Genomic DNA, 57,061 nt, shown 5'->3' with positions numbered 1-57,061 from the left:
ACCGTCTTTTTGAATGTTACCTAGGAAGTTGTCGTTGGTATCGTGCAGTTTCACAAGCTCAGGCTTAAGAATATGCTCGCCCCAGCAAGACGCTAAAATAGAGCCTGCAAGAGGTTTACACACTTCACAGCCGTAACCTTTACCGTGTTTCTCAAGTAGTTCTTCGAACGTCTTGATTTCTTCGATACGAATTAAGTGGAACAGCTCTTGGCGAGAGTAAGCAAAGTGTTCACAAACGTCGTTTTTAACTTCGATGCCTGATTTTGCTAGTTCAGCATTAAGGACCGAGGTAACAAGAGGGATACAACCGCCACAGCCCGTACCTGCGCCCGTCACTGCTTTAATATCGCCAATCGTGTGGTGACCGTCAGCAACAGCTTGTGCAATCTTGCCTTTAGTGACATCAAAACAAGAACAGATAACGGCTGATTCAGGTAGAGAATCTGCACCTAGTGTCGGCTTTTCAGCACCAGCATGCGCAGGTAGAATCAAAGTATCAGGGTGCTCTGGAAGTTCGATTTCATTGAGCTTAAGCTGAAGTAGATCGCCGTAATCAGAAGTATCGCCAACCATTACTGCACCAAGCAACTTCTTGCCATCTTCAGAAACAATCAAACGCTTGTAAACTTCTTGTTCTTCGTTTTGGTATACGAAGCTCTTACAACCAGGAGTACGGCCATTTGCATCGCCAATAGAGCCCACTTTTACGCCAAGTAGCTTTAACTTAGCGCTCATATCTGCGCCTTCAAACTGACTGTCGTTACCTACCAAGTGGTCAACAGCAACTGTCGCCATTTTATAACCAGGAGCAACTAACCCGTAGAAAGTACGGTTCCACGAAGCGCACTCACCAATGGCATAAATATCTTGGTCAGTAGTTTGAGCGAAGTTGTTAATTTCGATACCGCCACGAGGTGCAACACCTAAGCCCATCTGACGAGCAAGTTTGTCTTGTGGGCGGATACCCGCAGAGAACACGATGAAATCTACTTCAAGATCAGTACCGTCAGCAAACACCATAGTGTTGCGGGCTTCATTACCTTCGGCTTTGATTTCAAGTGTATTTTTGCTTGTGTGAACCTGAACGCCCATACGTTCAATCTTGTTGCGAAGTTGCAAACCACCTTGAAGGTCTAACTGTTCCGCCATTAATACTGGAGCGAATTCCACAACGTGTGTCTCGACGCCCAGTGCTTTAAGTGCTCCGGCTGCTTCTAAACCAAGTAGACCGCCACCAACAACAACGCCGCGTTTACTCTTTTTCGCCGTTGCTTCAATAGCTTTTAGGTCTTCGATAGTACGATAAACAAAACAGTCTTTGCTCTCGTTACCTTTAATAGGTGGTACAAATGGGTAGGAGCCTGTTGCGAGAATAAGCTTGTCGTACTTAATTTCACGACCAGTACTTGAATAAACGATTTTGTTTTCGCGGTTAACGTTGATTGCGCGTTCACCAATAAGGACATTGATGCCGTGCTTTTCGTAGAAACCTTCTTTAACTAGGGAAAGTTCGTCTGCAGTGTGGTGTGAAAAGTAAGAGGAGAGGTGGACACGGTCATACGCGACGCGTGGTTCTTCGCAGAAAACGGTGACGTCATAGTTAGCCATATCGGTTTTCTCGACTAAGTCCTCGAGATAACGATGACCAACCATGCCGTTTCCTATCACGACAAGCTTCATCTTGCTCATATTAATACCTAAGTGTTAGTTCTTCGAATCTTCGCGCATTGTTAAATGTGAAAGAAAATTAAAACATGATGTAAATCAATTACACTTTTAAACTACTCTAAAGGGGTAGATTGGGTGATTAACTAATCAACAAGTTAATAGTAGAAGAAGCTATTTATAGGGGAAAAGCATAGCAATCGTTTTGCCATAAGAGTGAACGCAGATTAGCATAGATATATTTGTCATACAATAGTGCTGTTTTTACATATATTGTAATTTACCTACATAAACCATGTAAATTGTATGGTTTATAAGCAAATGCCATATGTATATGGGATTTTGTTCTATAAACTTATGTATCCATTATCCTAGGGTATTTATAACCACATTATAAATAAGGTTAGTTGGCGCGAATTACGTTCGTAAGTTGAATTACAAGGAGGAGATATGAAACGACTTCATATCCAAGCAGTAATCGCTACCTTTGTCCTAGGAATACTCTTCGGTTGTAATGGAAGTGGAGGAGACTCCAGCTCAGGTAATCAGACTCAAACCATTCCGACATCTCAGCTTTCGCTGCCTGAACAATTGGAGGTAGTGACCAATGAAAACGACTAAACTAATTCCACTTGTCTTGGCGCTAGCCCCTTTCACTATTCAAGCCGCATACAATGACGAGGGCACAGACTATACGCTCGCAGAGCAGCGGACACATGTCTGGAACGAAGCTTTAGAACCTATTGAACTCGTGAACAGCATTCTGTGCTTTACGGCGCAATTCAACAGCGTCGAGTTTGCTAACCAAGGGCCTTACTTAGTGTTAGCTGATGAGTCGGTGTGTTTTGATGAAGATAAATCAGGTGATAGCGGGCAATCATCAGGCGCGAGTAATCAAACCCAGTTGATGAAAGCGGTAAGTACGGTTGTTCGAGAGTCTGATTCCGACCCTTTACGCGTTAGTGTATGGCTTCCAGATATGGGACAAAGTGATGAGGGGGAACAAGCGATTAAGTTCAAAGCGGAAATTCGTAATGGCGCTACTGATGCCAATCCATTTGGCGACTTCACCTTTAACTTTGACTTCTTTGATAATTTTGACCAAAACAATCAATCAGGAGGAGGTGAAGTCAAAACGATCTCTGATCTTGATGGACAAATTGGTTTCACATTATATGAGCAGGGAAGCCACGGCGGTAACCAAAGCTACAAACAATGTGCCAGTGTTGTGATGTCTGAAGATAGAACTACAGGCGTTGCGTTAACGGGCATGGAATACTCTGGTCAATATGGTAGTGGAGGACAGACGTTTGCACTAGCATTCAATGAGAATCGTGTATTAGTTCAGAGTACCAATGGCGGTTTTGATGATTTGCCTTACAAGTCAGGAGACTTTGCAACTGGCTCTCAATGTTTGAGTCGGACAGAATTTACATCGCACGTTCATCGATATGATTTATTTGATATATCGACAGGGGCTGCTGTCGAACTCAATAGTGGCTTTCCTATTCGTTATGACTCTACGGGCAATGGCAAGAACGATAACTACGGCTTTATAGGTTATTGGGGGCTTTGGACCGAAAGCGGTCATCAGTTCAGTAATGGTGACACCGTAGTGAAGGATAACAACGAACAACAGGAAACTTTGACTATCGTGACAGCGCCGGGCCGTTTAATCAAGAACACAGTGAATACGTTAGCGCTCACTGAATTAGCAGGGATAGACTTTAACTATTGGGATGATGATGTCTATCAAGACAACTCTTTCGATCAGTGGGTCGTGAACTATAGCAATCAACAGTTCATTAAAGTTGGTAAGCTGTCTTGGACGGATAATGGTCCTAGTGTGACTCAGCTAGAAACTCCAATCGTAATATCGCTTAGCGATTACGACAGTCTATATATGTATTCTGAGCAGCTCGGCGGAGAGGTGAAGTATCTTAACGGAGAGGATAGCATAACTTATTATGTCCAAACCTTTATTGATGGGTCACAAAACGGTGATGCTGCACTTCCTAACAACGGCACCATTACACTAACTTGTTACGATAATTGTCCGATCGGTACCATTGATGACCAGCATATCGCCCAGTATTGGGGAGAGAATAGCCCATTTGAAACTGTGCATGGCACTGCTTATCAATTTACGTTCTCGATTGATGGTGTTAACGCACTGACGCTCGTTAGCGTAACCAGTGGCGAAGCGGTTCATTTCGATTCGTCTGTTACCTCATCAAGCCTTGAATCTACACCTCACCATTGGGGATTGAGAACAGGACCAATGGTTCTATCGTCGCAGTCTATTTCTGATCCATGGGAAATTTACGATCCTAATGTTGTGCAAGAATTTTATGTGTGGGAAACAGGGGTCAATGAGTGGAATCGATTGACTACAGTTCGCAGTGAATCGGGGGATATCGTGAGCTTCGACCGTCCAATTCAGTTTAGCTATGTTCATACCACTAACAATGATCGAAATGGTGATGCTGGTGACTATGCGAACCAGACCTTTATGCTTAACTACGGAGGGAATGGTGATCTATGGGGCATTCCAAGTATCAAAAATGACGAGGACGACCATTATCGTGCTGCCTTTTCAATCGGCGATGGTGTAGTTATGGGAGGAAGCAGTCAATACGTTATAAAAGCTCGTGAAATTGAAGAGTTGATGAAACCTTTGGCAACGTCTGAGTGCGACGCATTAACCTTGCAAGACCCTGCCGTTGCGGTACCAACTTCTGTCACGGGTAGTGCCGATATCGGTAGTATGCCTGAAGTGACGGGAGAGCCTTCAGTGATTGCAGGTGTAACACAATAAAATAAATGGGCTCCAAATCGGAGCCCATTTTTACCCAATAAACAACCAAACCCCAACACCACACATGAGTGTTCCCGCAATGCGGTTCATGGTCCGTACGTTGTTTGCATTACCCAATGTTCGTTTCAATCCTTTTCCGCCAGTCGCGTAGATAGTCATACAAACAAACTCACTGACCAAAATAATTCCGAGCATGATCGATACTTGTCCAAACATTGGCTTTGACTGGTCGATAAATGGGGGAAGAAGCGAAATCATAAATGCCCAACCTTTGGGATTGGCAATAGCGGTAACAAAGCCTTGAACGACTAGATCCCAATCTTTGTGTTCGGTTTGTTGTTCAACGTCAGAGGTGATGGCTAGTTTACCACGTGAGCGCCACATTTGGATGCCAAGATAGAACAGATAAGTTGCGCCGACGGCCTTAAAGACAGTGAATACTTCTGGGTATTTCAACATGACGGCAGCAATACCTAAGATAGCAGCAAGAGAAACGGCGGCAACACCGAGCAATTCACCGACCATCATCCACAACGTACGTCGGTAGCCAATACTCATGCCCATTGTAAGCGCCAGTGTCATGCACATTCCTGGGGTGATAGAAACAAAGAAAAATGTGGGGATGAATATTGAGAGTGTTGCCCAGTCCATAATGATGCTTATTAGAATATTTAACAATTTAGCTATTAATAACAGAGATTTCGTGACAGAACTATCAATTTGTTAAACAGAATGGAATATTTTTGGCTAGTGAAAGGTTGGAGTTAAATAGAGTCGTTAGACGATGTGAAGTATAAAATAGGGATAAACGGTTAAATATTAGGCGTAATGACTGCTTAAGAAAAATACACCCAAACGGTAACACTTTGACATACATAGTGTTTACATCCATTGTTGTTGAGCTATCCAATAACGTACATAGGAATCTAAGAAATGGAATTCACAAAAACCATTCGTCGACTGAGTACTATCGTCATTGCATCCCTCACTGCTGTGGCAACCTTTCAAGTGCAAGCTGACGATAAAGTTTACCGTTTAAAACTGGCAGAAACCTGGGGGCCTAATACACCAATTCTGGGTGACGCGAGTAAGAATATGGCAAAGTTAGCCAAAGAAATGTCGAATGGACGTTTAATTATTCGAATCGACTCTGCTAACAAACACAAAGCTCCTTTAGGTGTGTTTGATATGGTTAAGTCTGGTCAATATGACCTTGGTCATTCAAGTTCATACTATTGGAAAGGTAAGGTCCCTAATACTCTGTATTTCTCATCGATGCCATTTGGTATGACAACGATGGAGCAGTATTCGTGGTTCTATCATGGTGGGGGTCTAGAACTCATGCAGCAAGTCTATTCACCGCATAATTTGTTGTCGTTTCCTGGCGGCAACTCAGATATACAGATGGGTGGTTGGTTTAAAAAAGAGATCAACACCGTTGAGGATCTGCAAGGTTTGAAGATGCGTATCCCTGGCTTTGCAGGTGAGGTGTTAGCGAAAGTTGGCGCGAAACCAACCAACATCGCGCCGGGCGAACTGTATACCTCATTAGAGCGAGGAACAATTGACGCATTAGAGTGGGTGGGGCCTGCCTTTGATTTACGAATGGGTTTTCAAAAAATCGCACCTTATTACTACACAGCATGGCATGAACCAGGCTCTGAAACTCAGTTCTTGGTCAACAAGAAAGTGTGGGAATCTCTGCCAGCAGATCTCCAAATCATTTTAGAAACTTCGTTCCGCGTTGCCGCGTTTGATATGTACACCCAAGCTTTGCATGAGAACGCGAACAGTTGGTCTAAGATGAGTTCAGAGTATCCGAATATTAAAGTCCGTTCTTTCCCGCCAGAAGTAATCAATGCCCTAAAAGCAGCAAATGAGGAACTACTTCAGCAGCAGGCGGCTAACGATAAATTGGCGAAAGAGATTCTTGATTCACAAGCCAATTATCTAGTGAAGATGCGTGAATGGACGAACATCTCACTTCAAGCTTATCTAAACGAACAGGCCAACTAGTTACAGTGGTTATATTGAAAAAACACCCCGCATTATGCGGGGTGTTTTTTTATAGAGGAGCTCGACTAGTGAATGAAATATCCTTTCCATGGCCAGAGCCAATCATGACCGCTTCAAAAATAGGGGCTGACGCTTGGTTTGGGTTCGACCATTCGATTAAGAAATTAGCCCCTGCGCCTCCACTGACTTCACGCTTTTCAACCAAGTATTCAGAACTGGACATTGCCTCAAGTTTGTAACCTTCGGAGACAAACTGACGAACAAGTTGGCCGTTGGTGTCATAGTAATTGATGCTATGGATATTAATACTTGAGTTAGGGTCAGTGTTACGTACAACTAAGGTGCTTTCCAGCAATACGGGTTTACCACCATCGGTATAAATATGTGAATAGACAGGAACATAAGAGCGAGCGGTATCACCAAGACTACCATTTGTTGCTTTTAGAGAAGTTCTTTCTATTTGTTGTGCCTGATGGCTAAGCTTCTCTTCTATCGTATCAACAGACTTCACTAGAGTACCAAGATAGATAGCGAGTCCGATAACAAGTATGGTTGAGATAATGGACACGAATTGGCTAGCATTTTGTTTTGCAGTCATAAAGTCTCCTGTTTTTGTTTATTTCACTAAAACTATTATATTCGCAATCTCTTGCTAGGTGTCATAAATTGCTTCAAATCAGGGAGTTATGAGAGAGGTTTTCTGTTAGCAATTGTGTTTTTTTGAGGGGGGAGTCTTTTCTAAGAAGCATGTTGGAATAAAGGTTAAGCAGTTTTACTTATCCTTTGGGAACATCACGATGTGAGCGTTTTTTGGGGTCATGAACGATAGCAAGATCTCTGAGTTTAGCCTCATCAATAATGACACTTCGGATCTTGTCATTACGCTTAGCTTCGTACATAGCGAAGTCTGTATAGATAAGCAACTGCTTGATACTTAACTCACTAGTGTCTGGTAAGAAGACTCCAACAGAGGCATACAGCGTCAATACAACCCCGGAACCGCGCACTATAAACGGATAGCTTTCTAGTTGGTCTAATATTGTTCTGAGTTCATTAGGGTCGAATTCAGTGATGGCAACGAACTCGTCACCACCGATCCGGTAAATTTGACCATCAATGGTTTCTTTCAAACGTTTGGCGTAGCAACGTAATACTTGGTCACCGACCGTATGACCATAAGTGTCGTTAATGTGTTTAAAGCGATTAAGGTCGATGTAAATTAGTCCGTGGCCTTTTTCTAGAGCCTGTTTACGGATACGGTTTAAAGCATGACGATTTTTAAGTTTAGTCAGTGCATCATGATTGGCGCGATGATTAGTTATGTAACCGAAGAAAAAGGTCACTAGCACTAGCAGCGCTAACAGTGTATTGATGATATTTAATCGACGTTTGTCACTCTCTTTTTCATTCAGTTCACGCCAGTTTGCTGGTGGCTGATAACGGCGGTTGATTGAGTTGGCGTCGATAAAGTCTAAGGTTCTATTAAACAACTGAGCGAGAATCTCGCCACGCTCAGTTTTAGGAAACCCAAAACTCAACTCAGATTGATAAAAAGGGCGAAAGTAACGGTCTTGTGTCACGTTGGTTATATTGTGTTCGTACAATAATGTGTCTAACGTAACTTGACTGGTAATGGCGTAATCGACCTCTCCAGTAGTGAGCGCGTTAATGAGCTTTTCAGTATTGCTATAGTAAACCAGAGTTTTGTTGGGCAATGAACGTCGAGTGATGGAGGCAAACACATCGTTTTCCACTACACCGACTTTTTCCGCGAACAGTTCGGAAATATGTCGGTAGACTTCTTCTTTGTAACCAACACGCTTGGCGATGGCACCATGAATAGAAGCGTAGGGACGACTGAAGTTTAGTATACGTTGACGGTGTTTTATGTCAGCAATAGGAGTCGTCACGTCACGTTCACCCAAAGTGAGCTTTTGCAAAGATGCTGACCACGATTCTGTAGGATCGTAGACCATTCGGCATTTTAGTTGATTGAGTTTGCAAATTTGCTTTGCAAACTCAACAGAAATACCCTCAGGTTGTCCATTCGCTCCTGAAAACACATAAGGTGGGCGAGGGTTAAGATAGATCTCAATAATAGAGTCTAGGTCTAACCCACTGGAGTTAACTTTGTGTCTCAGTTGTTTAATGGCAATTTCGGTAATGTAACTGTCGATGTAACGACGAATTTCTTTCTGGACAGAGTCTTTTGCAATAATGTCGCTAAAAGCCGCCAATAGTGGTTTGTTCTGTTGTTTGTTGGTAATAATGGATACAGGTGGAATGGAGACTTGGTCGTTGATCGAGGTTGCTTTAAACCCCGCAGATAAAAAGCTCTCTAATTGTAGGAAAGTGCCAATATAGCCATCTATATTACCAGCCAATAAGCTCTCAAATGCAACGTCATTGTCATTGAACCCCAATACACGTTTGTCTGGATAGTATCTCTGAATTATGTCGTTAAACGCTGTTCCCATTGTTGTTCCAATGACATGCATTTCATCAAACGACTCGCCACCTTTGTTAAATAAATAGGTTGGCTCAATGTTGATTGGCTCAGAGAAGATGAATCGTGAAGCTCGACTCTTGGTATAGGTAATATTAGCGACAAAGTCTATTTTACCGTCTTCAACAGCATCTAATCGCTCACCAAATACAGGATAGTCTGCGTACTGAAAAGAGATATTGGATTGTTTTTCAATGGTAGAAAAAATAAAACGGGCGATAAAGTCACGTTCATGAGCCGCGACAATATAGGTATCAGACTGAGCTAGAGTAACGTGCGTGGCTCCTAGTAATACGATCAAAACAACCATGCGAGCGAGCATGGTTTTAAGAGTGAGCACACATTTAAGTTTCAACTCCAATAACTCCTTCCTTGGGGTGAATCAGAGGTACAGACATAGTTTAATAATAGATATGAAGAATACAACGTTAACTGGCTGAATTAAAAATAAAAGCTGGTTTATTTTCGAAAACTGAGAAGGGCGTGTTGCTCCTTGAGTGAATAGCGCATGATTATAAGAAAGTTGAAGTTTGAGTAAGTGTTCTTATGAGGGGCAAAGCGACGGACGAAGGATCTTAAAAAGGCTACCTAAGACTGAGGTAGCCTTTGTTTCTTTTCTAATTTAAACCATTACCGCATCGTCGGCGTTATCTGGACCATTGTCGCGCTTGGCGATATGCAAACCCCACATAGCTAACAACGCCATGATCAACATGATTACGCCCAGTGGTAGCTGGCTAGTAGCGGGTATAACAGATGCGCCTAAGGTTGCTAAACCAGCACCGAGATTTTGCATACCCCCTAACACAGCTCCACCTGTTCCCGCGTGGTTTGGGAAAGGGGTTAAGGCACCTGTAGTTGCAGCAGGGAACAAAACACCTGCGCCAAGGAAGTAAACGGTAGAGCCGATGGTAAGTGTCCAAGCGTCGGTCGAGCCTTGTAATCCAGGCACAAGGACGACCGCTGAGCCTACAAGTATCGAAACCAAACCAAACTTAAATGCTGCGTTGTTACCATACCGTTTTGCGATAATGGAAGAGAACCCAGCACCAAGTAAATAACCTGGAATTGGTAATACAAACAGGATGCTTACCGTCAGTGCCGAAAGCTTTAAAACACCACCAAACAACACACCAGCAGCGGCTTCAAACACGGCAACGCCTGCAAAGGTAGCAACTAAGCAAATGACATAGCCCTGAAAACGCTTGTCAGAAAGCACAAATCGGTAGTTATCCATCGCCGAACTTTGGCTACGTCTCTCAACTGGTAGAGTTTCGACCAGTTTGGAAGCCATGACTATGACTACTGCAACAGCAAACAGAGTCAGAAAAAGGTAGCTAGAGCGCCAACCCATAGTTTCAGTTAACACGCCACCAAGAACGGGGGCGAGCAGCGGTGAAAAGATCACGCACATACTAATGAGGCTGTTGGCTCTGTGTAATTCTTCGCCTGAAAAGCAGTCACGAGAAAGAGTTCGTGACATTGCGCCGCCACTACCAATTCCCGCTCCTTGAATGAAGCTGCCTAGTAGAAAGAGTTCAAAAGAATGTGCAAATAAGCTTACGAGCGCTCCAATTAGATAGATAACAAGACCAACGATAATTATTGGCTTGCGACCTAATCGATCCGACAGTGGACCATAGATGAACTGGGACAAACCATAGGGAATTAAGTAACACGCCATTACTGCCTGCAGCATCGCTGGATTAACGCGGAACTCTTGCGCCATTTGCCCAATTGACGGTACGTACATTGTCTGGGTCATTTGGCCAACGGCAGTCAAAATTGCGATTAAAAAGGTCAGCCTAGCTAATGGGTATTTGGATGCCATTTCGTTTTTGTCTCGTCTCTGCGTGGTTCGTGCTTTTTGTTGTTCAAATTCGCCACTGTGGGCGGTAGGGCGCAGATATTAGAGTTTGAAATAGAATCAATCAATAGAAAAGTGTGATGACAATCACGATAAATATTTTGATTTTCCATAACTAAAACTAATGCGAACTTCGGTTGAAGTTCGCATTGGTGGTTATTTGCTTGCGACTTGAGTGACCAGGTCTAGTGTTGTGTTTTGAGCGAGGTCATGTTGATATACGTGAACGTCTCTTTGTGGGAAAGGAATACTGATCCCATTGCGGTCCAGTTGTTTCTTCACCTCTTCGGTCACTTCCCAATATACATCCCAATAGTCTTCTGTTCGTACCCACGGTCGAACAATAAAATCGACAGAGCTTTCATTAAGTGTATGTACATAGATCATCGGCTCTGGAGATTTAAGTACTTTCGGGTGCTGCTGCAAGATGTCAGAAAAGACCTGTTTCGCATGATCTATATCGTCGCCGTAGCCAATACCAAAGGTCATATCAACACGTCGAGTTTTCTCTGCGGTAATATTATTGATAGTATCGCCCCAAATCTTATTATTCGGAATGACTAATCTTTGATTATCAACAGTCCGTATGGTCGTTGATACTAAGCTCATATGGCTCACTGTTCCTGATATGCCGGCAACCTTGACCAGATCTCCTACATCAAAAGGACGATAGATGAGTATCATCATGCCAGACGCAAAGTTAGACAAGGTATCTTGTAGTGCAAAACCAATAATTACACCCGCCACTCCAAAACCAGTCAATAGCGGTCCTAACTCTATACCAAGCTGTGATAAGGCTATAAGCAGCCCTAGAGCCGTTACTCCTTTTTGTGCCATTGAAACAAAGAAATCTTGCATCAAAACACTGAATTTCATTGTTGAATGGCTAACGCTCTTCCTAACCGCCTTACCAACAATTTTAGCGAACGAACGTGACAACCAGAGTATGACGCCAAAGACGAATATCTTCACAATTAGTGACGGAGTATGCTCCATCGCCCAATCTTTAAATGCGCCTAACCACTCTTTCATGAGCCCGACAATTACGCTGAAATCGAGAACGTCCGTGCTAATATCCCCCGTTACAGTGAATAACAGCTGTTTATACTCTGTAGTGTCAACACCGTAGTTTTCCAACAGGGTAATACTGGACTCTAAGCTAAGAATAAGTAAATTAATCTGACCAGAAATTCGGATCCCATCTTCTTGCAATCCTGCTTTACCGTCTTCTGGTACGTAAGCAAGTCGGTCATTAATGTCACTTAGTTGGCTATCTAAGAAAAGAACAGAGTTATATAAAAAGTCAGCACGTTTCTGTAAGTCTTGCTCTAATTGAGTTTCCGCTTTTGAAATGTCTACCCCTAATTCAGCGGCCCAAGATAACGTGGTGGACAGATCAGCATAATACTCATCCATCGCGGTAATACGTTTTTGCATTGCAAACTGAACGGCATCTTTTTCAGTGTCGCTCGCAATTTTGGATGCGTCGGAAAGTCGTTTAAGGTCTTGGTCGTTTGCCGCGAGTAATGTTTGTAAGAGGTGAATTTGTTGTGTAACAAGCTGCTTGTTCTCATCTACTTGGTTTGTATGTTGCAACTGTTCCGCAAGTGATTGTCTCAACGCGTCGTTTTTTCTGTCGATGATACTCTCTTCAAAACGGTTAAGTTCAGCCTGCTTTTGTAATGTATTTATGTCCTGTTGAAGTGCATCCATTTGCTCGAAGAGTGGGCTTGCAGTACCTACAGATGTGGCATGGCTATTTTCGGCTAGCGTAACAGGAGAGGCACATCCAATTGCCAATGCTAAAACAAGAGTTAATTTGCTTTTCATTCGCTGTCTCTGGTTGAGTTGATGTTGGATTATCGCTTAGCGATCCATGAGTAGGTTTTTTTAGCAAGCCATACTCCGGCTTTGGCGATCGCTGTGATTAGCGTAAAAAGAAAGGAAGCAATAGATGAGATTAACTCCCCTGTGCCAACCATCAGTTTGTAAGTGTCAGTGTGTTGAAATTCTCTATATGTCATATCGTGCCTCCTAAAGCGTTAAGCACATAGTAATGACAACGCATTATTGAATTTGTCATTTTGCGCCATTGTGGTCAGAAAGGAGCGAACTTTAGAGAAATGCTGAGCTGGGTTCGATATTGTTGGCAATAAAGCAGATATTTAGAATAGAAAAGTCAGTGTAAGAATTTATGAATGGGAATGGATAAGTTATTGAACTGCAATAAGTTTTTGAGTTAAAGCCGGCTAAGAGCCGGCTTTTTAGGTTGTATTTAAAGGGTAGGCTAAGTGAGTTTCATTTCTTGAATGATGTCTGACGCGATCTCTGGTTTGGTGCTCGTCGGTTTGGCGTGCAAGTCAGTTTTTAGTTGTCCTTTTCGGTTTCGCAAACCTGCTTCAAGCTTCTTCAACGCTGCGGAAATGGCTGGGTACATAATATCGTGGGTGGCTTTAGCTGATACTCTCACACCCTCATAATTGGTGAAAATTTCCACTTCGTGTTGGCCATGCTCTTTCTTGATAATGATGTCACAGCTGATCAACTGAGGAAAGTGAGCTGATACTTTGTCAAATTTGTTTTCAATCTCTTGACGAGACTCTTCGCCAATTGAAACGTGGTGGGTCTGAACGTTTATTTTCATTAATTGTACCTCTCCTTTCACTACGTCTTTTAAACGTAGCAAAGGAGGGCTATTTTGACAAAAATAGTTAGTACAAATGGAATAGAAATTGAGCCTTATTTAGAAAGGGACTTTTCTAATTGCGTTAAAGAATAACTGTATGTGAACCAAGCGCTTAGACCCGCAAGGACATTTCCGACCAAAGCGCCCCAAAAGAGTCCTTCGATTCCTCCAAACTGTGACCCTAACCACAAGCAAGGCAAGAAGAAGGCAAATAAACGAAGCGCTGAAATGGTCAAAGCGGTTTTTGCTTTGCCAAGCGCATTGGATATAGACACCATTAACATACAGATGCCCAAAGGCCCAAGGCTGAAAGGGACTAAAATAAGATGATAATTGAGGATCTGTTGTACATTGTCTTCGCTGGTCATCAGTATTGATAAGTGACCTGCAAACAAGTAAGTGATAATGGCGACTAAGAGTTGGAACGCAAGAATATAACTTACGGCAAGGTTGACGAGTTTTTTGATATCTGTAAGGTTTTTAGCCCCCAATAGCTTACCGACCATAGGCGGCATAGACATGGTCAAAGCTAATACGGTTACAATGGCAAAAAACTCGTAACGAGAGCCCAGTGCCCATGCAGCTACTGCAGCAGTACCAAATGTTGCGAGTAGTTTAGTGGCCAACATCGAGGAAAGCGGGGGAAGTAATTGACTGACCATCGCGGGTGCCATAATTTTCCATATCGACTTCAAACTGTTTACTACATTGACATCTTGCCAATCAAACGATGCCCAATTCTTATTGACCACTTTCGGTGCGACAAAAGCGATACCAATACCAAAAGCGACGATAGTCGCGATTGCCGCGCCATTGATACCCAAATCAAAGGTAAAGATAAACAGTGGATCGAGAATTAAGTTAATGATACTCGTGGCGACCATCATCATTCCTGGTAGAACCGTATTCCCATTAGCGCGACAGACGCTGTAGTAGAAGTACAGCACCGCACCAACCCAAGAGCTTAGAAGCCAATAAGGCCAATAGCTGTCAATTACTGGATAGACAGATTCGGGTGCACTTAACAAGGCGAGGATTGGGTGTCGGATTAGCCAAATGAGTACGCCAATTGCCGCAACGCCTAAGCTACCGAAAACTAGGATCAACCCCCCTAATTGTTTTGCGTAAGACTCGTCATTGGCCCCCAAAGCACGAGAAATGATTGCCGTTGTAGCGATACCAAGGCCTACTTGGATACCAATAATGACCATTTGCATCGGCAGTGTAAAACCTTGAGCAGCGAGAGGTAATACGCCTAGTTGTCCGATAAAGGCACTATCGACTAATTGAAAGCTCATAAGGGATAACACACCCAGCACCATAGGAAGGGTCATGTTGAACAATTGTTTGGCTAACTGTTTTGAATCTTTATCCACGTTGTTCTCTTTATTTGTGCCTATTTACTTATCATTGTGTACTTGCGAAAAAGGAGAGACGGACTAAATGCCCGTCTCTGTTAACATCATAGCTTATGAGCCCATTAGTTACAGGGGGCTAAACAAAGCAAAGATTAATGTTACTTACGTTTTATTCCTCGAACTTATCCGCATAACCTTTTGGAGGTGGTGTCCATCCACGCTCGCGAGAATGTTTGTCATTTCGATCGACTTGCATGGCATCCTTTATGAAGCCTTCCAATTCAATGAATAAGTCACGGTAGTTGTTATCGTAGCGTTCTTCACCATCAGCACCGTCTGCCCAAGCTTTATATAGACGGTCGGATTGTTTGTCTTCAATCGTCTTATAGATGGATTTCTGCTGTTCAATAAAGAATGGGTGAAAGCCAAGACATTTCATGGTTTTAGCACCAAGCTCTAAAGCTGAATGGTAGGTTTCAGACTCTATATAATCTGCGCCGGCTTGCCTTAGTTGGTAACCGTGCCCTCTGTCGAATGCTCGAGTAAGAATTTTGACGTGAGGGTACGTATGTTTAACGTATTTTACAAGTTCAACATTGGTTTCTTGATTATCAATAGCAATAACAAGCAGTTTCACATCTTCGATTCCAGCAGTATGCAGGATATCTGGCTTGGACGCGTCACCAAAATAAGCTTTGGTGCCAATTTGGCGCATGTTATCGACTTGTTCAGCACGTACGTCTAGTACCACCGTCTTCACATCATTGGCGACCAAAAGACGATTGACGATTTGCCCAAAGCGGCCAATACCCGCAATCAAGACAGTGCCTCGCTCTTCAACTGTGTCGGCCTCACGGTCATTACTGTCTTTCTCAAATTTAGGCAAGATGACTTTATCAAACAGAATAAACAGACCAGGAGTTAAGAACATAGATAAAGCAACAACCAGTGATAGTGTTTGGGCGATATCGGTAGGCAATACATGATTCTGAACCGAGAAGCTTAACAGAACAAAACCAAACTCACCGGCCTGAGCAAGACTCAAGGTAAATAACCATCGGGCACTATCTTTGATTTTGAAAATCATCGCGAGTACGTACAGTACTGCTGCCTTTAGGAGCATTACACCCAAAGTTAAACCGATAATGACAAAGAAATCGTCAAATAGGATACCGAAGTTAATACCTGCGCCAACGGTAATAAAGAACAAGCCTAGGAGAAGCCCTTTAAAAGGATCAATATTTGACTCCAGCTCATGTCTAAACTCACTGTTTGCCAATACGACACCTGCCAGAAATGTACCAAGGGCAGGAGATAGACCGACCAAACTCATTAAGGCTGCAATACCAATAACAAGCATAAGCGCAGTAGCTGTAAAGATTTCTCTTAATCCAGATGATGCGACGAACCTAAACAAAGGTCTACTAAGATAATGACCACCAACGACGACCACCGCAATTGACGCAGTAATGACTAATCCATAAGCCCACCCTGGAAGCCCAGCTACCAAGCTTAATTCGTCATGATGCTCAGCCGCTTGCGCCGCGGCATTTTGCGCTTGTTCAACTAGTTCTGGCAAGGCGAGTAAGGGAATGAACGCCAACATTGGAATTACGGCAATGTCTTGAAATAGCAAGACTGAAAATGCACTCTGGCCACCTTCTGTTTTCGACAGTCCTTTTTCATTAAAGGTTTGCAGAACAATTGCAGTCGAAGAAAGAGCAAAAATAAGGCCAATAGTCAGCGCAACGCTCCAGCTTTGTCCGAGTATCAGTGCTATTCCCATAACCGCTGCTGCTGTGCCACCAACTTGAATGCCACCAAGACCGATAAGTTTATGACGCATGCCCCAAAGCATCTTAGGTTCTAGTTCTAGGCCAACTAAGAACAGCATCATAACGACACCAAACTCAGCGAAATGTTGAATGGTAGTAGTTTCTTCGCCCACGAGGCCAATAATAGGTCCAATAACCACCCCAGCAATGAGGTAACCAAGTACAGATCCCAAACCTAAGCGCTTAGCAATAGGTACTGCGATGACGGCGGCTATAAGATAAACGAAAGCCTGGAGAAAGTAACCGGTCATGATGCGTCCTTATCTGATTCGATAGCCTGTTCTTGTGGCCAATAATGGTTAAGTTTTTCGAGAGGTTTTGCTCGTTCGATATCGAACTCGCTGGTAACAAGCAGGTTTAAAAGCGTTTTCCAACGCTCTCTATGCTCCGGTATACGTCGCTCTTCTTGAGCTGTACGTGAACCAAAAAGGCAGAAAGGCGGTAAATAGGTCATGCCCGTCAAACTAGCAGTCTGTTCTAATGGTTGGAGTAGTTCTCTAATAGTGAAATGGTTGTAGCCTTCTGTTTGATAAGCATCTGCCTTACCGCCAGCAGAGATTGCACATAAAAAAGTCTTACCATGCAGTGCTGTGCCATCTTGCCCATAAGCAAACCCATACTCTAATACCAAGTCTTGCCATTCTTTAAGGATAGAAGGCGTTGAGTACCAATAGAGAGGGAATTGAAAAATAACAATATCGTGATCAATTAATCGTTGTTGCTCTCTATCGATATTAATGTTGTAAGTTGGGTACTCATAATACAGATCGACCGCGGTGACTCCTTTAATGGATTGGGCATCTCTATACATGGGAGCATTGACCTCTGAACGTCTCTGAGATGGATGTGCGTACAGCACCAGCACTTTGTTATTTTTTTCGGGCATAATGGCTTCCGGATAGCTTCATCTATGAGTTTTAATATCTAGTACACAAAAAGATATTTTTCAATTGGTTACCGTCTAGTAACCTTAACATTGAACCCCGTTAAACATCTTTAGCTTGCTACTATTAATTGCGAGAATTAACGGTCACATAAAGGAGTCTAGATATGCGATTGTCGGTTAGAGCAGCGACGCAAGACGATGCAAATGAGTTATTGGAATTATATCGGCAAACAATTCGCACTGTAAATCGCAATGATTACAATGAGATGCAGATTAGAGCATGGGCTCGTGATGAGTTAGAGACATCCGCTTTTGAAGCGTATATTGCTCGATGTAAGCCTTTTGTGGTGACAAACCAAACTCAGATACTGGGTTATAGTGATTTACAAGCCGATGGATTAATAGAACATTTCTATTGTCACCACCAAGCACAAAGGCAAGGGGTAGGGAGTGTGTTGATGCAGACCATTATCAATAAAGCGCGAGAAGCTGATATTTGTAGGCTGTATTCCTATGTGAGCATTACAGCAAAGCCGTTTTTCCTTCATTTTGGCTTTAACGTAGTGCGACCAAACCAAGCTGACATTCGTGGCGTCGTGTTAGATAACTATCTGATGGAAAGAGTATTAAAAGATGAATAACTCTATGTTTGAAGTGAAAGAGATTGCTCAAGAACAGTTACCGTTGGATATTTTGTTATTGGCTGACCCAGAGGAAGCCGCAATTAACGTTTATCGAGGCCGATGTCATGCTTTTGCTGTGTTTATGCAAGATAGGTTGATTGGGGCAACGTTAATTGAAGTGGATAAGGTTAATGGTAAAGCTGAACTGTTCAATATCGCAACCTACCCAGAGTACCATGGCAAAGGATTTGGCGGAGTTCTACTTGATGAAACATTAGCGAAGTTAGCGAGCCGAGGTATTAGAATTGTCGAATTAGGAACAGGTACATTTGGTTATCAACTCTCGTTTTATCAAAAGCATGGCTTTCGAGTAGAGAGAGTGATTAAAGACTTCTTTCTCGATAATTATGATGAACCGATCTTCGAACACGGTATTCAACACAAAGACATGTTACGCCTAGTTTGGCGAGCAGAAGAGATTGACGAGTAGTTATAGTAACGGTAGATTGCGCGACCCGAATGTGGAATTAATGGTTTGATAGTTGGAGGTATTTATATGGGTGAAATGTATACAAAACATGCAGAAAAGTACGCAGATGCGATTGAAAATAACGCGTATAACGGCCTTTATGAGCGTCCTTCAACACTAGCTTTGGTGGGTGAGGTAAACAACAAAGCGGTATTGGACCTAGGGTGTGGTCCTGGTGTTTATGCGCAGCACTTTGTTAATCAGGGGGCGAAAGTAACCGCTGTCGATCTCTCGGAACAAATGGTTCAAATTACTAAACAAAAACTAGGTGACGCTGTAACATGCTATGCGCAAGATCTATCTGATGGACTTCCTAAAGAAGCCGACGATAGTTATGATTTTGTTGTTTGCCCTTTAATGGTGCACTACCTTGAAGATTTGGTACCTCTTTTTAAAGAGGTACATCGTGTACTCAAACAAGGTGGACAGTTCATTTTCTCTACCCATCACCCACTTGTTGATTTTGAAGATAACGCTTTTAACAACTATTTTGCAGTAGAGCGTATCACCGAAGATTGGAATACCGTTGGCGAACCCGTAGAGGTTTCATTCTTTAGACGTTCGTTTACTAACTTGTTTGATAGCTTAGCTGAAAGTGGTTTTACTCTCGACAAGTTTTCCGAAGGTCAACCTGATCCCGCGATGAAAGAAGTATCACCTGAGACATTTGATAAACTTTCGCGTCGTCCAAACTTCATTTTTATTCGCGCAAACGCGAATTAACCATTGCCGAATATCGGCAAATGGTCATCGTTTCCGGTGTGATTTCTGCTAAAAGGGCAAAAAACGAGTTTTTTTTGCCCAATAACCCGTTCAAATTACAAATCAATTTGGCATTAGCGGCGGGTTTTATTAGTATGTACAGCTATCAAAAAACACCCTTATGGATACTACCGGACGGTAGACGAGGAAACGATGCAACATCTAGAAGAGATCATTGCTAACGCGAGCGCAGCGATTGAAGCTGCAGACTCGCTAGTCGCACTTGACGAAGTGCGTGTTCAGTATCTAGGTAAGAAAGGTGAGCTAACCGCTCAACTTCAAAGCCTAGGTAAACTACCACCAGAAGAACGCCGCAGTGCTGGTCAAGAGATCAACAAAGCAAAAGGCGTAGTTCAACAAACGATCGCTGCTCGTAAAGATGCACTACAACGTGCTGAACTTGAAGCAAAACTTGCAGCAGAGACAATCGACGTTACACTACCAGGTCGTCGTATCGAGAACGGTGGTCTACACCCAGTTACTCGTACTGTTGAGCGTATTGAACAGTTCTTTGGTGAGCTAGGCTTTAACACTGAGTCTGGTCCAGAAATCGAAGATGCATTCCACAACTTCGATGCACTAAACATCGCAGAAGACCACCCAGCTCGTACTGACCACGATACTTTCTTCTTCAACCCAGATTTGATGCTACGTACTCACACGTCAGGCGTTCAAATTCGTACGATGGAAAATGGTAAACCACCATTCCGCTTCATCGCACCTGGTCGTGTTTATCGTAACGACTATGACCAAACTCATACACCAATGTTCCACCAAGTGGAAGGGATGCTAGTTGACGAGAATGTAAACTTCGCTCAGCTAAAGGGCATTCTGCATGACTTCCTATGCAACTTCTTCGAAGAGGAAGTTGAAGTTCGTTTCCGTCCATCTTATTTCCCATTCACCGAGCCTTCTGCTGAAGTAGACGTAAAAGGCAAGAATGGCAAGTGGCTTGAAGTTCTTGGCTGCGGCATGGTTCACCCGAACGTACTTCGTGCTGTTGGCATTGACCCTGAGAAATACTCTGGCTTCGCGTTTGGTATGGGCGTAGAGCGTCTGACAATGTTACGTTACGGCGTAAATGACCTGCGTGCGTTCTTCGAGAACGACCTTCGTTTCCTAAAACAGTTCAAGTAATCCAGAGGGTTCATCACAATGAAATTCAGCGAATCATGGCTTCGTGAGTGGGTAAGTCCTTCGGTTACGACTGACGAGCTTACGCACCAAATTACAATGGCTGGTCTTGAGGTAGACGACGTACTACCAGTAGCTGGCTCTTTCACTGGCGTTAAAGTAGGTAAAGTGGTTGAGTGTGGTCAACACCCAGACGCAGATAAACTACGTGTAACAAAAGTTGATGTTGGCGCAGAAGAACTGCTAGACATCGTTTGTGGCGCTCCTAACTGTCGTGAAGGTCTTAAAGTAGCAGTAGCAACCGTTGGTGCTGTCCTTCCAGGCGATTTTAAAATCAAGAAAGCGAAATTACGTGGTCAGCCTTCACACGGCATGCTTTGCTCATTCACTGAGTTGGGTATCGACGTTGAGTCTGACGGTATCATGGAACTTGCAGAAGACGCTGTTATCGGTACTGATTTCCGCGACTTCCTAGGTCTTGATGACGTAACGGTAGACGTAGACCTAACAGCTAACCGTGCAGACTGCTTCAGCATTCGTGGTTTAGCTCGTGAAGTAGGTGTTCTAAATCGTGCTGATGTGACAGAGCCAGCAGTAAACGCGGTTGAAGCGTCTATTGCAGATGTTGCTTCTATCGAAGTGAAAGCGCCAGCAGCGTGTCCTCGCTACCTAGGTCGTATCGTTAAGAACGTGAACGTTCAAGCTGAAACGCCACTGTGGATGCAAGAAAAACTGCGCCGTTGTGGTATTCGTTCAATCGATCCAGTCGTTGACATCACTAACTACGTTCTACTAGAGCAAGGCCAACCAATGCATGCATTCGATCTAGCGAAGATCGAAGGTGGCATCGTGGTACGTATGGCGGAACAAGGTGAGAAGCTAACACTTTTAGACGGTACTGAAGCAGAGCTTAACGCAGATACTCTAGTTGTTGCTGATCACAATAAAGCACTGGCAATTGCTGGTATCTTTGGTGGTGAAGAGTCTGGTGTTACCACTGAGACTAAAGACGTTCTGCTAGAATGTGCATTCTTCGCACCTGACCACATCCGTGGTCGTGCTCGTAGCTACGGTCTTCACACCGATTCTTCAATGCGTTTTGAACGTGGTGTGGATTTCGCACTTCAGACAGGTGCAATGGAGCGTGCAACAGAACTTCTTGTTGAAATCTGTGGCGGTGAAGTAGCACCAGTTGTTGGTGTAGAGTCAGAAGCTGACCTGCCAAAAGCAAACACAGTAGCACTGCGTCGCACTAAGCTAGATGCGCTACTTGGCCATCACATTGAAGATGCGGACGTCGTTGAAATCCTTGAGCGCTTAGGCTTGACTGTTGAGGCATCAGAGTCTGGTTGGACGGCAACAGCACCAACATGGCGTTTCGATATCGCTATCGAGCAGGACCTGATTGAAGAAGTTGGTCGTATCTACGGCTACGACAATATTCCAAACCAGCACCCAGCAGCAGCACTTAAGATGCACAACCATGTTGAAGCGGATCTGCCTCTCAAGCGTGTTCGTAACCTGCTTGTTGACCGCGGTTATCAAGAAGCCATCACTTATAGCTTCGTTGAACCAGAGCAGCAAAAGCTAATCGTTCCTGACGTTGAGCCACTCGTCTTGCCATTCCCAATTTCTGCGGAAATGTCAGCAATGCGTCTTGGGCTGATTCAGGGCCTACTTAACACGGTTGTTCACAACCAGAAGCGTCAGCAGCCACGTGTTCGCCTATTTGAGTACGGTTTACGTTTCATCCCTTGTGAAACTGCAGAAAACGGTATGCGCCAAGAGCCAATGCTTGCTGGTGTTATTGCTGGTACACGCAGCGAAGAGCATTGGGACATTGAAACTAACACGGTTGACTTCTTTGACCTTAAAGGCGACCTAGAAGCGATCCTAGAACTGTCAGCAAACGAGAAAGCATATTCATTTGCTGCAGCGAAACACCCAGCGCTTCACCCAGGTCAGTCTGCGGCAATCGTCGTAGATGGCAAAGAAGTTGGTGTAATTGGTACTGTTCACCCAGAGCTTGAGCGTAAGTTTGGTCTTAATGGCCGTACTATCGTGTTCGAAATTGAATGGTCTGCAATTAACTCTAAAGTGATTCCAGAAGCGGTACAGCTTTCTAAGTTCCCTTCAAACCGTCGTGATATTGCAGTTGTTGTTGATGAAGCTGTAGCTTCAGGTGACATCGTTGCTGCGTGTCTAGAACAGGGTGGTGAGTTCTTGAAAGACGCGAAACTGTTCGATGTATACGTTGGTAAAGGTGTTGAAGAAGGCAAGAAGAGTCTTGCCATCGCACTAACGTTGCAATCAGTTGAACGTACTCTAGAAGACGCAGATATCGCTGGTGCGGTGGATACAATCGTTGCTCACGTATCTGAGAAGTTTGGTGCTTCACTGCGTGACTAATTATTAGTTATTCACTTAGCTAAGTGTTCGAAAAGCGAGTCAATTTAATTGGCTCGCTTTTTTTTGTTTAATCACATAGAACTGATGCAACCTAAAAATATAGCTCTTTATACACTAGATTGTATAACTTTCTGTCGAGCGGGTTAAACGTGTTTCATATTGACTGGCATCTGCAACTTACTGTTTTTATAAGATAAATGCTGTAAAACTGTGGTCTGCGTTAGGTATTTTGTAATTTGTTGTTATTTTATTTATATCTGATATATCGAAGATAATTGAAATATATGACTGTGGTTGGGCTCTGTGTGCTGTTGAAACTTTTGTTTTGTGCTATTAAAACGGTAACTTGCTAATAGATAAGAAAATATCCTGACATTTCCATGATATAAAAAAGTTGGCGAAAATCAGAAGGTTGGCTTACACTTTTCAAAGTTAGACCGTTATGTTGTTGATTGGTCAAACGAAATGTTTAGCGCTATCGCTGTGATAGTAAGGTTTAAATTAGCTTTGAGGGGAGTTTTATGGCGCTCACAAAAGCCGATCTGGCTGAGAACCTATTTGAGAAACTCGGATTCAGTAAAAGGGATGCCAAGGAAACGGTAGAAGTATTTTTTGAAGAAATCAGAAAATCACTCGAAAGTGGCGAACAGGTAAAACTGTCGGGTTTTGGTAATTTTGACTTGAGAGACAAGAATGAACGTCCTGGTCGAAATCCTAAGACTGGTGAAGATATTCCAATTTCTGCTCGACGCGTAGTTACATTCCGTCCCGGCCAAAAACTGAAGGCACGAGTCGAGAACATCAAAGTAGATTAAGTTCTTACTTTAGAAAACAAAAAGACCACAATATGTGGTCTTTTTGTTTTTTTGTCGATGAATTTACTCGTTAAAGAGTCAAGACTAAAGCGACACTATGCCGCTTTAATATTGGTAGTAATGTATGGCTGCCACGCATTTTGATAAAGCTCTAGAGATTGTCTTCTTAAGCTGGTGATTTGCGCAGTTTCAATATCGTTTAAGCTACGATCTTGTGAGGCTGCGTTGCGCTCGATGCCTTGAATTATCTCATAAAGATCATGCTCTGGACCGCTTTTCACGTCGGCAATGGCTTTCAAGTGAAGCTGAACTTCTGCAATGATTCCGGTCTTAGGAAGTTGAACCAAAATATTCAAGTCACGGTAGCCAGAAGGCGCAGGACTCTTGAAGCGGTTTTTAACACGAACGACTTTGGCTTCGCGATTGAGAGTTTCATAAGCACCTACAAGACCTTCAACATCATCAGCTACGATTGTGCCACGAGCTAAGTCGGTGATTTGATTTACTTCACCATTAAGTTCAGTACGGATTTTTTCCTGTGCACGGTCATAAGATTTCACGCCTGCGAAATAAGCGTCGGTACCAGTAAGTAGGGCGGTAGTTTTACACAGCGACTCTAATTCGTGCTGAGCTTGGTGGGCTTTGCTATACAAGATATCAAAGTCAGAATGCGGTTGAAGTGCGTTGCTGTTAACAGCATCGATGCCATATAAGCCACTTAGGCTATGTTTGAATACAGATGGACAAACTTCGTTCTGTTCTTGGTTTCCTTTTGAAGTAGTTGAATCGGATTGATTAAGCGTTGCCGCAAATGCAGGTGCGCGGCTGAGTACCAATAGCATTAGTGCTGCGGTACGAAGAAACATGCTCATTCTCTCTCCTAGTTACGTTACGAAAACGGTATGCAAAAAGGACGATAACGTTCAGGAGTTGCACTACCTATAGTATGGGGACTAACTTACCGAACCCAACCTAAAAACACGAAACAGTGTCTGATGTGTGACCTAAGTCTCGCAATAAAGTTACCTTCAGAGGCATGACTTTTTGTCCTCATTCTGTAAACTCTACGTTAATGATTATCCACACCGAATATGAACGATAAATGAACGATTTTGAATTGTGGCATGATAAATGGGCATCGAATAAAATTGGCTTTCATCTGGAAGATGTGAACCCGTTGCTTATCAAATACTGGAACCAAGTAAAACCAAACCGCACTGATGGTGTGTTTGTGCCGCTTTGTGGTAAATCTGAGGACCTTGTTTGGCTAGCACAACGCCACGATAGCGTTCAAGGTGTAGAGCTCAGTCAGATCGCTGTACGTGCCTTTTTTGCCGAGCATTTCTATACGCCAATGGTCACTCCAATTAATGGCCAATTTGAGTTGTATCAGTTTGACGAGTTAGATATTTACGTAGGTGACTATTTCACAGCTCCTATACGACCTGTAGAGCTTATCTATGACCGTGCTGCACTCATCGCGATGCCGGAAGAACTAAGAGCCTTATACGTCGAGAACTTGAAGCGCTCTCTAATGCCGAGTGGTCGAATCCTATTGATTACACTTGATTATGTCCAAGCTGAAATGTCCGGGCCCCCGTTTAGTGTTCCGTCGAGTGAAGTAAAGGCATATTTTGGTGAAGAATACCGTTTAACGTTGTTGGAACGGGATGAGGCAGACGATAATCATCGTCGCATAAAACAAGGCTTAACTCGATTTGCTGAAGAGGTTTGGCTTATTGAGCACCTAGATTAATGAGTGCAAGCAGTTTAGCCTGACCAAGAAAGCCAGACCCTAAGGATCTGGCTTTGATATTTACTGTCTGTGGACTTTCAATGATCTTACGTTGAATGCGACTACTTGGGAGCTTGAATCCAATTCCAAGCTTGTTCAAAGTCGGCTGAGGCGAATGCTTTTTCTTGAATATCAAACATTCGAGCGATAATAGCATCCGCATTCACCAACCAAGTAATAACCTTGCTGTCAGCAACGATTGCTACTTTTTCGATTCGTTTTAGATTTGTCAGTGTCCAGACAATGTCCTTAAATCCTGCCGCAAGCGACCAGTTAGCACTTTCATCAAGTATTGCCATCACACTAATTCTTTCATGTTCTGCCAATAGCTTGTCTACCTCAGCGATAATGTGTTTTTCTTGCACTAAATCGACGTTGTCATCAAATTCAATGACCAGTATGTCTGGGCGTGGTGATGGTAGGGTAGTAAACATAAGCATCTCCTCCGAAAGGCTAAACTGATGGACTAGGATTTATTATCAAACCAATGCTGTTCAGAGACCATCTTGTTATCTTTGACGGTTACTTCATATTGTTTCTGTCCATCAGGTGCGTATTTGGTCACGATGCCATCATTGATGTCACCTTGATCGTAAGTTGCTTCGTAAGCTTTGTTTCCATTTGGATAGTAGCTAATGGCTAGACCGTCTTTCTTGCCTGAATCATAGTTTTCAACTGATCGTGGTTGGCCATTCTCATACCAAGAAGATAACTTACCTTGCAGTTCGCCATCATCATACTTCGCTGAGACAAGTTTTTGACCATTATAGGACCACTCATCGAAAGCGCCATTTAATACGCCTCCTTTATATTCAGCATCGACTTTCAACTGTCCATTTTCATACCACTGTTTCCAATCTCCGTCTGCGAGACCGTCCTTGTAATTGATGGTAGAAGAGACCTGACCATTTGGATAGTAAGTGGTTTCTGCACCTACGGCTTTACCGTTAGCAAATCGGACATGAAGTGCGTTTTGCCCGGAGTTATATTTGCGTGTAAGTTCACCGGTGAAAGGTGTGGTTTCGTTTACTTGGTAAGCGATACCGTTTCTAACTTGAACGTAGTCAACGGAATTTTCAGTATCTTGGGCAGTTGACTCGGTGGCATAAGCACCAACAGATACACAGGTAAGTACACCCGCAACAATTGCAATGGATTTTCTCATAGCGTTACCTCATATGTAGAGCTTTGGTCTGCCTATCCAGAATAGGCTTGAGATAGCGCAATTAAAAAGTGAAAAAGTCGACAAGTATTATTGCAAAAATAAAACGGAACCTTTGGTTAAAACACGTGACTAACGTGCTCAAAACTAACCAAAACAGGCATTCTGCTAACAAAAAAGCCAGAGCAAACGGCTCTGGCTTAGTCATAACGTGCAGCTATTTATTGCTTAGCAACATTACCCAATTTCAACCAGGTATCAATAACAGTATCTGGGTTCAGGGATACTGAGCTGATGCCTTGTTCCATTAGCCATTCTGCTAAATCGTCATGGTCGGAAGGACCTTGACCACAGATGCCGACATATTTGCCAGCTTGTGTTGCTGCATCGATAGCCATTTTCAACATCGCTTTGACTGCTGGGTTACGTTCGTCAAACAGATGTGCCACGTCTCCAGAATCTCGGTCTAAGCCAAGTGTTAATTGTGTCATATCGTTTGAACCGATGGAGAAGCCGTCAAAATACTTAAGGAATTCGTCAGCTAAAACTGCGTTTGAAGGCAGTTCACACATCATAATGACCTTAAGACCTTGTTCTCCACGGCGCAGTTCAAACTTAGCCAGTAAGTCGATAACTTGGGCAGCTTCGCTTGGTGTTCGCACGAATGGAATCATGATTTCAACGTTCTTCAGACCCATTTCATTGCGTACACGTTTTAATGCGCGAGTTTCTAACTCAAAGCAATCTTCGAATACCGGTGAAATGTAGCGAGACGCACCCCGGAAGCCAAGCATAGGGTTTTCTTCGTGTGGTTCAAATGCTTTACCACCGACGAGGTTGCTGTATTCATTCGACTTAAAGTCAGACATACGAACAATCACACGTTTAGGCCAGAAAGCAGCGGCAATCGTAGCAATACCTTCAGTGAGTTTGCTCACATAAAAATCGATCGGGTCATCGTAGCCGCGAATGCGCTGAGTAATTTCAGCTTGTAGCTCTGGAGATTGCTGGTCGAAGTTAAGTAGGGCTTTCGGGTGAATCCCTATCATTTTGTTAATGATAAACTCAAGACGTGCTAGACCTACGCCCTCATTAGGGATTTGAGCGAAGTCAAAGGCACGATCTGGGTTACCAACGTTCATCATTACTTTAGTCGGTAGAAGAGGCAATTCGTCAACGGCTGAGCGTCGTACTTCAAACTCAAGCTCTCCCTGATAAACGTAGCCCGTTTCGCCTTCTGAACAAGAAACAGTTACGGTCGCGCCATCGGCAAGGCTATCTGTTGCGTTACCACAACCAACGATAGCTGGGATACCTAGTTCACGAGCGATGATTGCAGCGTGGCAAGTACGGCCGCCTCGGTTGGTGACAATTGCAGAGGCCTTTTTCATGACAGGTTCCCAGTCAGGGTCGGTCATGTCAGTCACTAGCACGTCTCCTTCTTGAACCAGTGACATCTGGTCAAGTGAATCGACCAATCTAACTGGACCTGTACCGATGCGTTGGCCAATAGCACGGCCTTCGACTAACACGTCTGCTTTGTTGTTCAGTTGGAAACGTTCGATGACATTTTGTTCACTTTGAGAGCATACTGTTTCTGGGCGTGCCTGAACGATGTAGAGCTTGCCATCAATGCCATCTTTTGCCCATTCAATGTCCATTGGACGCTGGTAGTGCTTTTCGATGATCATCGCTTGTTTAGCAAGTTCTTTGATTTCTTCATCAGTTAGCGAGAACTGGTTACGCTCTGCATCAGACGTGTCAATGATGTCGACCTGTTTACCAATTTCTTGATTGTTGGAGTACACCATTTTAATGAGTTTGGAGCCGAAGGTCTTTTTAACAATCGGCGCTTGTCCTTGTTCAAGAAGCGGTTTGTGGACGTAAAACTCATCTGGGTTAACGGCGCCTTGAACGACCATCTCACCTAGACCCCAAGCCGATGTAATGAACACGACTTGGTCAAAGCCAGATTCAGTATCTAAGGTGAACATCACGCCGGATGATGCTTGATCAGAACGCACCATACGCTGAATACCAGCCGATAGTGAGATACCGCGGTGGTCAAAACCTTGATGGACACGATACGAAATCGCACGGTCATTAAATAGCGAAGCGTATACGTGTTTAGTGGCTTCAAGAACGGCCTCGATGCCTTTTACATTTAAGAATGTTTCTTGCTGGCCAGCAAATGAGGCATCTGGTAAGTCTTCCGCAGTCGCAGAAGAGCGAACTGCTACAGATAGCTCTGTGTTACCTTCAATGAGTTCTTGGTAATTGTCTCTAATGTCCTGCTCTAGGTCAGCAGGGAATGGGGCTTCTAATACCCATTGACGGATGGTCGCGCCTGTCTTACGCAGTGCGTCAACATCATCAACATCAAGTTCGTCTAGTAGGCCATGAATGCGCTCATCCAATCCTTCGAAATCGAGGAACTGGTTGAAGGCATAAGACGTCGTCGCAAAGCCATTCGGTACTGACACTCCCGCATTAGCAAGATTGGAAACCATCTCGCCCAGTGAAGCATTCTTACCGCCGACCTTATCGACATCGTCCATGGACAGGCCATTGAACCAAAGGGTGTTGTTTTGTTGCATGTCTATCTCCAGAAACATTGCAGCTGTAGGATATAGCAATCGATTACGTATTCAGTAAAAAAATAGTTAACTATTTTTCAAAACTGTGGGGGAACGTTATTGAATGCTAGGGTTTGTTATCGATATTATGTAATGCATCCTACTTAAATTTTTTTGAAAAATTAAATAAAAAATGAAAAATAATGGTCAAAGTCGTGACGTGTTCTACGTTTCTGACGGAACAGCGATTACTTGCGAGACATTGGGACACGTGGTTTTAGGACAGTTTCCGTTCACTGCGAATGAGAAAACGTTTCCATTTGTCGAAAGCGCACATAAGCTTGATGAACTCATTAGGGAAATTAATCAATCTTATGAACGCAACGGTGTAAAACCGTTAGTGTTTTTCTCCATTGTTGTACCTGAAATTCGCGCAGGTCTTATGCAGTCTTCTGCGTATTGCTACGATGTGTTGGAAAGTATAGTGGCGCAAGTGAAGGACGATTTGCAGCTAGAACCGAAACCTAAATTGCAACGTTCTCACAGCGTGGGGAAGGATACGGATAAGTACTTTGATCGTATTGCAGCAATTGAATATACCCTTGCTCACGACGATGGGATTTCACTCAAGAACCTTGATCAAGCTGATATAATACTGCTCGGTGTCTCTCGTAGCGGCAAAACACCAACAAGTCTTTATCTAGCCATGCAATTTGGTTTGCGTGTGGTGAATTATCCGTTTATCGATGACGATATTAAGCGTCTTCGATTGATGCCTGAATTTGAAATTCATCGTCACAAACTGTTTGGTTTAACCATTGATCCTGAGCGTTTAACTGAAATACGAGAAAATCGATTGGCAGGTAGTGATTACGCAAGTACTGAGCAGTGTCTTCAAGAGCTGGCAAGTGTGGAGTCTTTATTTAGACGAGAAGCAATTCCGTACATCAATACGTCCTCATTATCCGTTGAAGAAATTTCAACCAGAATCCTCGAAAGAGCCGGGTTAAAACGCCGAGTGTTCTAGAAAACGACCACGAACTCACAGTGAATCTTAACGGGAACCGATATAATGTCGGTTCTTTTTTATCTTGAGTAACAAGCATTGTCCTTCAATATCTATCTATTCGCTTTACTTTGCGGCATTGTCGTTTTCATTATCGCGTTGCTGAGTCTAAAAAGCCTAGGTAGCCGTAAACAACGTTTTTTGTTTTCTGCTGCCGCTAGCGTCCTCGTCTGTGGTATTTCTTTGGGTATTTGGTCACAAATGCGCAATACACTCCCTGAGCTCGAACTTGCTGCACCATTTAAAAATGGTGAATCCATGATGCAAGAACTGCAGCAAGCACTAAAACAGAACCCTAATGATGCGAAAGATTGGTTTAGGTTAGGGCAGCTTTATATGCAAAGCTCTGAGTTTGATGCGGCGATTACTTGTTTTGACTACTCAATTCGACTGTCTGAGACCCCTTACGCTGGTCAGTATGCGGCAATAGCGACGGCGAAGTACTTTGATGAGTCGCAAACGATTACCCCTGAAGTGCAGCAGTTTCTTGATAAAGCACTCGAAATGGATGAGTACAACGACACCGCATTGCTACTTGTTGCGTCTGACTATTTTCTACATTCAGAACACAACAAAGCGATTGAAATTTGGACGAAAATCCTTGATTCCAATCGACCAGGGATTGATAGAGCGGCTATTATTGAGAAAATTAATCAAGCGAAACGCATGAGCGGCAATTAAATGCTTACTGGTAATCTTTAGAGCCTCAACTTTTGTGCGTATAGATAAAGCCGCCATACATGTATTTGGTGGCTTCTGCGCCAAGAATAACGACCTTACTTCCCACCGTAAGCTTATGGCTATGAACTAGATTTGAAAAACTACACCAAATCGCAGCAGAGCCTAGATTTCCCCAATGTTTAGCATCATTGATGATCTTATTCGGGTCTATATCCAAAGCTTCAGCCAGCATACTATCGATTCGCCCACTTGCTTGGTGGGGGATGATGTAGTCAAAATCGTCCAACTCAAAACCTTGCTCTCTCAGCGCGAGAATACTCGCTTGAAACAAGGCTTCGCCACTTTTACGGACATCGGTTGCGCTATGATGAAAGCGCGCCTTTCCCGCTTGAGTGTAAACAGATGCAGAGCCGCCGTCGAGAGATAAACCCGGTGACTTATCTATACCAATTTGACCAGTGAAACAGTGCGATATCGTACCTATTCCTTCGCTTGTCTCAGGTCCAATAATGACCCCTCCAGCACCGTCTCCCATTTGCATGTAATTCACCAACTGAGACTGGTCGAGAAAACCTTTGTCGTAATCGAAATACACAGATCCTGTTTCACTACCTACGATGGCGATGGGCTTGTTGAGCATAGCAAGGCGCGGAATGGCGATTTGTAAAGCACTTGCGAATCCTGTACAAGCTTGTCGCAGTTCCATAAACGGACCTTGGTATCTAAGCTTTTCGGCTACCCATGCGATGCTGGGAGGAAGCTGAGTGTCTGGCGTTGTCGTATGACCAATAAGATAATCAATATCAGAGAGAGTATGTTGAGAGTTTGCGAGCAAATTTTTAATGGTATGAACTGCAAGATCAGAGTTGCTCGGATTTGGCTCGCTAGTATGAGAGTGAATGCTGCGTGAAAAATGACGACCTTCAATGCCAAGAAAAGGAACTATCCTTGCTGCCACTCTGGCAAAGCGCTTTCCGGAAAGTTGCTCAAGTGCGTCGAGTAGTTGCTCATTTGATAAGTGTTGCTCGGGAAATTGATGGCTGGCGGCAAGCAGTGAAACGCGCCCGGGTAGAAAAGTTGCAGTCATAAATTATCCCTCTTTAGTCTCGAAAATCATGTCTAGATTTACTCCAAGTACTTCAAACGCGTCACGTTCGGTATTGAGTAGCTCATATAGCTTGTCTGAGATGTTGGTGTTCAGCTCACGCCATCGAGATTTATCGTATCCAAGTTCTATGGCGTGAAGCTTCGATACAGAGACATGCCTGGCCTCATCCTGTTTGATGGCGCGGCAAAGGAGAGTAAAAGGATGATGTGGTCCCAAAGAGCCTTTCTCAATAAACAGCATCAACTTACACACTAGGGCATCCAAACAAGCGATTTGAGCAAAGTGCTCTTCGAATGTTTTTCTTGCTCCCAATGAGGCAAAGAAGCGCTGGCTGCGTCTTTTTATTGCAAGTATATCTGCAGGTTCTTCAATTTGATGACGAACCCACTCTAGAGCCTCTTCATGGTATTTCTCATCGGCAACGATACGCTCAAAATCGTTGGCGGCAATTGCTAAGGGACTTTCTTTTTGCCTCACTGATTCGTTGTAAAACACCCATTGAGAAGATTGTTCACCACATACTAGCAATGGCAAAAGGCGTGAAAGTGCCTTGCGTTCCATGTCGGTAAATTCAAGTAGTCGATGTTGGTATTCGTGCAACCAGTAGCGAACTGGACTTTCGCTAGGCACATCTAGTGGCACAGCTGGAAAACAAGGTTTCATGGTCACTAACACATCCTTTTTACGACACACAATATAGTTAGACCGGAAAGTTGAGAATTTCTTTCATCTGTTATTTAAATCTATGATGAAATGGTTCGAAAGTCCTAATTCCCTCATAAACTGTAGTTTAAATTTTGTCGGATTTAGCTCTATGATGAACAGAAGCTTATGTTTTCTTCATCGGAGGTAAAGTATGGCGAACATAGATAATGTGTTGGTTCCTAACGGTTTGGTTGAAGGGCGTGTACTCGCTAAGAAGCAGTGGACAGAAAAGCTCTTCAGCCTTGAAGTGGCAGCATCGATAGAGACTTATGTCGCTGGTCAGTTTACTAAATTGGGTTTACTGAACTCAGACGGCGAATGGGTTCGTCGAGCTTATTCTATGGTGAATCACCCGAAACATCCTTATGGCAAAGATCATCTGGAGTTTCTCATCATTGCCGATGACAACGGTCAACTGTCGCCGAAATTAAACGACCTAGAGGTGGGAGACAAACTGTTTGTCGGTAAACAGCCTTCGGGTTTTATGACTCTAGAAGAAATACCGGATTATGCCAAAGCGCTTTGGATGCTCTCTACCGGTACGGCGATTGGTCCCTTTCTCTCTATTTTAGAAGATGACTCGATTGCCAAACGCTTTGATAGCATCGTTCTTGTCCACGCCGTCCGAACCCAAAGTGAATTAGTATACTCAGACTCTATCGAATGCGCGAAAAACGCGTTGGGCGACAAGTTTCATTTCGTTTCTGTGGTGTCAAGAGAAGCGCATCCCACTAGTCTTAGAGGTCGAATTCCCGAGTTACTACTTAATAGGGAGGTTCAGAAACAGGTGGGCTTAGCGCTGAGTGCGCCAGACAGCTTTGTATATATTTGTGGAAACCCTGCAATGGTCAAAGATACAAGTGAGACACTGCTAGAGCTAGGACTTACTAAACATCTGCGTCGTAAGCCGGGTAATTTTGCGAGTGAAAATTACTGGTAGCCACTAATAGGTGTAGCCTACACCAAAGTAAGCAGCCTCAAGACCGGTGTTATAACCTACATCAGCGGTGAAACCGGTGACGCCAGTTTTAAACAACAATCCAATATTGCCATTAAAACGGAGTGATGAGTCATAAGTTTTGATTGGAGAACCATTGAACTGCTCTTCGCTTCGGTTGGCAATTCCGGCACCAACATAACCGACAAAATTCTCACTCAAAGATTTTACTAGACCCACATTAAGAGCGAAATCATCATTGTTAGGGCCCGTTCCACCAGCCAAGTTGCTGTAAAAGCCGAAGCTTAAATTACGATCGTGATAAAGACCTACGCCAAAACCACCGTCACTAGTTGTGCCGACAGAAACGCTGTTGTAAGTGCCTGCAAGTAGGGGAGAGCTTACTACGCAGAGAACAAGTGCGAGATGCTTTTTCATAGAGCGCCAATTTAGGTGTCTGATAGTCATAGACTTAATGGTAGCAAAAAGCCCCAACTAAGTGGTTGGGGCTTTAACTAATAATCGAATAGATCACAGAATCATATTAGTGAAATATTAGTACTTCGCTTCTCTTGCTTCTGCTTCTTTGTCCCACTCAGGTACGACGGTTTCTAAGAAGTGCTGTTTCTCAGCGTTCATCTTATCCATATCCATACCTAATGCTGCTTGAGCTTTCTCTTTAGTTGAGATATCAGGGATTTCTACCGGATCAGTGATGCCTTTCTTAGCAAGCAGTCGGATAAGTTTCGCACGTGCATCTGCTGCTTTGTCCACTGATGTACCAAGCACCTCAAGTGCCACTTCTGGAGCGTGCATATGCACACCATGAGAAGCGATGGCATAGTCCCAGCGCCATTGTGCATGACGAATATCCATCAAGATAGGTTTCATCTCTTCTTCTGTCGCACCTGCATCCCATGCAGCACCAGCTTCAAAGTGAGCGGCAACGATTTGCTTTTCAGCGGTAAGCTTCATATTAAGAACCTGAGCTTTGCGCGTTGAAACGATGCCTTGTAATTGCTCTTTCGTTTGAGTGTGACAATTAGCACAAGTATCTTCGAAGCGATCAAATGGGTTACCAACTTTGTGGTCAGTAAAGACCGTACCATCTTCTTTGGTCACTTTAGGCATATGACAGTCAACACAAACTACACCGTTCTTACCGTGGATACCATCACGCCAAGTTTCGTATCCTGGGTGTTGAGCTTTTAGCATTGGCGCTTTAGAAACTGCATGTTGCCAATCTTTGAAGTTCAATGCATCGTAGTACTCTTCCATTTCACCAACAGTTGTTCCCATATCCCACGGGAACTTAACCGCTTTCGTTGGGCCAGTGAAGTAGTACTCTACGTGACACTGAGCACAGACAGATGCTTGCTGGTCTAAGCGAGATTGTTCGTCAAACTTCTTGCCAATAGCTTCGAATGCACGTTCTACATACGGCTTTGCGATTGCCAATGCAGGCTCGCCGTTTTTAAACGCGTCACTCCGAGTATCGTGACAGTCAGCGCAGCCTATAGGGTTAGAGATTTCTGGACCTAGTCTTGCCCATTTGCCTTCAAAGTAGCCATCTTCGCCACGTTCATCGATCACACGACCAACATCTGGGCTTTTACAGCTCCAACATGCCATCGGCATAGGGCCTGATTTAGGATCTGTTGGACCGCCTGTTCTCAGTGTTTGTCTTACATCGTCTAACGCATAAAAGTGACCGCGCGCCTTATTATAGTCTTTAGCAAAGCCATAGCCTGCCCATAGGATGACCATATTAGGGTCATGCGCTAATGCATCTTCTATTTCTTCACTTTCACTTGTTTCTTTCCACGTTTTATATTGATCGGGATGATCTTTTTCGTATGCTTGATTTCGAGGGTCAATCAACCCTTCTTCTGATGCTGCATAAGCTGGCACACTCGCGGCGCCTAATAGAGCTATTGCAGCAACGGAACTTAGAATCCAGTGCTTTTTCACAGTGTTATCTCCATATTCTAATTTTTGAAATGCGTTGTGGGGCTATTTCCCTAAATAAGATTTGGAGACGTCTTATCTTATTAAGACCTGTTAATATTAGCTCATATCCATTAATACTTAATTACATGTCGGGGCGTTTACTGTTTTAGATCAATTTATCTAAGTGATTGAGTTCACATCTATTTTCAACTAACCCTAAAGGGGTATGCGTCCTTATTTGTGATGATATTAATTATCATTTTAAAATGGAAGTTATGTAAAAATTCACACACAAACATTAGTGATATTGCTCACTAATTACCTCTAAAGTGATAGGCAAATAACACATCGGAAACTATGATCGTCATGTGAAGCGTTGTGGCTCATCCTAAATAAGAATTGATTACATTTCGTTGGTAATGACTTAATTCAAGTAATTACTAGAGGAAAGTTATTAATTATTAATCTGACTTTGTAGGTTTTACCTTCAATATTGGGTTTAAGGAAAGGATACAATGGGCAATGTTAAATTGACCATGGTGATAATGCTTCAGGCCCTCCTAGCATTTACTCTCTATGGTTATTCACTCAATGCCTTAGCTGATGAAGCAGCCCTCGAAAAAGAAGGGGTATCTCAACGGCATAAGGTGGAGTTGATTCGTGACAAGGACTATAAATGCGTTCAGTGTCACAAAGACTCTAAACAGACACTTGCTGGCTCTCACGGAGAGGACGCAATCGAAATCATTGGCAGCGAAGTTAATTGTACTCAATGCCACAGTAATATCGGTCCAGATCACCGTGACGGTGGTTCTACGGTCATTAAATATCATCCTGCGCAGTCTCAGCCGGGTTCCGATAAAACATGGTTAGACCCTGAAGCTATCCTCAAAGCAAACAGCCGATGCACCGAATGTCATCAGCCGCAATATTTGCGCGAAGATAGCTGGACTCATGATGTGCATGCGAAAAACCTAACCTGCACCAATTGCCACTCAGTGCATGCCGAGAAAGCGAAAGTACTTTCTTACGACCACAAAGCAACTATTAAGATGTGTGTCGATTGCCACAAAGACTTCAACGAAAAACGTGAAGAGGAGGGCAAGTAATATGAGTTGTTCAAGACGAAATTTTCTCGCTGGCACAGGCGCTGTCATCTTTACCACGGGGGTGGCAACAACTTCAGTGTTAACTTCTCGACAGTCGGTAGCGAGTGATGACACCAAAAAAGCGGTGCGCTATGGCATGTTGCATGATGAAAATGCCTGCATTGGTTGTACCGCTTGTACAGACGCTTGTCGTGAAGTCAACAAAGTACCGGAAGGTGTTTCCCGCTTGGAAATTCACCGCTCAGAGCCTATTGGTGAGTTTCCAGATGTGGAGTATCGATTTACTCGTGATTCCTGCCAACATTGTGAAAACCCTCCTTGTGTTTATGTGTGCCCAACAGGTGCAGCTTATAAAGATGAAGAAACAGGCATCATCGATGTACACAATGAAAAATGCGTAGGTTGTGGTTATTGCTTAGCAGCATGTCCTTACCAAGTGCGCTTCTTCAATCCGGAAACTCGCTCTGCAGATAAATGTAACTTCTGTCGTGACACCAATTTAGCCGAAGGCAAGTTACCGGCGTGTGTGGAAAGTTGTCCAACTAACGCTTTGGTGTTTGGTGATTTGAATGATCCAAACAGCGATATTAATAAGATGAAGAGTATCAAGGTGATATACCGTGATAAAGAACAATTAGGGACTAAGCCTAAACTGTTCAAAGTTCCGTTCCATAAGGGGGAGGTATAGTATGAGTACTTGGGAAACTGCCTTTCATTTCGACTCTCTTGTGTGGGATTGGATTATTGCGATCTATCTATTTTTGGCTGGCATGTCCGCGGGTTCTGCACTGATAGCGATTTATCTTAAGCGAAAAGTCATAGAAGGCGATCCAGCGCAAAATGGCATCCTGAAGGCTATGGCCTGGTTGGCGCCATTTGGCATTATTGTTGGTCTGTTGATCTTGGTATTCCACTTAACCAAGCCACTCGAGTTTTGGAAAATTATGATTTACTTCAACCCAACGTCAGTGATGTCGATGGGTGTGATCTTATTCCAAGTCTACATGGTTGTCTTGTTTGTGTGGATTGGCATGATTTTCAGAAAGCCAATTATGGATGTTTTGGGAAGCAAGTTCGATTTTGTAGAGAACATTCTGATTAAGTTCGAGAAAATTGAGAATGGTTTGGAGTTGTTTTTAGGTTTCTTAGCTATCGTATTAGCGGCTTATACTGGCTTCTTATTATCGGCATTGAAAACCTATCCTATGCTTAACAACCCCGTGCTTCCGATTTTGTTCTTGTTCTCAAGTCTGTCGTCGGGTGCCGCTGCAAGTCTATTATTTGGGATTTTGGTGTTTAAAGAAGATGCGCATAGCCCAAGTGTCAAATGGGTACACAGCTTTGAACGTCCTGTCGTTTTGTTCGAACTGTTTGTCATCGTTACCTTCTTTACCGGTCTTATCTTTAGTGGTGGTCAAAACGAAGCGGCCGCTTGGAATGCTATCGGCGGTGGATTCTGGTCTAACTGGTTCTGGTATGGCGTTATCGGTATGGGTATGTTGTTACCTTTGGCAATGAACTTCTTTAGTTCTGAAAAGGCAAAGCACAACCACGGCTTTATCCTAGTCGTCACAAGCCTTAGCTTAATCGGTGTTTTGATGCTACGTACGTTTGTGCTTTATGCAGGCCAAATGACGGTAGTCTAAATATACTATCCCCGTGAAAGCGGGGATCTTCTAAAGCACTCTCTGCACAAATCTATATCGAGTGTGTTTTAGAAGAGTAATAGAGTCGTTTTCACTCTTGGCAACAACATAGAGGTTACATGATCGGGTACATTGGATTATTCACTTTGATAGTCGTTGCTGTCACGAGTAGTTTAGCGAGCATGAGCGGAGTCGTCTCCTATCGACTGCTGCTGCAACACAGACTGCACCTAGATAAAGTAGTGCAGTTACTGACATTACTAAGCATGCTATTTGCGGTTGCTGCTATCGTGGTACTTGCTGTCGCCTTCGCTGTTGATGATTACTCAATAAAATACGTTTCAGACAATTCAAACAGTCAACTTCATCTTGGTTACAAGATTGCTGCTACCTGGGGTGGCCATCAGGGATCGATGCTATTCTGGGTGGTGACGCTGTCACTTTGGGGTGCGGCTCTTTCTTTCGTTCAAGACTCTGTCAGGCGACATGCTATGTGGTTAATGCAGCTTATCGTCGCCATATTTGCTTGGTTTACATTGCTTGCGTCTAATCCATTTGAATTAAATGCCGTAATACCAACTCAAGGCAGAGACTTAAACCCCATGCTTCAAGACATTGGTCTTATCATTCACCCGCCATTGTTGTACGTCGGCTATGTCGGGTTTGCATCGGTATTAGCGCTAGCCTTGGGTTCACTGTTTACTTCGTCTTTGGGAACTTCGGCCAGTTCAACCCAGTGGGTGGTAAGCGCAAGAGTGTGCGCCGTAGTTGCGTGGCTATTTTTGACTGCGGGTATCGCTGTCGGCTCTTGGTGGGCGTATTACGAACTCGGTTGGGGAGGCTGGTGGTTCTGGGATCCTGTGGAGAATGCCTCATTGCTACCTTGGTTAACCAGTTGCGCGCTAATACACACTATGATGCTTGCTAAACACCGTCAGTTGGTGTTCTGGACCTATTCTCTTGCATTCATTACGTTCTGCTTGAGTATCCTAGGCACCTTTATTGTTCGCTCAGGCGTATTGACTTCTGTTCATGCATTTGCGGTCGACCCAACCAAAGGTTTCAGTTTGTTGGCGATCTTAACCATCATCTTTGTTCTGGCTTTTGTTTCTTTGATATTACGTTCGGATAGCCTTCATTCTAAGGCTATCACTGACATTCGAACCAAACCTTTTCTGATACTTATTGCTGCAAACCTCTTTACGTTGGCGACTATGGTTGTGGTATTTGGTACGTTTTATCCTATGGTGTATGAACTTTTGGGCTTAGGCAATATTTCTGTGGGTGCGCCATATTTCAATTTGTTGTTTGGTCCACTCTCAATTTTTGCTTTATTTGTCATGGGTTTTGTACCGTTTTGTCGGTGGAAATCTGATGAGAAACGAGTGCTTACCCCACTCATGGCGGTCTTGTTTGTTGCCAGTTTAATCGCCGCATTTGCCGTCGTATTGTATTACTCACAACATAACGCACATGTTGGTGCAGAGTGGTCGTTTTGGGCATTTATGACGGTCTGGGGCAGTGTGTGGGTGATGCTGTCTCATCTGCGGCTATTGCACAGTCATAAGATGAATCGTGGCCTGTATGCAGTAATATTGGCACATGTTGGAATTGCGGTGGCCGCATTTGGCTCTGCGATGAATGCTGAGTATTCGTATGAAATGACAAGAAAGCTAGGACCGGGTTCTAGTGTAGAGTTTGGTGATTTTAACGTGCGCTATCTTGATACCCACCTCTATGTTGCTCGCTCGTTCAGTTCAGAACAAGCCGAGATTGAAATTACTCCACTATCGAATCCTTCAAAAATACAACGTGCTTATCCTGAGAAGAGGCACTATCCCGTACGCGTGATGAACATGACAGAGCCTTCTATGACGCCAAAATGGGATGGCGATATATACATATCATTGGGTGATAAAGTGGATGCTGAGCACTACGCGGTTCGCATCCAGTTTAAAGCTTTTGTGCGATGGATATGGTTTGGGGCGTTGTTGGTTTGTTTATCTGGAGTTTGGATGCTCTTGTCTCAGTTATTCTCTATTAAGCGTGTGCAATGTGAAAATAGTGTAGGAGACACTAATGTTGTTTAGGAATATCGTAATCACTGGCTTCCTCTTATTATGTTCAATCCTAGCGCCAGTTGTTCATAGCTCGGAGAGCCAATTCGTGGAACTGTTTGAATTTGATTCACCCAAGCAGCAAAAACAAGCGATAGAACTGGCTAAAACACTACGTTGCCCGATGTGTCAAAATCAGAACTTAATTGAGTCAAATTCTCCGGTCGCGAAAGACATTCGTCTAAAAGTGTTCGAATTAATCAAACAAGGGAAAACAAACCAAGAAGTGAAGGACTTTATGGTTGCTCGTTACGGTGAACATGTTCTTTATCGACCATCCATGAGTCGTCACAATGCGTTGCTATGGGGAGCGCCTATCGTGTTTGCACTGGGGCTTGTCGTGGTTATCTTTGTTAATGTAAAACGAAAGTCTCAATAATATCTAGTTGATCTTTCAACGGTAATTGTATATTCCTTTAACCCTATTGGTACAAGTAGGGACGGTTGTACATGTCATATTTCATTTCCTCGGACAAACGTTTATTAGATATTCCTCTCATCCATAGAGAGTTAGCTAACAGCTATTGGGCTAAAGGCATTCCTCTCGACGTGGTCGAAAAATCCATCGAACATTCTCTTTGTTTTGGTGTGTATACCGCTTCTAACGAGCAAGTTGGCTTCGCTCGAATGATAACTGATAGAGCGACGTTTGCTTATTTAAGTGATGTATTTGTAGTTGAAAAAGCAAAAGGAGAGGGGTTGGGTAAGCAACTCATTAAAGCCATTGACGAACACCCAGAGCTGCAAGGGTTAAGACGTATCATGCTCGCGACAAGCGACGCTCATGGATTGTATCGGCAGTTTGGTTATCAAGAGGTTAGTAACCCGCAAATCTTAATGCAAAAATGGAATCCTGCGATATATGACTAAATCTGCTGTCACGTTCGACACTATCTCTGAACACCCTGAGTTTAAGGCTACCATTGTTGATTGGTATTATCATCAGTGGGGGAAAAGAGATCCTAACAATTCACTTGAAAGCTATACGACCAAGCTTGATGATTTACTCGCGAATGGCGGCATCCCTGTTAGTGTCGTCGGTGTGCAAGATGGTGAATTGGTTGCGACCGCACACTTGAGACTAAATGAAATTCCAAGTTTCGAGAATTACGAGTTTTGGTTGGGTGGCGTTTATGTGCATCCATCGCGTCGAGCGTCAGGGGTAGCCTCGCAGTTAGTGAAGCAAATGATAGCAGAAGCCAAACAGCTCGGTATCGAGACACTCTACCTTCAAACAGAGAACCTGACAGGTGGGCTCTACGCCAAACTAGGGTGGGAGAAACTGCATCAACTCAATAATAAGGGTGTTGAAGTCATCGTCATGGCAAAGGAGTTAAGCAGTGACGCCTAAACAGCAAACATTTCTAAACCAGTACTTAGAACAGTTAACTACCTCAGAGCGAGCAAGCATAAAAGATGTGATTGCCGAGCATTTTTGTGGCGATGAATACAATGCCAACCAATGCGCGAAGCTAATTAATGAAGGTATTAAAACCGCTTCATGTAGCCTAAAAGCGGGGTATGAGATTGAGCAAGAACCATTGCCTCAAGTTGGGCGGTTGTCTGTTGTTTTGGACTGGGACCAAAATCCTATATGTATCATCAAATTGACATCGGTTGAGGTTTGTCCGTTTAATCAGGTATCTGAAACGTTTGCTTATGCGGAAGGCGAAGGAGACAGGACCTATCAATGGTGGAAGCAAGCGCATCTACGTTTCTTTGAATGGTACGCGAACGAACTGAACATCACATTTAGTGAGTATGATGACTTGGTGCTTGAGCGTTTTGAAAAAGTGTTTCCGAGGTAATTAACCATGCTTACTTTAGAGACACCTCGATTGCAGCTGAGACAAATTGGTCGTAGTGACTTCGAGCTTTTCCGGCTATTACACCAAGATCCAGAGATTATCCGTTTGTGTTTTGATGCCCCTTCGATGGACGAAATTAAACAACGATTCGAAGAGCGACTACCGGTTTGGCAGCCAGGTAGCGATCAGTGGTTATGCATGACAATTGTGTTAAAAAGTAATCAAGCTAAAGTCGGTGTTACAGGGTTCAAGGTATCAAATCGCGTTGCAGAAGTCGGTTACCTCATGCTCACCGAATTTCAAGGGATGGGTATTGCTACAGAGTCGCTAAAATGCGTTCTAGATTGGGGAATATCGCAACTCGACGTCTCAAAGTTTAATGCTGTCGTAACGCAAGGTAATCATGGCTCCGAACGAGTGCTAGAGAAATGTGGATTCCACATTAAAGCGATAGAGAAAGAGGCGTATGTTATCGGAGGAAAAACGTTCGACGATATTATTTATCAGCGAAATGTCACGAAGAGAGGAGAGTAAAGTGATAAGAAATGTTCAAGAGACAGACAGTATAGCTATTGCTAGGATCTACAATCATTATATTGCTCATTCGACATGTACGTTTGAGGAACACCCTGTAACCGATGCAGACATGGCTGAGCGTATTCGCGTTGTTGTTGATTCCGCCCTACCTTGGTTGGTGTATGAGCATCAAGGACAAGTGGTTGGCTATTGTTATGCAAAAAGATGGAATGCACGCAGTGCTTACCGATTTACAGTTGAGTCCTCTGTGTATGTTGACCATGAAACACCAATAAAAGGTGTAGGTTCCAGATTATACGATGCACTGTTTAACGACTTACAGACACGTGGTGTTAAGAATATTATGAGCGTTATCACCTTACCAAATGACGCCAGCGTAAAGTTTCATGACAAGATGGGAATGCAGCAGGTCGGTCATTTTAAGCAAATCGGATTTAAGTTTGAGCAGTGGTTGGATGTGGGCTATTGGCAAAAGGTTTTAGATTGATTAACGCCCTATAAGTTTTCTTGAATTTATTTTGGTACTGTCCCCATATTATCCTTAGTTCACACTTTTTTTAGGCAACACATTCTGAACTGAGTGATTTTAGCGTTTAATAGATTTTGGAATCATCATGGGCAAGCGATACATCATAAGCAGCAAACATCACGACAACTTTATGTTGCGCCAACAACATGTAGATAAAATAGCCTTGGTGACCGAAGGTGGAGGGCAACGAGGAATCTTTACCGCAGGTGTTCTTGACGCTTTTTTACGTGCCGACTTCAATCCATTTGATTTGCTTATTGGTACGTCCGCTGGTTCGTTGAATCTCGCTTCCTATATCTGTGGACACCAAGGTCATGCCTATAAAGTCATAGCTGAAGCAACTCGCCATCCCGAGTTTTTCAAGCTCACTAAATACCTCTTAAGCGGCGAGGGGTTGGATTTAGACTTTTTGGTCGATAGTGCGGAAGTCAATATTCCACTGAATTGGGATAAAGGCTCGGACCTGTTGAAGACTAAACAGGTTATAGCGGTCGCCACACATGCTCAAAAGCTGACCTCAGAGTGCTTTGATGTCACGGTTGATAACTGGAAAAATGTGCTAAGGGCGTCATGTGCTATTCCAGCATTGCATAAAAACCCCGTTGTGTTTGATGATGCACGGTGGCTGGATGGTGGTGTTTCAGCTCCAATCCCGGTAGAGGAGGCTTATCGTCGAGGCTACAAACATATTGTGGTCGTTCGTACTATGCCTATCGATTTTGACGACCATCATCCGCTGTTGGAAGCGATTTTAAAACGAGCGCCAACTAAAACGATGAGTGAACTATCAGCAATTCTTATCAAGCATGAGGAAAGCTATCGTAAAACACAGCGTTTTCTCGCATCACCACCTGATGACGTTAACATTTACGAAATCTCGCCGGCAATAAATCTTAAGTCTTCAGTTATTGGCAGTACTAAAAAACAACTTGATGCGGATTATATGCATGGTGTGCGTTTAGGACGCTTATTTGTGGAAAGTGTTGGCAGAAAACTCGATATTCCCTATACACCATATAAACGGCATAAAATCGTGACATCAGAATTTGCCAATGATGATGCTTATCACCAAAAAATCGATGAGGTTTGGGAGAATCGAACTCGCGGTCATTTTAAAGGCGCGATGGATTGCGATATTGCTTGGGTGAATGTCAACCCACAAAACCTGAATCGAGCGTTGGTTTTAGTACAAGGCCGCAATGAGTCGTGTTGGAAATATAAAGAGTTAATGTATGAACTCAGCCAGCATTTTAGTGTTTACTCTTTTGATCATCGAGGGCAAGGTGAGTCAGAACGATTGGTTGAAAATAGCGAGTTGGGTCATATTGATCAGTTTGTCCATTATGTGGATGATTTAGCGCAGTTTGTCGAGAATGTGGTTCGCAACAAAGACAGCGATGAAGTGATGATGTTGGCGCACTCAATGGGCGGAGCGATTGCGACGCAATTTATTGCAAAATACCCTGACACGATTAAAGCGTGTGCGTTGACGAGTCCAATGTTTGGAATCAAGCTACCTAAGGTGGTAGGTGGCATACAAACCGCAACGATTAAGATGATCAGTCAGCTGCAGAAAACGCCGCACTTTGCACCCAAGCAAACTGCGTTTGTAACCAAAACGTTTGAAGGAAATGATCATACAAGTAGTCCAACGCGTTTTAAAGCATACAGTGATCTATTGAATAATCACCCCAAACTAAGACTTGGTGGAGTGAGCCCCAAGTGGATTACGGAAGCGATGGCTGCGGGTAAAACATGTATTTCCCAAGCGAAAAACATCAAAACGCCAATCTTAATTATTCAACCAGAAGGTGACAATGTCGTTTCCCTATCGGCACAAGATTCGTTTAATGAAAAGTGTACGAGCTCTCGACTATTGACCATACCTCACGCAAGGCACGATGTGCTCATTGAAGCGGATCGCTATCGAGATTGGGCATTGAAACACATTATGAATTTTTATGACCACAAGCATAAATTCATGTAGTTCGCGCAATGTGAGAACACGCGGGACCATCTGATAAGGAATAACGATGACCACGCTAAAAACTCGTCCCACAACAGAAGACCCCAGTGCTTTTATTGAATCAGTTAAGAATGAGCAAAGAAGGAGAGATGCTGAGACTTTGCTCACAATGTTTACCAAAGTGACTGGGCGACAACCTGTTATGTGGGGAGAAAGCATTATCGGCTTTGGCGAATACCGTTACACTAACACTCGTGGAACGTATTCTTGGATGATGACGGGCTTTTCGCCACGGAAACAGAACTTGACCCTTTATATCATGCAAGGCTTTGACAATCTCCAATCCGAACTGGAGAAACTTGGCCAGTTCAGAACGGCAAAGTCATGTCTTTACATAAATAACCTATCAAAAATCGACCTGAAAGCTTTAGAGTTACTGCTTGTAAAAGCAGTAGCAGAAATGGAGTCTAAATATCCTTGTACCTGAAAGCAGGCTCTAGACAAAAAGAATGACCTGAGTAAAAAGGAGTAACTCAAGTGAGCGTAACTTTCCGCGAGATGCAAATCGCCGACTACGATAACGTGATGACTTTGTGGCGGCAAACTGATCATATGGTGATTCGAGAGGCGGATAACCGCGATAACATCATTGCTTATCTAGATAAAAATCCGAATATGAGTTTTGTGGCCATCCTACATGGAGAAGTAGTGGGTGCTGTGTTAGCAGGAACAGATGGGAGGCGTGGCTACCTGCAGCATTTGGCGGTTGCATCCCAGCATCGTGGAAAACGAATAGGTAAAACATTGGTGGAGAAAGTAACGGACTCTTTTGCTCAAATTGGTATCGAGAAAACGCACTTATTTGTTAAAGCTGACAACGAGGCAGCACAAGAGTTTTATCGTTCTATGGGGTGGGAAGTGCGAAAAGAAGTCAAAATGTATTCATTCAATGCCTCTGCAAACGTCGATATTTAATTTTAACCTTAATGAGTGAAACCAATGAGCCCCATTGTAGTAAAGACCGACACGGTTATCAGGCCTGCAAGTCCATGGTCTCGTTCTGTACATATTTTCCTTAAGTTTTTAGAGCAGCAAGGCATCCATTACGTTCCTAAAGTACTCGCTCTGGATAACGATAATGAGACACTTTCATTGGTAAAAGGCAAAACATTTAACTATCCGTTACTTGAGGAAATAGCCAGTCTACAGGCACTGGAAACAGCGGCGAGACTGCAAAGGCGGCTTCATGACGCGAGTGTTGGATTTATTGAGCAGTATGATGTCGCACGTTTAGATTGGATGCTGAGCTCAGACACCGAATCTGAAGTTATGTGTCATGGGGACTTTGCACCCTACAACGTGGCATTAGAGGCGAATAATGTCGTCGGGGTATTTGATTTTGATACCGTTCATCCAGGCTCAAGGTTGTGGGATTTATCGTATTCTGTCTATTGCTGGGCACCTTTCAAAACCAACTCGGTAGATAAACTCGGTGATATCGTTCAACAAGTACGTCGGGCAAAAGCATATCTGGATGCGTATGAAATAGATACAGTAAGCCGGTTTAAATTGGTTGAAACGATGGTGTCTCGTTTAAGGTATCTCGCCAGCTTTATGGAAGACAAGGCCAATGAGGGGGATCAAGGTATGCAGCAATGCATAGAGGAAGGTCATAGGCGCAGCTACCTCAACGATATTGATTATCTGCTACGCAACTATGATGAGATTACTCGTGGCATTCGATAGGCTTGTCTAGTCAGTAAGTGACTGGTTAACTTTAGCGCGAATAACTCTGGCTGTGACAGTTGCTGACGCTCCGCCGTCAGACAACACATGCAGAGTGAACTCGGGGTTCATATCACCAGAAGAACCTTGTGCTGCGGCGCTGCCTGCAGAGGCTTCCGCTCCAATTTCAAATTTCCATTCACCGTCTTTCCAATCATCGACCAACTCTTGTGTGTTTAGAAGAATCAATACTTTGTATGAACGTGCACCCCAGCCAGCACCGAAATCAAGTCGTTTAACCGTAAAGTAGATATGTGGCTCAGCACCTTTTATTACCATAACACCTTCGCCGCCGCCGACACCCACAACAGGGACTTTGGTCACTTTCATGTTTGCAACACCGTACGCTAATGCTTCATTCATTTGAGCTTGCAAGTGTGGTTCTTTTTTTAGTAACTCCGATATGGTGGTTTGCGCCATAGTGTCGAGTTCATTCCGCTCGGCTAATTTTTGCTGTTCACTCAATGACGAACATCCACTGGCGATGAGAATAATAGCTAGGAATAATAATCGGCGAAACTTCATGTTACATCCTCATCTAAATGTGATGAATTGAATCGAACTAATCTGTGGCACGCATAATAGGGTAGAACACTAGGTGATAACAATGGCCGTCAGGTAAAATCATGGCATTTTATAATATGAGAAGGATAAAGCGCATTGACCTCGAATCACATAGGCGTGTTGTCAGAATCTACCTAAGCATAGTCGATAGTTTTCATACAGATGACACCGAAGACTATGGTAAGGGTGATCATGTCATCAATCTCTATCTAGAGATGCGTGTACAAATGGTTTTATGACCTATCATTAAAGCAATTAATCTAAACTTAACACCTTCAGGGAGTTGTGAATGAGTGTTTGTTTCCCTCAATTTTTAAAGACTAATGCTATTGCAGTATTTGTTGTATTCGTAATGTCGATGATGAGTGGCATTGCCTTAGCTCAAGATGATACTCCTACTAGGGTACCGCCTCCAAAGGCTCAAGTAGCTTTAGACAAAATTAACGCGGAGATAAGAGATCTTTCGGAATCACTCAAAGCTTCTAGTGGAGATCAAAAAGACGCTATTCAATTCCGCCTCTTCAATAAAAACAATGAGCTAAGAGATGTCATCGGTAGCGCGGTTGAATCTAATGATTTACCAAAAGATATGCTCATTGAACAGGTACGGTTCCAGCAAAAATATACAGAAGGCGCGAAAACTTATCTAGAAGATAAGTTAAAAACGGTTGGAGAGCAGTTCAATAGCGCTAAAGCTGAGAATAAATTGTCCATTTTAAATACTTATAGTGAAGTTCAAGACTATTTGAACGCCACCTTTAATGCGGCATGGCAAAACCTGATGTGGCTGAACAAACTTGGAGTTCAGGATGAGAGTGGTGAAGCGCAGTTTGAAGTACTAGTCGCGAAAAACCTGAGGTTAACGTCAGCGTCGATTGAATATTTCAACCAACAGGTGGAGGCGATCAATTCTCAGTTGGCATCGGCGCCAGAAGGAGACAAAGCTGCACTTCAAACTAGTCAGTTAGTGCTTAAGCAGCGTATTGGCATTGAAACAGAAAGTCTTCGTAATTTGATCGTTCTAGGTGATGACGTTGGTTTAGAAACGTCTGAATATAAAAGACAAGTATTCTCTGTAACTGGGAATATCACTCAAGACATTTTAGATTCAAAAGTGTTGATTTCGCTGTTGAGTTATTGGTGGAGTGCCGCCGTTGATTGGCTAGGCGATAACGCACCACAGCAACTATTCCAAGTGTTTATTTTCATTCTTATTCTTTTTGTTACACGCGCCGTTGTAAAACTGGTACGCAAGATTGTGACAAAAGCAGTTCATAACAAGAACTTGAAGCTCTCTCACTTGATGCAGAACTTCTTTGTGTCTATGTCGGGAAATATTGTTTGGATTATCGGTATCATGGTTGGGCTGTCACAGATAGGGCTGAATTTAGCGCCTATCTTGACGGGTTTCGGTATCGCAGGTGTGATTATTGGTTTTGCGCTACAAGATACATTATCTAACTTCGCAGCGGGTATGATGCTTCTTATCTACCGCCCATTTGATGTTGGTGATTTTGTTTTTGCTGGTGGTGTAGATGGTAAGGTAAGTCATATGAGTTTGGTCAATACCACGATTCGCACCTTTGATAACCAAATTATCATTGTTCCTAACAGTAAGATCTGGGGAGACGTTATCAAAAACGTTACTCACGAGCGTACTCGTCGAGTAGATATGGTGTTTGGTATTGGTTATGGAGATGACTTGCTCAAAGCTGAATCTGTTTTACATGAGATTATCGAGGCTCACCCTGCGGTTCTTAAATCACCAGAGCCTAACATTCGAGTTCATACACTGAATACCTCATCAGTAGACTTCATCGTTCGACCATGGGTAAAAACAGATGATTACTGGGATGTGTATTGGGATGTGACTAAAGAGGTTAAATTACGCTTTGATAAAGAGGGCATTTCTATACCTTTCCCTCAACAAGACGTGCATTTACATATGGTGGATAAATTGAAGTCTGAGTCTAACGCTTAGTATCAACACAATTATTCATTGATAGGGCTCTAATTTCATAAATTAGAGCCTTTTTATTATCTGTAATATTAGTTATTAAATAAGTTGAATATAAAAGCTCAGAGGTACGATTATGACGGAAGAAAATACAAAGAATAGCGAAGTGACAGTCGTAGACATCAAAATGCCATTTCTATCTATGGTGATATTTATGGTCAAGTTCGCCATCGCATCAATACCAGCTATGATCATCCTTGGGTTGATATTTAGCCTCTTTGGTATGATATTTGGTGGCATTTTTAGCGGCTTTCATGGCGGAATGGGGCACTACTAAAATGTCCTTGTCTAGTCACTGTGGTTGAATTTCTGTAGTATCGAGTGATTGATTCGCTAAGTAGAACTTTAGTAATGATTAGACATATCTTGTTGATTCGATTCAACGAAAAAGCAACAGAGCAAAGCATTAACGAACTTATGGCTTTGTTTGAGGCTATGCCCAAAAAAATAGCAGGAGTGGAAGCGGTAGAGTGGGGTGTGAACGATAGCCCAGAAGGTAAAAATAAATCCTATACGCACAGCGTAATGATGACATTCAAGGATGAAAATGGTCGACAGAACTATCTGCCTCACCCCGAACATGATGCTCTAAAATCGGTGTTCAGACCGATTTTAGACGACATTATCGTATTCGATTACTCAGTTTAAATTCAGCATGTTACAGGTTTCTAATACGGTAACGTTGGCAGATTGGGAAATCGAGCTAAATGCAATTCGTTCGATGGGGAGCGGTGGTCAGAATGTTAACAAGGTTTCCTCTGCTATCCATCTACGTTTTGATATTAGACGCTCGACACTACCCGCTATATATAAAGAACGTTTGCTTGCAAGCAACGACTCTAGAATCTCTAAGGAAGGTGTCATTGTGATTAAAGCGCAATCACATCGTACTCAAGAGAAAAACCGGGAAGACGCACTTGCGAGGCTAGCTGATTTGATTCGGTCAGTGATGGTCGTGCAAAAGAAACGTCGTGCAACAAAGCCAACTCGTTCATCGCAAATAAGACGCGTGGATAATAAGAAGAAGCAAGGGCAGAAGAAGTCCCTACGTGGAAAGCCAATATTGTAAATCTAGTTAAGGAAAGAAAGTGAAAATAATTAAGGATGATTTGACAGGTCCAGAAATAAAAGCCCTTTTACAAGCTCATTTGGATGACATGTACGCGACTTCTCCTCCAGAAAGTGTTCATGCTCTTGATATTGATGCTCTTCGTCAGCCAGAGATTACGTTCTGGACTGCATGGTTTGAAGATGATTTGGCAGGATGTATAGCCTTAAAAACCATTGAGTCGGGACATGGTGAAATAAAATCGATGCGCACGACAGAGAGTGCTCGTGGCAAGGGAGTAGCAAGAAAACTGCTTGCTCATCTAACCAGTAAGGCCTCAGAAAACGGCTTGACGCGACTGAGTTTAGAGACAGGAACCGAAGCATTTTTCGAACCAGCAAGAAACCTATATCAAAGAGATGGCTTTGTAGAGTGTGAACCATTTGCTAGCTACTCGCTTGACCCTAATAGCGTGTTTATGACGAAATCGCTGACAAGATGAGCATGATCGGATTGAAAGAAGCCTTTTGAATATGGGCTCTCTATTTCGCTTCGTTTTCATAGCGAATATAAGTTCAGGGATTGTGGTCTGCATAGCTGGCTTCATTTTCCCCATGTTGAAAACATCCGAACTTTCTGATTTCTCATTTTACGTCGCTATCGTGTTATGGGGCGTGGCTGGTTTGTCTTGGGATGGCGGAAGAATAAGCCGAACCTATGACGTCGATGTTGTATCACAAAAGATGAGAGCAATGGTTAAAGAGCATAATCTTGAAGCTGAAAAACATAAGCACTATCGACAAAACTACTCTTTTGGTTTTTCTTTATTTGTTGCAGGCGTTTTCCCTCTGCTAATTTCCGCAACTCTCGCTTGGTTAAATTAAAAAGTAGGTAATAATAACGTGGTGAAAATATCTTTAGTTGAACTCGAACAGGTCCTACCTATTCGTCAGCAAGTTCTGTGGCCCGATTTACCAATAGAGAGCTCGCTGGTAGAAGGAGATAACCGAGCGATACATATCGGTGCATTTGTGGATGATAAGTTGGTCTGTGTTGCTTCGATATTTATCGATGGTAATCAAGGTAGGTTACGTAAATTTGCAACGCTTCCAGATTACCAAGGTCAGGGTATTGGCTCACAGGTCATCGAGTTTGTCTTGAACATGCTTGAAAGACAAAATATTGAGGTGTTTTGGTGCGATGCGAGGGAGTCTGCGCTGGATTTCTATAAAAGATTTGGAATGGTTATTGAAGGGCACATCTTTTACAAAAAAGGCGTGGCATACAAAAAGGCGTCGTTAGTTTTATCAACGCCATGATATGAGTAGCAGCACTGCGTTAGTATTGAACACCTTAGCGACAAATATCTTTGACTGCCATATTTGAGTATCTCTTTTGGCGATTCTACACTGTGATAAAACCTACCATGGGTGTAATCGATGGAAGCATTAAAAGAGTGGCGAGTAAACTGCCCGTATTGTGGAGAGGCTTTTGAAACATCAATCGACTGTTCCGTTGATGAGCAAGAGTATATTGAAGACTGTTATGTATGTTGTCGACCAATCTTGTTTGAGGTCACATTAGACAGTGATGATGTGTTTGTAACAGTAAGACACGAGAACGAAACATAGCTTGAAATTCAATTAATTACGCGTTACAAGATAACCTCTCCTCGATAAAGGATTGTGAGGTTTACTTGGATGTAACGACTTTTTTGACAGGCTTTTCCTTGGGTCTGTCGTTGATACTTGCAATTGGTGCTCAAAATGCGTTTGTTCTAAAACAAGGGCTAAAGAAACACTATGTATTTGCCGTGTGTTCTGTATGTGCAGTTTCTGATGCCATTCTCATTTCTGCGGGTGTCGGCGGCTTCGGTGTCATTATTGAGCGGTTTCCGCAAATCGAAATAGTAGCTCGTTATGCGGGGGCTGCTTTTCTTACTGTATACGGGATCCAAAGCTTGCGTTCTGCTTTCAACAGCAAACATCAACTCGACCCTGAAGGGGATTCAAGTGCAAGTTTGCTAAAAACCATTCTGATTTGTTTAGCGCTAACTTGGCTAAACCCACATGTCTATCTAGATACCGTTGTTTTGCTAGGCTCTATTTCTACCCAATATGCTCCGAATCAGTTCTCTTTCGGGCTCGGTGCCGTGATGGCTTCCTTCGTGTTCTTTTTCTCCTTGGGGTATGGTGCTCGACTGCTAACGCCTATCTTTCATAAACCAATATCATGGAAAGTATTGGAGCTCTTTGTTGGTGCTATTATGTTATCCATCGCCCTTAGCTTGGTTTTGTAACCTAGCTAGATATCGTTAGTTTAAATAGGGAAGAAATAATGTCTCACCATAACGCGCAATGTCATTGCGGAAATATAACTCTCAGTTTTGCAAACTGGCCGGCGAATTTAACAAGTTGCAACTGCTCTGTATGTCGTCGTTATGGGACATTATGGGGCTATTATGAGCCTGATTCGGTGACAGTTTCAGTTTTACGTCAACCTACAACGGCGTATCAATGGGGTGATGGTTTTATCGACTTTCACCACTGTCCAGAATGCGGATGCGTGACGCATTACACTTCAACGGATAAATCGCCAACCCAGAAAGTTGCTATCAATTTCAAAATGGTGACCCCAGAAAAGATAAGTACCATACACATTCGCTATTTTGATGGTGCAGATAGTTGGAAGTATCTTAATGATTAGATAAGGATTTCGATGAATAATACCAAACTAAGGTTTCAGGATATTACCTTACGCAAGACGTCAGCCGAAGATCTAGAACCGCTTTATCAACTTATGACGGCTGACGAAGAGTGGACGAAATACAACGGCCCTTACTTCGGTTATGTTCGGCCAACACTATCCGAATTTAAGCAGCAACAGTTCCAAAAGTTCCTAGATGGTAACACAGGCTTGGTTATAGATTATTTGGGGCGAGCAATAGGCAGTGTTAGCTACTATTGGGAAGATGAAAACACGCGTTGGCTTGAAGCTGGTGTGGCCATTTACGACTCATCACTTTGGGGTAGGGGCATCGGGTTGAAAGCGCTGATTCCATGGGTGGAGCATCTTTTTGCAACATTGGAGATCGAGCGAGTAGGCTTTACTACTTGGTCTGGAAACCCTGGAATGATGCGATGTGCCGAGAAGCTTGGAATGACGCAAGAGGCAAGGCTGCGCAAAGTTCGCTATTACCTAGGTGAGTACTTTGATTCGATAAAGTACGGTGTCTTGCGTGAAGAGTGGCAAGAGCTCTACAAGCGTTGGTTGAGTCGAGACCGAGTGTACTTGTTTGACTGGGGTGACACTCTAATGGTCGATGACCCTACACAAACTGGAAAAATGTGTGATTGGTCAAATGTTGAAGTAGTTTCTGGTGCCGTAGAGTTGTTGTCAGCGCTTTCTAAGCAGTATCCTATTTATGTTGCGACCAATGCACAAGATTCTAATGAAATCGATATAAAACAGGCATTTGAACGTGGTGGTTTAGCTCAATACATCACAGGCTACTTCTGTTTTAACAATCTTGGTGTTTCTAAAAATCACCCAGAATTCTATCGGCTCATCGCAGGCAAGTTAGGTATCCCGGCAAACAAGTTGACGATGACCGGCGATCAAAGGGACAAGGACATAGCACCCGCTAAATCCGTTGGCTTAGTCACCAACTGGCTTAATTCGAGTGGTGTGTCCGACCCGTATGATGTTGGCTTCGCCTCGTTGCTTGAGATATTAGATAAAGAGGTGAAGGTCGAGTAAACCTCTAAGAGGCTTGAATCGTTGAGATTAGCTCTTCAGCTTGGTCGAGGTAGCTGCCCCCAAAAAGGTTGCAGTGATTGAGCACATGATAGAGATTATAGATGTGCTTTCTATACTCGAACATAGGCTCAATGGGCAGTACGCTTTCATAACCGTCATAAAATTCCTGCCTGAAACCACCAAAGAGTTCTGTCATAGCAAGATCGCACTCTCGATCTCCCCAATAACTGGCGGGATCATAACAAATAGGCCCAAAGGCTGAGTTAGCCACATTGCCGTTCCAAAGGTCGCCATGCAGCAAAGAAGGTTTAGGGTTATGGCCAGAGAGCTGCTCGTTGATAAGGGAGACAAACTGGTCGATATCGGTAAAGCTGATTTGTTTCTCTTTAAGTAGCTGTAGTTGCCAGCCTATACGTTGTTCAGAGAAAAAGCGGGACCATTTTTTATGCCACTGATTGGGTTGTAACGTAGCACCAATATAGTTGTCATGATCAAAGCCAAATTCTGCTTGTTCACCCCATTTGTGCAGTTTTGCTAACTCAATTCCAAACTGATGACTGGCAGTACTCACGTCTAAAGGTTTGACAGGGATGTAATTAAGAATGATGAACGCGCATTCTTTAGTTTTGCTAATTAACACCACCTCGGGTACATGAACCGTATTAGTGTCACGGAGCGCTTTGAGGTTATCCGCCTCAATCTCAAATTTAGCAAGGAAGTCTTTGTGATTGGTTTTCACGAAGTAACGCTGATCACCATCGCTAATCATATAGCATTGGTTAATATCGCCACCGCTCATTTTGACACGTTCTTTGATAGAAAAGTTGAACATGAGTGCATCGGATAGCTGATCTGAAATCGCTTGCCACATAAGTTACTCCCGTCTGCCAATCTATGGCTAGTGTAGAACAATATTGACTACATAACATACTGCCAGCGCACAGAATCATTGACGTGCAGCGCGATTTTTCGTACTAGTTCTTACAAACGTGAACTAGGTTTGCTATGTTTAAGTTCTTGTCATTTAAACAATTGCTAGGAGTTCAGTCGTGGTTGTAGATACTGACGGCTATCAGGCATTAATCGAACATCTCGCCATGAATCTTGATGTATTCACTTCAACTTCTGGAGATACGGGCGAAGAAACAATAGAAGATGTGTCCACGGACATGGTCGCGTCCAACATTATGGTGTTGTTTGAACAAAACCCAGAACTTCATTCAAGTGTGCGATTTAAGTTGCTAAAAGAAGTAGATTTAGTGATTCAAGACTTAGAAGAAGTATTGGCTGGAGTTTGGAACAAGCCGGCCACCAATGAGCAGGTTGCATTTCTTGAAGAGTATATAGCGCTAGTCAAAAATCTATTTGATACTGCTGTCGCAATATATGATTAAAGAAATTAAAAAAGGATCGTTCCCTCTCAGGATATTTTATTTCTTTGAGAGGGAGGCATTCTATTACTGAATATTTCTAAAATGCCAAAATGTTGATGCCCAATAAGGATTGTCGAGTCGAGAAAGGACCACACCTTTAGATGTTGAGGCATGCATAAATGTATTCCCACCTAAATAAATACCTACGTGTCTAGTTTTTCTTCCCGTTTTAAAAAACACTAAATCTCCGCTTTGAGCATTATTGTAAGCTACTTTGTGACCTATTTTAACTTGCTGCGCAGTGGTTCTGGGTAAGCTAACAGCATAAGCATCTTGATAGACAGCCTGTACAAATGCCGAGCAATCGACTCCAGAATAATTGGTGCCACCAAGTCGATAAGGAACGCCTTGCCATTTCTTGTATTCAGCTAAAAATGGTGCATTTTCAGCACTTCTATAATTAACTTGTGTGTGTGGTGCTTGGCTTGGTTGGCTTGAACAAGCCGTCAATAATGCCACTATACCGTATGGAATCAATAATTTAACAATTTTCATCTGTCACACTGCTTACATTTATGTGTAATAAATATGTCATTAACGGCCTCTACCATTTCCGAATAATTTTATACCAAATTAACGGTTTGTACTATTTATCCGCAAAATTTGGTCGCAATTTTACGATTGATGCAACGGAATCGCTATGACATCGTCAACACAACGAAAACGTCCAACCTCAATAATTCACTCACTCAGCGCAATATTCGTTTTAATCTGTATCTTCTTTATTGCTCTAAGTTGGCTAAGTTCAAGTGGATTAACACAAGTAAAACATCAATTCGATAATTTATCGGATCGCGTACTTCCTCTGGCAATGAATAATGCAGCCTTAACACAAGATACGTTGGAACAAGTAA

At 43.2% G+C, this 57,061-nt stretch carries 62 protein-coding genes and 1 pseudogene (2 of these 63 only partly in view); 41 read left to right on the top strand and 22 right to left on the bottom strand.

Annotation, left to right across the window (positions count from 1 at the left end; all coding sequences use genetic code 11):
* Positions 1–1,689, bottom strand: the 5' portion of a protein-coding gene (nirB, locus tag OH456_RS17205; RefSeq protein ID WP_006070702.1) for a nitrite reductase large subunit NirB. The gene continues 870 nt to the left of window position 1, outside the view; the window shows 1,689 of its 2,559 coding nt (coding positions 1–1,689); it begins with the start codon at positions 1,687–1,689; its stop codon lies beyond the left edge, outside the window.
* A gap of 426 nt (positions 1,690–2,115) precedes the next feature.
* On the opposite strand from nirB, the gene OH456_RS17200 reads away from it, so the two are divergent.
* The gene (locus tag OH456_RS17200; protein WP_006070701.1) at positions 2,116–2,286 is read left to right on the top strand and encodes a hypothetical protein; all 171 of its coding nucleotides are present in this window, start codon (positions 2,116–2,118) and stop codon (positions 2,284–2,286) included.
* On the top strand, positions 2,273–4,483 hold the full coding sequence (locus tag OH456_RS17195; protein WP_270033945.1) for a hypothetical protein: 2,211 nt from the start codon (positions 2,273–2,275) through the stop codon (positions 4,481–4,483). The genes OH456_RS17200 and OH456_RS17195 overlap by 14 nt, the downstream gene beginning before the upstream one ends.
* Before the next feature lie 30 nt (positions 4,484–4,513).
* Here the strand turns inward: OH456_RS17195 and OH456_RS17190 are convergent, their stop codons facing one another.
* On the bottom strand, positions 4,514–5,134 hold the full coding sequence (locus OH456_RS17190) for a LysE family translocator (RefSeq protein WP_038222142.1): 621 nt from the start codon (positions 5,132–5,134) through the stop codon (positions 4,514–4,516).
* Between the two features lie 282 nt (positions 5,135–5,416).
* On the opposite strand from OH456_RS17190, the gene OH456_RS17185 reads away from it, so the two are divergent.
* The gene (locus tag OH456_RS17185; RefSeq protein WP_006070697.1) at positions 5,417–6,499 is read left to right on the top strand and encodes a TRAP transporter substrate-binding protein; all 1,083 of its coding nucleotides are present in this window, start codon (positions 5,417–5,419) and stop codon (positions 6,497–6,499) included.
* A 49-nt stretch (positions 6,500–6,548) separates the two neighbouring features.
* Here the strand turns inward: OH456_RS17185 and OH456_RS17180 are convergent, their stop codons facing one another.
* The 9 genes from OH456_RS17180 to OH456_RS17140 all read right to left on the bottom strand — a co-directional run bounded on the left by OH456_RS17180 (position 6,549) and on the right by OH456_RS17140 (position 17,637).
* Entirely contained in the window at positions 6,549–7,097 is a 549-nt protein-coding gene (locus OH456_RS17180) for a DUF3124 domain-containing protein (RefSeq protein ID WP_006070696.1), read from the bottom strand.
* Between the two features lie 178 nt (positions 7,098–7,275).
* A complete protein-coding gene (locus tag OH456_RS17175; protein WP_124939771.1) occupies positions 7,276–9,360 on the bottom strand; it encodes a transporter substrate-binding domain-containing diguanylate cyclase in 2,085 nt (694 codons plus the stop codon).
* Between the two features lie 267 nt (positions 9,361–9,627).
* Entirely contained in the window at positions 9,628–10,836 is a 1,209-nt protein-coding gene (emrD, locus tag OH456_RS17170; RefSeq protein WP_270033944.1) for a multidrug efflux MFS transporter EmrD, read from the bottom strand.
* A gap of 192 nt (positions 10,837–11,028) precedes the next feature.
* A complete protein-coding gene (locus tag OH456_RS17165) occupies positions 11,029–12,702 on the bottom strand; it encodes a mechanosensitive ion channel domain-containing protein (protein ID WP_270033943.1) in 1,674 nt (557 codons plus the stop codon).
* 29 nt (positions 12,703–12,731) lie between these two features.
* Positions 12,732–12,896, bottom strand: a complete 165-nt coding sequence (locus OH456_RS17160) for a hypothetical protein (RefSeq protein ID WP_006070692.1) — start codon at positions 12,894–12,896, stop codon at positions 12,732–12,734.
* A gap of 263 nt (positions 12,897–13,159) precedes the next feature.
* Entirely contained in the window at positions 13,160–13,516 is a 357-nt protein-coding gene (gene hpf / locus OH456_RS17155) for a ribosome hibernation-promoting factor, HPF/YfiA family (protein ID WP_006070691.1), read from the bottom strand.
* A 95-nt stretch (positions 13,517–13,611) separates the two neighbouring features.
* Complete coding sequence (locus tag OH456_RS17150; protein WP_124941166.1) at positions 13,612–14,892, bottom strand: MATE family efflux transporter; 1,281 nt, start codon at positions 14,890–14,892, stop codon at positions 13,612–13,614.
* A gap of 193 nt (positions 14,893–15,085) precedes the next feature.
* A complete protein-coding gene (locus tag OH456_RS17145) occupies positions 15,086–17,002 on the bottom strand; it encodes a monovalent cation:proton antiporter-2 (CPA2) family protein (RefSeq protein WP_240205947.1) in 1,917 nt (638 codons plus the stop codon).
* The gene (locus OH456_RS17140) at positions 16,999–17,637 is read right to left on the bottom strand and encodes an NAD(P)H-dependent oxidoreductase (RefSeq protein ID WP_270033942.1); all 639 of its coding nucleotides are present in this window, start codon (positions 17,635–17,637) and stop codon (positions 16,999–17,001) included. Before OH456_RS17140 ends, OH456_RS17145 begins: the two co-directional genes overlap by 4 nt.
* Positions 17,638–17,801: 164 nt before the next feature.
* Here OH456_RS17140 and OH456_RS17135 point away from each other — a divergent pair, with 164 nt between their 5' ends.
* The 6 genes from OH456_RS17135 to ihfA all read left to right on the top strand — a co-directional run bounded on the left by OH456_RS17135 (position 17,802) and on the right by ihfA (position 23,909).
* Entirely contained in the window at positions 17,802–18,278 is a 477-nt protein-coding gene (locus tag OH456_RS17135) for a GNAT family N-acetyltransferase (RefSeq protein WP_270033941.1), read from the top strand.
* Entirely contained in the window at positions 18,271–18,750 is a 480-nt protein-coding gene (locus OH456_RS17130) for a GNAT family N-acetyltransferase (RefSeq protein WP_081836378.1), read from the top strand. The genes OH456_RS17135 and OH456_RS17130 overlap by 8 nt, the downstream gene beginning before the upstream one ends.
* 66 nt (positions 18,751–18,816) lie before the next feature.
* Positions 18,817–19,512, top strand: coding sequence for a class I SAM-dependent DNA methyltransferase (locus OH456_RS17125; RefSeq protein ID WP_062459618.1), 696 nt, complete (start codon positions 18,817–18,819; stop codon positions 19,510–19,512).
* Between the two features lie 192 nt (positions 19,513–19,704).
* Complete coding sequence (pheS, locus tag OH456_RS17120) at positions 19,705–20,688, top strand: phenylalanine--tRNA ligase subunit alpha (RefSeq protein ID WP_006070684.1); 984 nt, start codon at positions 19,705–19,707, stop codon at positions 20,686–20,688.
* Between the two features lie 18 nt (positions 20,689–20,706).
* Positions 20,707–23,094 (top strand): phenylalanine--tRNA ligase subunit beta, encoded by a 2,388-nt coding sequence (gene pheT, locus OH456_RS17115; RefSeq protein ID WP_239941930.1) that lies wholly within the window; start codon positions 20,707–20,709, stop codon positions 23,092–23,094.
* 521 nt (positions 23,095–23,615) lie between these two features.
* Positions 23,616–23,909 carry an integration host factor subunit alpha gene (ihfA, locus tag OH456_RS17110; protein ID WP_006074250.1) on the top strand — a complete coding sequence of 98 codons (294 nt, stop codon included), beginning with the start codon at positions 23,616–23,618 and terminating at the stop codon, positions 23,907–23,909.
* Positions 23,910–24,004: 95 nt separating this feature from the next.
* Here ihfA and OH456_RS17105 read toward each other — a convergent pair whose 3' ends face one another.
* Positions 24,005–24,781: a RelA/SpoT domain-containing protein gene (locus OH456_RS17105; protein ID WP_006074249.1), complete on the bottom strand. Its 777-nt coding sequence runs from the start codon at positions 24,779–24,781 to the stop codon at positions 24,005–24,007.
* A 230-nt stretch (positions 24,782–25,011) separates the two neighbouring features.
* Between OH456_RS17105 and OH456_RS17100 the strand changes: the two genes are divergently transcribed.
* On the top strand, positions 25,012–25,665 hold the full coding sequence (locus tag OH456_RS17100) for a thiopurine S-methyltransferase (RefSeq protein ID WP_270033940.1): 654 nt from the start codon (positions 25,012–25,014) through the stop codon (positions 25,663–25,665).
* A gap of 101 nt (positions 25,666–25,766) precedes the next feature.
* Here the strand turns inward: OH456_RS17100 and OH456_RS17095 are convergent, their stop codons facing one another.
* The 3 genes from OH456_RS17095 to ppsA form a co-directional block, all read right to left on the bottom strand.
* Positions 25,767–26,138: an STAS/SEC14 domain-containing protein gene (locus OH456_RS17095; protein WP_062459627.1), complete on the bottom strand. Its 372-nt coding sequence runs from the start codon at positions 26,136–26,138 to the stop codon at positions 25,767–25,769.
* 32 nt (positions 26,139–26,170) lie between these two features.
* Entirely contained in the window at positions 26,171–26,869 is a 699-nt protein-coding gene (locus OH456_RS17090; RefSeq protein WP_006074245.1) for a toxin-antitoxin system YwqK family antitoxin, read from the bottom strand.
* Between the two features lie 218 nt (positions 26,870–27,087).
* Positions 27,088–29,481, bottom strand: a complete 2,394-nt coding sequence (gene ppsA, locus OH456_RS17085) for a phosphoenolpyruvate synthase (protein ID WP_240205942.1) — start codon at positions 29,479–29,481, stop codon at positions 27,088–27,090.
* A gap of 154 nt (positions 29,482–29,635) precedes the next feature.
* Between ppsA and ppsR the strand changes: the two genes are divergently transcribed.
* Positions 29,636–30,469: a posphoenolpyruvate synthetase regulatory kinase/phosphorylase PpsR gene (gene ppsR / locus OH456_RS17080; protein WP_038230384.1), complete on the top strand. Its 834-nt coding sequence runs from the start codon at positions 29,636–29,638 to the stop codon at positions 30,467–30,469.
* A gap of 78 nt (positions 30,470–30,547) precedes the next feature.
* Entirely contained in the window at positions 30,548–31,189 is a 642-nt protein-coding gene (locus OH456_RS17075) for a TPR domain-containing protein (RefSeq protein ID WP_051868346.1), read from the top strand.
* Between the two features lie 25 nt (positions 31,190–31,214).
* Here OH456_RS17075 and OH456_RS17070 read toward each other — a convergent pair whose 3' ends face one another.
* Positions 31,215–32,276: a 3-oxoacyl-ACP synthase III family protein gene (locus OH456_RS17070; protein WP_270033939.1), complete on the bottom strand. Its 1,062-nt coding sequence runs from the start codon at positions 32,274–32,276 to the stop codon at positions 31,215–31,217.
* 3 nt (positions 32,277–32,279) lie between these two features.
* On the bottom strand, positions 32,280–32,966 hold the full coding sequence (locus OH456_RS17065; protein ID WP_038222907.1) for a hypothetical protein: 687 nt from the start codon (positions 32,964–32,966) through the stop codon (positions 32,280–32,282).
* 187 nt (positions 32,967–33,153) lie between these two features.
* Here OH456_RS17065 and OH456_RS17060 point away from each other — a divergent pair, with 187 nt between their 5' ends.
* Positions 33,154–33,942: a ferredoxin--NADP reductase gene (locus OH456_RS17060; protein WP_006074233.1), complete on the top strand. Its 789-nt coding sequence runs from the start codon at positions 33,154–33,156 to the stop codon at positions 33,940–33,942.
* Between the two features lie 3 nt (positions 33,943–33,945).
* On the opposite strand, the gene OH456_RS17055 is transcribed toward OH456_RS17060, so the two are convergent.
* On the bottom strand, positions 33,946–34,377 hold the full coding sequence (locus OH456_RS17055) for a hypothetical protein (RefSeq protein ID WP_006074231.1): 432 nt from the start codon (positions 34,375–34,377) through the stop codon (positions 33,946–33,948).
* Between the two features lie 117 nt (positions 34,378–34,494).
* On the bottom strand, positions 34,495–35,910 hold the full coding sequence (gene nrfA / locus OH456_RS17050) for an ammonia-forming nitrite reductase cytochrome c552 subunit (protein WP_270033938.1): 1,416 nt from the start codon (positions 35,908–35,910) through the stop codon (positions 34,495–34,497).
* A 494-nt stretch (positions 35,911–36,404) separates the two neighbouring features.
* Between nrfA and nrfB the strand changes: the two genes are divergently transcribed.
* From nrfB to OH456_RS16980, 14 genes are all read left to right on the top strand, one after another.
* Positions 36,405–36,998, top strand: coding sequence for a cytochrome c nitrite reductase pentaheme subunit (gene nrfB, locus OH456_RS17045; protein WP_006074227.1), 594 nt, complete (start codon positions 36,405–36,407; stop codon positions 36,996–36,998).
* Position 36,999: 1 nt separating this feature from the next.
* Positions 37,000–37,686, top strand: a complete 687-nt coding sequence (nrfC, locus tag OH456_RS17040) for a cytochrome c nitrite reductase Fe-S protein (RefSeq protein WP_006074225.1) — start codon at positions 37,000–37,002, stop codon at positions 37,684–37,686.
* Position 37,687: 1 nt separating this feature from the next.
* Entirely contained in the window at positions 37,688–38,644 is a 957-nt protein-coding gene (gene nrfD / locus OH456_RS17035; protein ID WP_006074224.1) for a cytochrome c nitrite reductase subunit NrfD, read from the top strand.
* 119 nt (positions 38,645–38,763) lie between these two features.
* Entirely contained in the window at positions 38,764–40,734 is a 1,971-nt protein-coding gene (locus OH456_RS17030; protein WP_270033937.1) for a heme lyase CcmF/NrfE family subunit, read from the top strand.
* Positions 40,724–41,140 carry a cytochrome c-type biogenesis protein gene (locus tag OH456_RS17025; protein WP_124939758.1) on the top strand — a complete coding sequence of 139 codons (417 nt, stop codon included), beginning with the start codon at positions 40,724–40,726 and terminating at the stop codon, positions 41,138–41,140. Before OH456_RS17030 ends, OH456_RS17025 begins: the two co-directional genes overlap by 11 nt.
* Positions 41,141–41,211: 71 nt before the next feature.
* Entirely contained in the window at positions 41,212–41,631 is a 420-nt protein-coding gene (locus OH456_RS17020; protein WP_006074218.1) for a GNAT family N-acetyltransferase, read from the top strand.
* Positions 41,624–42,112 (top strand): GNAT family N-acetyltransferase, encoded by a 489-nt coding sequence (locus OH456_RS17015; RefSeq protein ID WP_270033936.1) that lies wholly within the window; start codon positions 41,624–41,626, stop codon positions 42,110–42,112. The genes OH456_RS17020 and OH456_RS17015 overlap by 8 nt, the downstream gene beginning before the upstream one ends.
* Positions 42,102–42,569: an ASCH domain-containing protein gene (locus OH456_RS17010; RefSeq protein ID WP_270033935.1), complete on the top strand. Its 468-nt coding sequence runs from the start codon at positions 42,102–42,104 to the stop codon at positions 42,567–42,569. Before OH456_RS17015 ends, OH456_RS17010 begins: the two co-directional genes overlap by 11 nt.
* Before the next feature lie 6 nt (positions 42,570–42,575).
* Positions 42,576–43,103 carry a GNAT family N-acetyltransferase gene (locus OH456_RS17005; protein WP_239913076.1) on the top strand — a complete coding sequence of 176 codons (528 nt, stop codon included), beginning with the start codon at positions 42,576–42,578 and terminating at the stop codon, positions 43,101–43,103.
* A 1-nt stretch (position 43,104) separates the two neighbouring features.
* The gene (locus tag OH456_RS17000; protein WP_006074211.1) at positions 43,105–43,593 is read left to right on the top strand and encodes a GNAT family N-acetyltransferase; all 489 of its coding nucleotides are present in this window, start codon (positions 43,105–43,107) and stop codon (positions 43,591–43,593) included.
* A gap of 127 nt (positions 43,594–43,720) precedes the next feature.
* A complete protein-coding gene (locus OH456_RS16995) occupies positions 43,721–45,622 on the top strand; it encodes an alpha/beta fold hydrolase (RefSeq protein ID WP_006074209.1) in 1,902 nt (633 codons plus the stop codon).
* A 46-nt stretch (positions 45,623–45,668) separates the two neighbouring features.
* Entirely contained in the window at positions 45,669–46,088 is a 420-nt protein-coding gene (locus tag OH456_RS16990) for a DUF1801 domain-containing protein (protein ID WP_006074207.1), read from the top strand.
* Between the two features lie 71 nt (positions 46,089–46,159).
* Entirely contained in the window at positions 46,160–46,576 is a 417-nt protein-coding gene (locus OH456_RS16985; protein ID WP_038230407.1) for a GNAT family N-acetyltransferase, read from the top strand.
* A gap of 24 nt (positions 46,577–46,600) precedes the next feature.
* Positions 46,601–47,347 carry a phosphotransferase enzyme family protein gene (locus OH456_RS16980; RefSeq protein WP_062459675.1) on the top strand — a complete coding sequence of 249 codons (747 nt, stop codon included), beginning with the start codon at positions 46,601–46,603 and terminating at the stop codon, positions 47,345–47,347.
* 6 nt (positions 47,348–47,353) lie between these two features.
* Here the strand turns inward: OH456_RS16980 and OH456_RS16975 are convergent, their stop codons facing one another.
* Positions 47,354–47,911, bottom strand: a complete 558-nt coding sequence (locus OH456_RS16975; protein WP_062459678.1) for a hypothetical protein — start codon at positions 47,909–47,911, stop codon at positions 47,354–47,356.
* Positions 47,912–48,239: 328 nt separating this feature from the next.
* Between OH456_RS16975 and OH456_RS16970 the strand changes: the two genes are divergently transcribed.
* From OH456_RS16970 to OH456_RS16915, 12 genes and pseudogenes are all read left to right on the top strand, one after another.
* Positions 48,240–49,931 carry a mechanosensitive ion channel family protein gene (locus tag OH456_RS16970; protein ID WP_006074200.1) on the top strand — a complete coding sequence of 564 codons (1,692 nt, stop codon included), beginning with the start codon at positions 48,240–48,242 and terminating at the stop codon, positions 49,929–49,931.
* 112 nt (positions 49,932–50,043) lie between these two features.
* On the top strand, positions 50,044–50,244 hold the full coding sequence (locus OH456_RS16965) for a hypothetical protein (protein WP_063606343.1): 201 nt from the start codon (positions 50,044–50,046) through the stop codon (positions 50,242–50,244).
* A 74-nt stretch (positions 50,245–50,318) separates the two neighbouring features.
* Positions 50,319–50,615 carry a Dabb family protein gene (locus tag OH456_RS16960; protein WP_006074197.1) on the top strand — a complete coding sequence of 99 codons (297 nt, stop codon included), beginning with the start codon at positions 50,319–50,321 and terminating at the stop codon, positions 50,613–50,615.
* A gap of 7 nt (positions 50,616–50,622) precedes the next feature.
* Positions 50,623–51,036 carry an alternative ribosome rescue aminoacyl-tRNA hydrolase ArfB gene (gene arfB, locus OH456_RS16955; RefSeq protein WP_270033934.1) on the top strand — a complete coding sequence of 138 codons (414 nt, stop codon included), beginning with the start codon at positions 50,623–50,625 and terminating at the stop codon, positions 51,034–51,036.
* Positions 51,037–51,055: 19 nt separating this feature from the next.
* The gene (locus tag OH456_RS16950; RefSeq protein WP_006074192.1) at positions 51,056–51,517 is read left to right on the top strand and encodes a GNAT family N-acetyltransferase; all 462 of its coding nucleotides are present in this window, start codon (positions 51,056–51,058) and stop codon (positions 51,515–51,517) included.
* 112 nt (positions 51,518–51,629) lie between these two features.
* Positions 51,630–51,899, top strand: coding sequence for a hypothetical protein (locus OH456_RS16945; RefSeq protein WP_268666476.1), 270 nt, complete (start codon positions 51,630–51,632; stop codon positions 51,897–51,899).
* Between the two features lie 21 nt (positions 51,900–51,920).
* Positions 51,921–52,334, top strand: coding sequence for a GNAT family N-acetyltransferase (locus OH456_RS16940; RefSeq protein ID WP_412104862.1), 414 nt, complete (start codon positions 51,921–51,923; stop codon positions 52,332–52,334).
* Positions 52,335–52,454: 120 nt separating this feature from the next.
* Positions 52,455–52,646: a CPXCG motif-containing cysteine-rich protein gene (locus OH456_RS16935; protein WP_006074186.1), complete on the top strand. Its 192-nt coding sequence runs from the start codon at positions 52,455–52,457 to the stop codon at positions 52,644–52,646.
* 65 nt (positions 52,647–52,711) lie between these two features.
* On the top strand, positions 52,712–53,314 hold the full coding sequence (locus OH456_RS16930) for a LysE/ArgO family amino acid transporter (RefSeq protein WP_006074184.1): 603 nt from the start codon (positions 52,712–52,714) through the stop codon (positions 53,312–53,314).
* Between the two features lie 38 nt (positions 53,315–53,352).
* On the top strand, positions 53,353–53,721 hold the full coding sequence (locus OH456_RS16925) for a GFA family protein (protein WP_006074181.1): 369 nt from the start codon (positions 53,353–53,355) through the stop codon (positions 53,719–53,721).
* A gap of 12 nt (positions 53,722–53,733) precedes the next feature.
* Positions 53,734–54,300, top strand: a pseudogene (locus OH456_RS16920) (GNAT family N-acetyltransferase); the annotation flags it as partial.
* On the top strand, positions 54,286–54,774 hold the full coding sequence (locus tag OH456_RS16915) for an HAD family hydrolase (protein ID WP_373682907.1): 489 nt from the start codon (positions 54,286–54,288) through the stop codon (positions 54,772–54,774). The pseudogene OH456_RS16920 and the gene OH456_RS16915, both read left to right, overlap by 15 nt.
* A 4-nt stretch (positions 54,775–54,778) precedes the next feature.
* Here the strand turns inward: OH456_RS16915 and OH456_RS16910 are convergent, their stop codons facing one another.
* Positions 54,779–55,645: a fructosamine kinase family protein gene (locus OH456_RS16910; protein ID WP_270033933.1), complete on the bottom strand. Its 867-nt coding sequence runs from the start codon at positions 55,643–55,645 to the stop codon at positions 54,779–54,781.
* Positions 55,646–55,823: 178 nt separating this feature from the next.
* Between OH456_RS16910 and OH456_RS16905 the strand changes: the two genes are divergently transcribed.
* Positions 55,824–56,168: a DUF3802 family protein gene (locus OH456_RS16905; protein WP_006074176.1), complete on the top strand. Its 345-nt coding sequence runs from the start codon at positions 55,824–55,826 to the stop codon at positions 56,166–56,168.
* Positions 56,169–56,231: 63 nt separating this feature from the next.
* On the opposite strand, the gene OH456_RS16900 is transcribed toward OH456_RS16905, so the two are convergent.
* The gene (locus OH456_RS16900; protein ID WP_006074175.1) at positions 56,232–56,702 is read right to left on the bottom strand and encodes an NlpC/P60 family protein; all 471 of its coding nucleotides are present in this window, start codon (positions 56,700–56,702) and stop codon (positions 56,232–56,234) included.
* Positions 56,703–56,847: 145 nt separating this feature from the next.
* Between OH456_RS16900 and OH456_RS16895 the strand changes: the two genes are divergently transcribed.
* A protein-coding gene (locus OH456_RS16895) for a methyl-accepting chemotaxis protein (protein WP_270033931.1) crosses the window boundary here: on the top strand, positions 56,848–57,061 show its start. The gene runs 1,826 nt beyond the window's last position; 214 of the gene's 2,040 nt are visible here — the first part of the coding sequence; the start codon lies at positions 56,848–56,850; its stop codon lies off the right edge, out of view.

This window comes from Vibrio sp. La 4.2.2, assembly GCF_027586995.1.
GTDB lineage: Bacteria > Pseudomonadota > Gammaproteobacteria > Enterobacterales > Vibrionaceae > Vibrio > Vibrio mediterranei.
The sequence above is the reverse complement of the archived record's forward strand: the minus strand, read 5'-3'. Positions and strand labels throughout refer to the sequence as shown.

Excerpts from the sequence above, each read along its gene's own strand:
- OH456_RS17200 (WP_006070701.1), top strand. The coding sequence starts at position 2,116 with ATGAAACGACTTCATATCCAAGCAGTAATCGCTACCTTTGTCCTAGGA.
- OH456_RS17195 (WP_270033945.1), top strand. The coding sequence starts at position 2,273 with ATGAAAACGACTAAACTAATTCCACTTGTCTTGGCGCTAGCCCCTTTC.
- OH456_RS17190 (WP_038222142.1), bottom strand. The coding sequence starts at position 5,134 with ATGGACTGGGCAACACTCTCAATATTCATCCCCACATTTTTCTTTGTT.
- OH456_RS17185 (WP_006070697.1), top strand. The coding sequence starts at position 5,417 with ATGGAATTCACAAAAACCATTCGTCGACTGAGTACTATCGTCATTGCA.
- OH456_RS17180 (WP_006070696.1), bottom strand. The coding sequence starts at position 7,097 with ATGACTGCAAAACAAAATGCTAGCCAATTCGTGTCCATTATCTCAACC.
- emrD (WP_270033944.1), bottom strand. The coding sequence starts at position 10,836 with ATGGCATCCAAATACCCATTAGCTAGGCTGACCTTTTTAATCGCAATT.
- OH456_RS17165 (WP_270033943.1), bottom strand. The coding sequence starts at position 12,702 with ATGAAAAGCAAATTAACTCTTGTTTTAGCATTGGCAATTGGATGTGCC.
- OH456_RS17160 (WP_006070692.1), bottom strand. The coding sequence starts at position 12,896 with ATGACATATAGAGAATTTCAACACACTGACACTTACAAACTGATGGTT.
- hpf (WP_006070691.1), bottom strand. The coding sequence starts at position 13,516 with ATGAAAATAAACGTTCAGACCCACCACGTTTCAATTGGCGAAGAGTCT.
- OH456_RS17150 (WP_124941166.1), bottom strand. The coding sequence starts at position 14,892 with ATGACCCTTCCTATGGTGCTGGGTGTGTTATCCCTTATGAGCTTTCAA.
- OH456_RS17145 (WP_240205947.1), bottom strand. The coding sequence starts at position 17,002 with ATGACCGGTTACTTTCTCCAGGCTTTCGTTTATCTTATAGCCGCCGTC.
- OH456_RS17140 (WP_270033942.1), bottom strand. The coding sequence starts at position 17,637 with ATGCCCGAAAAAAATAACAAAGTGCTGGTGCTGTACGCACATCCATCT.
- OH456_RS17135 (WP_270033941.1), top strand. The coding sequence starts at position 17,802 with ATGCGATTGTCGGTTAGAGCAGCGACGCAAGACGATGCAAATGAGTTA.
- OH456_RS17130 (WP_081836378.1), top strand. The coding sequence starts at position 18,271 with ATGAATAACTCTATGTTTGAAGTGAAAGAGATTGCTCAAGAACAGTTA.
- OH456_RS17125 (WP_062459618.1), top strand. The coding sequence starts at position 18,817 with ATGGGTGAAATGTATACAAAACATGCAGAAAAGTACGCAGATGCGATT.
- pheS (WP_006070684.1), top strand. The coding sequence starts at position 19,705 with ATGCAACATCTAGAAGAGATCATTGCTAACGCGAGCGCAGCGATTGAA.
- pheT (WP_239941930.1), top strand. The coding sequence starts at position 20,707 with ATGAAATTCAGCGAATCATGGCTTCGTGAGTGGGTAAGTCCTTCGGTT.
- ihfA (WP_006074250.1), top strand. The coding sequence starts at position 23,616 with ATGGCGCTCACAAAAGCCGATCTGGCTGAGAACCTATTTGAGAAACTC.
- OH456_RS17105 (WP_006074249.1), bottom strand. The coding sequence starts at position 24,781 with ATGAGCATGTTTCTTCGTACCGCAGCACTAATGCTATTGGTACTCAGC.
- OH456_RS17100 (WP_270033940.1), top strand. The coding sequence starts at position 25,012 with ATGAACGATTTTGAATTGTGGCATGATAAATGGGCATCGAATAAAATT.
- OH456_RS17095 (WP_062459627.1), bottom strand. The coding sequence starts at position 26,138 with ATGTTTACTACCCTACCATCACCACGCCCAGACATACTGGTCATTGAA.
- OH456_RS17090 (WP_006074245.1), bottom strand. The coding sequence starts at position 26,869 with ATGAGAAAATCCATTGCAATTGTTGCGGGTGTACTTACCTGTGTATCT.
- ppsA (WP_240205942.1), bottom strand. The coding sequence starts at position 29,481 with ATGTTTCTGGAGATAGACATGCAACAAAACAACACCCTTTGGTTCAAT.
- ppsR (WP_038230384.1), top strand. The coding sequence starts at position 29,636 with ATGAAAAATAATGGTCAAAGTCGTGACGTGTTCTACGTTTCTGACGGA.
- OH456_RS17070 (WP_270033939.1), bottom strand. The coding sequence starts at position 32,276 with ATGACTGCAACTTTTCTACCCGGGCGCGTTTCACTGCTTGCCGCCAGC.
- OH456_RS17060 (WP_006074233.1), top strand. The coding sequence starts at position 33,154 with ATGGCGAACATAGATAATGTGTTGGTTCCTAACGGTTTGGTTGAAGGG.
- OH456_RS17055 (WP_006074231.1), bottom strand. The coding sequence starts at position 34,377 with ATGAAAAAGCATCTCGCACTTGTTCTCTGCGTAGTAAGCTCTCCCCTA.
- nrfB (WP_006074227.1), top strand. The coding sequence starts at position 36,405 with ATGGGCAATGTTAAATTGACCATGGTGATAATGCTTCAGGCCCTCCTA.
- nrfC (WP_006074225.1), top strand. The coding sequence starts at position 37,000 with ATGAGTTGTTCAAGACGAAATTTTCTCGCTGGCACAGGCGCTGTCATC.
- nrfD (WP_006074224.1), top strand. The coding sequence starts at position 37,688 with ATGAGTACTTGGGAAACTGCCTTTCATTTCGACTCTCTTGTGTGGGAT.
- OH456_RS17030 (WP_270033937.1), top strand. The coding sequence starts at position 38,764 with ATGATCGGGTACATTGGATTATTCACTTTGATAGTCGTTGCTGTCACG.
- OH456_RS17025 (WP_124939758.1), top strand. The coding sequence starts at position 40,724 with ATGTTGTTTAGGAATATCGTAATCACTGGCTTCCTCTTATTATGTTCA.
- OH456_RS17020 (WP_006074218.1), top strand. The coding sequence starts at position 41,212 with ATGTCATATTTCATTTCCTCGGACAAACGTTTATTAGATATTCCTCTC.
- OH456_RS17015 (WP_270033936.1), top strand. The coding sequence starts at position 41,624 with ATGACTAAATCTGCTGTCACGTTCGACACTATCTCTGAACACCCTGAG.
- OH456_RS17005 (WP_239913076.1), top strand. The coding sequence starts at position 42,576 with ATGCTTACTTTAGAGACACCTCGATTGCAGCTGAGACAAATTGGTCGT.
- OH456_RS16995 (WP_006074209.1), top strand. The coding sequence starts at position 43,721 with ATGGGCAAGCGATACATCATAAGCAGCAAACATCACGACAACTTTATG.
- OH456_RS16990 (WP_006074207.1), top strand. The coding sequence starts at position 45,669 with ATGACCACGCTAAAAACTCGTCCCACAACAGAAGACCCCAGTGCTTTT.
- OH456_RS16985 (WP_038230407.1), top strand. The coding sequence starts at position 46,160 with ATGCAAATCGCCGACTACGATAACGTGATGACTTTGTGGCGGCAAACT.
- OH456_RS16980 (WP_062459675.1), top strand. The coding sequence starts at position 46,601 with ATGAGCCCCATTGTAGTAAAGACCGACACGGTTATCAGGCCTGCAAGT.
- OH456_RS16975 (WP_062459678.1), bottom strand. The coding sequence starts at position 47,911 with ATGAAGTTTCGCCGATTATTATTCCTAGCTATTATTCTCATCGCCAGT.
- OH456_RS16970 (WP_006074200.1), top strand. The coding sequence starts at position 48,240 with ATGAGTGTTTGTTTCCCTCAATTTTTAAAGACTAATGCTATTGCAGTA.
- OH456_RS16965 (WP_063606343.1), top strand. The coding sequence starts at position 50,044 with ATGACGGAAGAAAATACAAAGAATAGCGAAGTGACAGTCGTAGACATC.
- OH456_RS16960 (WP_006074197.1), top strand. The coding sequence starts at position 50,319 with ATGATTAGACATATCTTGTTGATTCGATTCAACGAAAAAGCAACAGAG.
- arfB (WP_270033934.1), top strand. The coding sequence starts at position 50,623 with ATGTTACAGGTTTCTAATACGGTAACGTTGGCAGATTGGGAAATCGAG.
- OH456_RS16945 (WP_268666476.1), top strand. The coding sequence starts at position 51,630 with ATGTTGAAAACATCCGAACTTTCTGATTTCTCATTTTACGTCGCTATC.
- OH456_RS16935 (WP_006074186.1), top strand. The coding sequence starts at position 52,455 with ATGGAAGCATTAAAAGAGTGGCGAGTAAACTGCCCGTATTGTGGAGAG.
- OH456_RS16925 (WP_006074181.1), top strand. The coding sequence starts at position 53,353 with ATGTCTCACCATAACGCGCAATGTCATTGCGGAAATATAACTCTCAGT.
- OH456_RS16910 (WP_270033933.1), bottom strand. The coding sequence starts at position 55,645 with ATGTGGCAAGCGATTTCAGATCAGCTATCCGATGCACTCATGTTCAAC.
- OH456_RS16900 (WP_006074175.1), bottom strand. The coding sequence starts at position 56,702 with ATGAAAATTGTTAAATTATTGATTCCATACGGTATAGTGGCATTATTG.